Raw genomic sequence first — 56714 nt, 5'->3', positions numbered from 1 at the left:
GTCAGGTGCAGCCGCAGCACCGGACGGCTGTGCTCGGCGAGCACCTGCCCGTCGCCCAGTGCCTGCGCGTGCTGCAGCACGCCCAGCGTGTACGGCCGGTCGGGGACGTCCAGGTCGTCCTCGACCGCGCCGGTGATCTGCAGGAACGCGCCGTTCTGGTGGCCACCTTTGTGGTACTGGCCGGTGGAGTGCAGGAACCGCGGTCCCCAGCCGAACGTGGTCTGCACTCCGGTCCGCCTGGCCAGTTCGGCCCGCAGCAGTGACGCGGACGCGTCGTCCAGCCGGTCCAGATAGGCCTGCACGGCGATGTAGCCGAACTCCGGCACGGCGTCCACAAAGGACCGCAGTACCTCGGTCAGCGAGCCGCCGGCGAAGTCCCCGTACACCTCGACCGGACCGTCCACAAGAGACGGCTTGGTCTCGTCGCCGGACCCCGGCGGCTGGTCCAGCAGGGCGCGGGCGGCCTTCTTGGCGGCCTCCACGTCCGGCTGGTCGAACGGGTCGATGCCCAACAACCGGCCGGCCACCGCGGTCGCGTACTCCCACAACAGGACCAGGCCGCCGAGCGAACCCGAGGTGCTGACCAGCGCCGAACCGGTGGGGGAGCCGATGGCGGTCGCGGTGGCGTCGTCGCCGGCGTCGGCGAATCCGGGGGCGTCCACTCCCTCGGTCGCCACCGGGAGCAACCCGGTGCCGTGCTTGCCGGTGGACTCCGCGATCAGCTGCTCCACCCAGTCCGGGAAGCCCTTGATGCCCGAACCGTTGTCGGCGAAGACGACCTTCTCGGCGCCCTCGGAGTGCCGGACCCCCAGCGCCGCGCCGAGCCGCAGGCCCGGGTTGGCGCCGTCGTCCTGGGACAGCAGGGCCGCCGCTGCGGCCGCCTCGTCCAGCAGCGCCGCCACGTCCGCGCCGGCCAGGCCGGCCGGGACGAGCCCGAACGCGGTCAGCGCCGAATACCGGCCACCGACGTGCGGGTCGGCCAGGAACACCTTGCGGTAGCCGGCGTCCTCGGCCAGCTTCTGCAGCGGCGAGCCCGGGTCGGTCACCACGACGATCCGCGACTTCGCGTCGATGCCCTCGGCCGCGAAGGCCTGCTCGAAGATCCGCCGGTGGCTGTCGGTCTCGACGGTGCCACCGGACTTCGACGACACCACCAGGACCGTACGCGACAGGTCGCCGGCCAGAGCGTCGGCGACCTGTGCGGCGTCGGTGGTGTCCAGGACCACCAGAGGGACCCCCGCGGTCGCGGTGATCACCTCCGGGGCCAGCGACGAACCGCCCATCCCGGCGAGCACCACCCGGTCCACACCGTCCGCGTGCAGATCGGCGCGCAGCGCGTCGATCTCCGCCAGCAACGACCGGGAGGACTCGTGCAACGTCACCCACGACAGCCGGATCGCCGCCTCCGACTCGGCGTCCGGTCCCCACAGCGTCGGATCCTGGGCGGTGATCCGGCTGGCGACCCGGTCCGCCACCAGCGTCTCGACCAGCGAAGCCGCCTCTTCGGCGAGCTTCGAGTCGACGATCTCCACTGAGATCTCACTCATATGTCGGCTCAGCCCCTGTTGGAATCGGACGCTGTCTTGGTCAGTTGGCCGGTCACGGTCGCCAGCAGCTCGGCCCAGGACTTCTCGAACTTGTCCACACCCTCGTCCTCGAGCACCTTGAACACGTCGTCCAGGTCGATGCCCGCGTCCGAGAGCGCGTCGAAGACCTCCTGAGCCTGCTCCGCGGTGCCGGAAACCTTGTCGCCGTCAATCTTGCCGTGGTCGGCGGTCGCCCGCAGGGTCTTCTCCGGCATCGTGTTGACCGTGTTGGGCGCGACCAGTTCGTCCACGTACCGGGTGTCCGAGTAGGTCGGGTCCTTCACCCCGGTGGACGCCCACAAGGGACGTTGCGCCCGAGCGCCGAGCGCCTTCCAGCGGTCGGTGGAGAACGCCTCCTCGTAGGCGGCGTACGCGAGCCGGGCGTTGGCGATGGCGGCCTGGCCACGGAGGGCCTTCAGCTCGACCGTGTCGGCCTTGTCGATCCGCCTGTCGATCTCGGTGTCCACACGGGACACGAAGAACGACGCCACCGAGTGCATCTTCGCGACGTCGTGCCCGTTCGCCCTGGCCTGCTCGATGCCGGCGATGAACGCGTCCATCACCTGCCGGTAGCGCTCGATCGAGAAGATCAGCGTCACGTTCACGTCGATACCCTCGGCGAGGGTCGCGGTGATCGCCGGAATACCGGCCAGCGTCGCCGGGATCTTGATGTACAGGTTCGGCCGGTCGACCGTCTTCCACAGGTCCTGCGCCTCGGCGACGGTCCGCTCGGTGTCGTGCGCCAGCCGCGGGTCGACCTCGATCGACACCCGGCCGTCGACGCCGTCGGTCGCGTTGTAGATGTCCCGGAACAGGTCGCACGCGTTGCGCACGTCCGTCGTGGTGATCTCGCGGATGGTCGCGTCCACCGACGCGTTCCGCGCCGCCAACTCGCGGACCTGCTCGTCGTACGCCTCGCCGTTGCTGAGCGCGTTGGCGAAGATCGTCGGGTTGGTCGTCACGCCGACGACGTTCCAGTCCCGGACCAGCTCGGCCAGGTTGCCGGTGGTCAGCCGCTCCCGGGACAGGTCGTCCAGCCAGATGGAGACACCGGCGGCGGACAGGTCGTTCAGTTTCTGGTTACTCATTTGGACTCCTCCACTCGCGCAAGCGAGCGCCGTGCCGCGTCGACAACGGCCTCGGTCGTGAAACCGAACTCGCGGAACAAGGTCTGGAAGTCGGCGGACGCGCCGAAGTGTTCGATCGAGATGGCCTCGCCGGCGTCACCGAGGAAGCGGTGCCACGGCTGGGCGATGCCGGCCTCCACCGAGACCCGCGCCCGCACCGACGGTGGGATGACCTGGTCGCGGTACGCGGCGTCCTGGGCGTCGAACCACTCCACGGACGGCATTGAGACCACACGTGTTCCAACACCGTCGGCCTCAAGGACCTTCCGCGCCTCGACCGCCAGCTGCAGTTCCGAGCCTGTGGCGATGAGCACTACCTGCACGTCGCCGGTGGACGCGTCCGCGAGCACGTAACCGCCCTTGGCCACGCCGGCCGGGTCGGTGCCTTCGAGGACGGGCAGGTTCTGCCTGGTCAACGTCAGACCGATCGGGCCGTCGGGGCGCTGGATGGCGGTCTTCCACGCGGCGGCCGTCTCGTTCGCGTCACCCGGGCGGACGACGGTCAGGCCCGGGATCGCCCGCAACGCGGCCAGGTGCTCGACCGGCTGGTGCGTCGGGCCGTCCTCGCCGAGGCCGATCGAGTCGTGCGTCCACACGTAGATCGCGGACGTCTTCATCAGCGCGGCCAACCGGACCGCCGGCCGCATGTAGTCGCTGAACACCAGGAACGTACCGCCGTACGGCCGGGTCGGGCCGTGCAGCGAGATGCCGTTGAGGATCGCGCCCATCGCGTGCTCGCGGATGCCGAAGTGCAGCGTCCGGCCGTACGGGTTGGCGTTCCACTCCTTGGTGGACGTGTCGGTCGGGCCGAACGAGTCCGCGCCCTTCATCGTGGTGTTGTTGCTCTCGGCCAGGTCGGCCGACCCGCCCCACAGCTCGGGCAGGGTGTCGGCCAGCGCGTTGAGCACCTCCTGGGAGGCCTTGCGGGTGGCCAGGCCCTTCGGGTCCGGCTCCCAGCTCGGCACCTTCGCGTCCCAGCCCTCGGGCAGCTGCCGGGCGGTCAGCCGGTCCAGCAGCGCCTTGCGCTCCGGGTTGGCCGCGGCCCACGCGTCGAACGTCGGCTGCCACTCGGCGTGCGCGGCGGCGCCCCGCTGGACCACCTCGCGGGCGTGCGCCAGGACCTCAGGCTCGACCGCGAAGTCCTGGTCCGGGTCGAAGCCGAGGATCTCCTTGGTGGCCCGGACCTCGTCGGCGCCCAGCGCGGCGCCGTGCGCCTTGCCGGTGTTCATCTTGGTCGGCGCCGGGTAGCCGATGATCGTGCGCAGCACGATGAACGACGGGCGCTCGGTCTCCGCCTTGGCGTTGGCCAGGGCGGCCAGGATGCCGGTGACGTTCTCGCCGCTCTCGACGACCTGCACGTGCCAGCCGTACGCCTCGTACCGCTTGGCGGTGTCCTCGGACAGGGCGATCGCGGTGTCGTCCTCGATGGAGATCTTGTTGTCGTCGTAGATCACCGTGAGGTTGCCGAGCCGTTGGTGCCCGGCGATCGACGACGCCTCGGAGGTGACGCCCTCCTCGATGTCGCCGTCCGACGCGATCACGTAGATGTGGTGGTCGAAGGGGCTCTGGCCGGGCGCGGTGTCCGGGTCGAACAGACCGCGCTCCCGCCGGGCGGCGATGGCCATGCCGACCGCGGAGGACAGACCCTGGCCGAGCGGCCCGGTGGTCATCTCCACCCCGCGAGTGTGGCCGTGCTCGGGGTGTCCAGGTGTGAGCGAGCCCCAGGTGCGCAACGCTTTGATGTCGGCCAGTTCCAGGCCGTAGCCGGCGAGGAACAGCTGTAGGTAGAGCGTGAGGCTGGAATGGCCGGCGGACAGCACGAACCGGTCCCGGGCGATCCAGCCGGCGTCCGTCGGGTCATGCCGCATGACCCGCTGGAACAGCGCGTACGCCACGGGCGCGAGGCTCATCGCCGTACCGGGGTGGCCGTTGCCGGTGCGCTGGACGGCCTCGGCGGCGAGCACGCGGATCGTGTCCACCGCCCGCTTGTCCAGGTCCGTCCAGTCGACAGGCACGTTCGGGGTGGTCAGGCGGGTGATGTCGTCATTCACGGACACGGGTCGGTGCTCCCACTTTCGCTGTTCGTGCGGGAACGAAACAGTGTTCCCGCGTGTTCTCCCTCGTCCCACGCGCCAGCGTAGTCATCGTGGGCCTACTTGCGACCGCAGACTCGTCGGGGACCACCCGGCACAGGTCCCCGTACGTAGCCGGTCTACTATTCCCATCCGTGAGCATCACCGCCGACCCGACCGCGGACGCTCCGCAGCGTGGCCTCAGCCGTATCAAGGATGTCGTCCGCGCATACGTCGCGCTGACCAAGCCCCGCATCATCGAGCAGCTTCTGGTCACCACCATCCCGGCGATGCTGCTGGCGCAACGTGGCATCCCGTCACCGTGGTTGGTGCTGTGGACGATGGTCGGGGGCACCCTCGCCGCCGGCAGCGCGGGCGCCCTGAACTGTGTGGTCGACGCGGACATCGACGCGGTGATGAAGCGCACCAGCGCGCGCCCCCTGGTCAGGCACCAGGTGCCGGTCCGCAACGCGTTGGTCTTCGGCGTGGTGCTCGGTGTGCTGTCGTGCGGCTTCCTCTGGCTGACCTCGAACTGGGTCGCCGCGGTGCTGTGCGTCGGCGCGATCCTGTTCTACGTCTTCGTGTACACGATGTGGTTGAAGCGCCGGACGTCCCAGAACATCGTGTGGGGCGGAATCGCCGGCTGCATGCCGGTGGTGATCGGCTGGTCGGCGGTGACCGGCGACGTGGGCTGGCCGGCGTTCGTGCTGTTCGGCGTGATCTTCTTCTGGACGCCGCCGCACTCGTGGGCGCTGGCGATGAAGTTCCGCGACGACTACGAGCGGGCCGGTGTCCCGATGCTGCCGGTCGTCCTGCCGGCGCGCCAGGTGTCGTTCCGGATCGTGCTCTACTCGTGGGCGATGGTCCTGTGTGGACTCCTCCTGGTGCCCGCGACGTCGTGGATCTACGCGGTCGCGGCCGTGGTGCTGGGCGCCTGGTTCCTGACCGCCGTCCACCGGCTGCACAACGTGTACCGGGGCGGCGAAGAGGGCAAGCCGATGAAGGTTTTCCACCTGTCGAACTCGTACCTGTGTGCGGTGTTCGTCATGGTCGCCGTCGACTCGGCTGTCGGCCTGCCCATCACCGGCTGGTTCTAGATACTGGCCACATGGCCATACCGCTTCGTACCTGGGCTGAGGCCGGCGGGCTGCGCTCCACCTACCGTGAGGTAACGCCGTCGCGTGCGGTGGCCGCCGTGGTGGAGGCCGGGTGGATCGGCACGGCCGGGTGGCCGCGGTCGATTCGGGTCGTTCCGGACGGATGCGTCGACCTGGTGTGGAACAGCCAGGGGCTGTACGTGGTGGTGACCGCCGGCCGGCCGGCCCGGATGTGGCTGCCGGCCACCGGCGTCAGTCTCGGCTTGCGGTTGCGCTGCGGGGTGGCCGGTTCCGTGCTGGGTATGCCCGTCGCCGAGCTGCCGCACGGGGTCACGCCGCTGGCCGACGTGTGGGGACGGGCGGCCGTCCTCGACCGACCCGAACTGTCCTCATTGGAACGCCTGGTGGCCGGTCGAGCCCATGATCCGCTCACGGTCGCGGCTGTACGCGAGTTGCGCACACGTTCCGTGCCACAGGCGGCCGACCAGGTGGCCATCAGCGAACGCGGCCTGCGTCGGCGGCTGCGTGCCGAGGTCGGCTACGGGCCCAAACGGTTGCAGCGGGTGCTGCGGTTCCGGAGTTCCTCCGCCGGCTGCCGCTCGTCGCGGTTGGCCGGTCGTCGCTCGCGGATGTGGCCGCTGACCTGGGGTACGCCGACCAGTCGCACCTGGGGCGGGAGTGCCTGGCGATGTCCGGGTCCACCCCGGCCAGGTTGGCCGAAATGTTCCAGACGCCGCGGCCGGTGGTGCCGAGAATCCGGTAGTGCGAATCACCATCCCGGTCCGGGTGGACGACCTGGACACCAACGGTCACGTCCGTGGCCCCGCCTACCTGCTGTATGCCGACAACGCCCGGTGGCGGCTGGTCCAGGCGGCCGGCGTCGACCTGGCCCAGCTCAGGGACCAGGCCCTCGGACCGGTGAACCTGCGGACCACGATCGAGTTCCGCCACGAGCTGCGCCCGGACGACACCGTCGAGGTCGAGACGGAGTTCCACTGGACCACCGGCCGGACGTCCCGGGTCACCCAGCGGCTCTGGACCGCCGGGGGAGTGCTGGCCGCCGAGGTGGAGAGCGTGTCCGGGCTGCTCGACCTGACCACCCGCCGGTTGGTCGACGACCCGGGTGGGCGCTGGCGCGCCCTCATGGCTGACCCCGCCTTGCTCGGGCTCTGATCCCCAACCAACGGACGGTGACGGTCCGTGACCCATAGGTCACCATTGGTCTGTACCTCTGTCTCCACCCTGCATGGAGGAAGGACCAATGAAGATCCACAGGGGCGTGGCCACCGCCGTGGCCGCGATCACCGCGTTGACCGTCTCCGCCGCCCCAGCCAACGCCGCGAACACAGTCGTGGCGACCAGGCTGTCCGTTCCCTGGGGCCTCGGGTTCCTGTCGGACGGCAGCGCGGTGTTCACCGAACGCACCACGGCCAAGATCAGGTCGCTACGCAACGGCACAGTCACCGACATCCAGACCGTGCCCGGCGTCACCCCGGACGGTGAAGGCGGGCTGCTCGGCCTCGCTGTGTCACCGACCCAGGACCGGACCGTCTTCGTCTACTACACGACCGCGACCGACAACCGGATCGCGAGAGTCACGCTGGGCTCGCCGCCGCAGCCGATCGTGACCGGGATCCCCCGCGGAACCCAGATCCACAACGGCGGCCGGCTCGCGTTCGGCCCGGACGGCATGCTGTACGCCGGCACGGGTGACGCGGGCAGCTCCGGCAACGCCCAGAACAGGGCGTCGCTCGGCGGCAAGATCCTGCGGATGACCCAGGACGGGCGACCCGCGCCGGGCAACCCGTTCGGCACGCTCGTGTACTCGTTCGGGCACCGCAACGTCCAGGGGCTCACCTGGTCCCCGGACGGCCGGCTGTTCGAGGCCGAACTCGGCCAGAACCGGTTCGACGAGCTGAACCTGATCCGGCCGGGCGGCAACTACGGCTGGCCGACGTGCGAGGGCAGGTGCGGCAACCCGAACTTCGTCGACCCGCTGACCCAGTGGACCACCGCCGAGGCGTCGCCGAGCGGGATCGCCTTCTACAGGAACAACCTTTACATGGCGGCGTTGCGCGGCACCCGGATGTGGGTGATCCCGGTGACCACCACCGGCATCGGCACGCCGCGTGCCCTCTACCAAGGGCAGTTCGGGCGGCTCCGGACCCCGGTGGCCGGGCCGGACGGCATGCTGTGGTTCACCACGAGCAACCGCGACGGACGAGGTTCACCGGTGGCCACGGACGACCGGATCATCCGGGGCGACGGAACCTGACGCAACGTTTCCACCGCCTGTGGCGTCCTCTCGGTAGAGACAGGAATCCGACAGGACAAACGGTGGGGTAATGGACATTCGGAACGTGGTCGGCTTGGCCGCCGCGGTCACTGCCGCGGCGGCCTTGATCGTCGGGTGTTCGTCGGCACCGCCGGCGAGCGCACCGAAACCGTCCACTGTGGCGCCCGCGCAGGGCCGGCCGGAGCCGGACGCGCCGGCGCCGCCGGCCTTCCAGCAGCCCTACCAGTTCGGCACCGCGCAAGGACATGTGCCGCCGATCACCGACGGCAAGGCCCCGGTGGTCAAGAAGATCCAGACGGACAAGCCGTACGTGTTCATCACCATGGACGACGGCGCGATCCAGGATCCCAACGCGCTGCAGATGATCAAGGACTCCGGCGCGCACCCCACGCTGTTCCTGAACGAGAAGTACTTCAAGGGCCACGAGGCGTACTTCAAGGCCATCCAGGACGAGGCCGGCGTGATCATCAACGACCACACGATGACCCACCCGAACCTGAAGGGCATGCCGTACGAGGCGCAGAAGAAGGAGATCTGCGGCGACGCGGACGCCATCACCACCGCGTTCGGCAAGCGCCCGGCGCTGTTCCGGCCGCCGTTCGGCAACTACGACGCCAACACCCAGAAAGCGGTCGTGGACTGCGGGATGAAGGCCATCATCCTGTGGACCGCCGCGGTCAACGACGGCGTCGTGCAGTTCCAGGGGGCCGGCAAGCTCAAAGCGGGCGACATCGTGCTGATGCACTTCCGCAAGACGTTCGTGGAGGACTTCCGGGCGTTCCTGGAACGCGCCAAACAGGACGGGCTGACTCCGGTGCCGTTGGGTGACTTCCTGGCCTGACCTGGGTATCTTCGCGTGCCATGGAAGTGTTGCGCGCGATCGCGCGCTGGCTCGCCGCTCGTCCGTGGCTCAGCCGGATCAGTCCGTACGTCCTGGCCACGGACAAGGTGCTGCTGCGGCTGACCAAAGGGCGGGTGACCCTCGTCGGTATCGCCGGGCTGCCGGCACTGATCCTGACGGTCAAGGGCAGGCGGTCCGGCCAGCCGCGCGACGTGCCGCTGCTGTACGTGCCGGACGGCAAGGACATCCTGCTGGTCGGGTCCAACTGGGGCGGTCCCGGCCATCCGGTGTGGACGGTCAACCTGATGGCCAATCCGGACGCGTCGGTGAACATCAAAGGCCGGACCCACGACGTCCACGCGCACCGGCTCACCGGCGACGAGCGGGCGCGGATCTGGCCGACCCTGACCAGGACCTGGCCCGCGTACGACAACTACCAGTCCAGAACAGACCGCGAACTGCGGGTCTTCCGGCTCACTCCGCGGTGACCTCTTCGAGCAGCTCGCCGACGGACGGGTCGTCGAGTGCCTCCACAACGCACTGCCACAGGTCCAGGTTGGCGGTGGCCCAGTGCGAGTACATGGCCTTGGCCTCGGGGCTGTAGAAGTAGAACCCGGCGTCGTGCGCACCGCGCTGCTCGCCGACGATTTTGTGCGCCAGTTCCCGAAGCGTGACGCCGTTCTCACTGAGATAGCGGTGCGCGAGCATCACCGGCGTCACCGGCAGCGCCTTGAACAGCGTGTCGGCGTCGCTGAGCGCCTGGGCTTCCAGCGAGATATCGGCATCCCTGGAACTCATCTCGGCCTCCAGGACGACGGCGTCGATCCGTTCGGCCACCGCCTCGTCCACACCCGCCCGAGCGAGGACGTGCATCCGCAGGTCACGCCCTGCCGACGCGGCCGAATTGCGCAGCACGATGTAATTCAGGTCATGCACAAGTGCGGCCGTCTCGACGACCGCCGGATCGGACCCATTGGACCGGGCGAACTCGCCGGCCTTCGTCCGTACGAAGTGAACATGGTGCCAACCGTGGAACGGCAACTTCGCGGCATGCCGCGCGCACAACTGCTTGACCCGGTGTTCCACCTGGGCATATGCCTCAGGCGCAACCGTGCCGAGCGGCACCGCGGTGTTCTGACCGAGCATTGGGGCCTCCCGAACGATCCCTTCGCACAGGTGAAGGCATCGTATGGGTAAGACGGCCCCACGAGGCGGTCATGATGACATATAACCGCCCCGTCATCCCCCAGCTGGGGTTCTGTGTTCAGATGTGCCGGGCCAACTGCCCCAGTCGCTGCTCGATGGGCACGTGTCGGCGGCTGGTGCCGGTGATCGGGTCATAGGACAGGCTCCAGGGCTGGATGGCCCGGGATTTCACCAGGAAGGTGAGGGTGCCGTCCTCGGCTTTCGGGATTCGGTGGAACTCCTCCGACAGCATCATCCCGGCTTCGCCGGTGCCGCACACTCCGCTGCGCAGCAGGGTGGCCGACCGGATCTCGGTCCCTTCCGGATCGACGTCGGCGGTGAAGCGTTCGTGGACGTACCGGCCACGCAGGATGGTCGTGCAGAAGTGGTACCGGTGGTTGTGGACGGAGTCGGCGTAGCCGATCCGCCAGTCCTGCTGCGGTTTGTACTCGTGCAGCCAGAAGGAGAACCCGTCTTCCGGGCGGTCCAACAGGCACCAGGCGAAGTGCGTGGTGGTCTCCCGGGACTTGGCGGTCACGGCGGCGGCCGCGTTGCCCGCCAGACCGTCCAGGTAGGCGCGCACGGCGGCGCGCAGGTCCTGCTGAGTGGCCCAGTCGAAGAACCGGGCCGCCACGCGGTCCCAGTCGGCGACGTCGCACGCGCGCATCCGCGCGGCCAACTCGGTCAGTGCCGAAAGCATGTCAACTTCCCAACCCCGCAACGGCGGTGAATTCGTCGCGGAAATCGTGGAACATTCGTTCCAGGTCCGCGAACCCCTCTTCGGACAGGGGCGATCCGGTGATTTTCTCGAAAAGTGCCAGGAATTCCTGGCGGCTGGTGTCCGGGGTGATCGTGTACTTCTGCACTGAGCGGGTGGCGCGCAGGCGTTGGAATTCCGCGCGTTGCATGTCGTAGATGAACGATCCTTCGGAGAAACGCAGTGTTCGCGGATAAAGGGTGGCTGTTCCGGCCACCGCGCTGTACAGGGTGAGCCAGACGCTGTCGTCGAATATCTCGGTCCGGTCAAGCGGCGGGTCGGCGACCACCGCGATTTCCATGGAGTCGCACCGGCTGCGGGCGAGGAACAGCCCGGCCAGGCCGATCGAGATCTCTTCGAGCAACCTCGCGCGGATCTTGTCGTAGTCGCCGGCGACCCCCTCGATCCGGAGCATGTGCCTGGCTCGGCCGCTGATCGCGGACGCCTCCCGCGGGTCGGCGAGGACCGCCCGCAGTTCGCGGCCGGAGCGGGCGACCAGCAGCCGCGCCGCGGCGTACCGGCCGGAGAAGCCGCGGAAGAAGTAGCAGCGGCTGGCGGCCAGGTCGGCCATCAGCTGCCGGTTCAGCTCCGGGTCGGGATTGGTGGTGGCGTCGAAGACGTGCGTGGGAAAGAACTCGGTGTTCAACGCGCGGTATTCGGCCGACAGGTCCTTCAATGCCCGCCTGCTTTCCTCGACCAGCGGGGCGACCAGGGCGCGATGGGACGCCGATGCCGTTATCAGCGTCTGTCCGAAACCGACGATCGCGGAGATCATCGTGCCTGTCCCGAGTGCGGTCACGAGATTCTTCCAAGTCCCGGCGTCCATTGTGCCGGACAGCCACAGACTGCCGATCGAGACCACCAGCAGGACCGCGAGCAGCAGTCCTGTCCTGGTCCAGAAAATCTCCCGGATCGGGTTCGAGCGGATGCCGTTGGCGTCCGCGGACACCGGGGTCACCTCCTTGGCGGGCACTCGGATGGACGAATGCGCATAGTGTCCGCTTGTGCGCGCCGAGTTACTGTACGCTCATTGCCGCACGTGTGAAATCGGAAAAACGGGGGACGTCCATGGTCACCCCGCTGGCACAGGGCGATCAAGCCACGATCGGCCGGGCACCCGATGGGACCAGTGTGTGACCCGGTTGCCTAGGGTGACGCCCATGCGCATCGCAGGCAAGGTCACCATGGTCATCGTGGCGCTGGCGGCGGCAACCGCCTTGAGCGCCTGTGCGAACTCGGAGCAGGACTCGACGAAGCCGCCCGCCGACGGCCCGACAGGCGCCACGTCGGCCCCGCCCAAGACGTCCAGCACGACCTCGAGCCCGCCGGCCACGTCCTCGTCCTCCGCGAGTTCGGTCGCGCCGGCCGGCAACGAGTGCAAGGTGGACGACATCAAGGTCAGCGGCGCCCCCGGGGCCAAGCCGACGATCACCATCCCGACCACCTGCAAGCCGCCGACCACCCTGCTGACCAAGGACCTCGCGCCGGGCAACGGCCCGGCCGCCACCGCCCAGAACACCGCGACCCTCGACTACCTGCTGGAAACCTGGTCCGACCAGAAGATCGTCGACAACTCCTACGACCGTGGCCAGCCCATCCCGCTGCAGGCACCCATCGGCCAGGCGCAGGTCATCGTCGGGTGGCAGCAGGGTCTGGTGGGCATGAAGCAGGGCGGCCGACGGCTCCTGGTCATCCCACCGGCGCTCGGCTACGGCGACACCGGCAAGCCCCCGGTCAAGCCCAACGAGACCCTCGTCTTCGTGGTCGACGCGGTCGTCGTCCAGTAGTGGCCTTCGGGGGTGGCCGTTTCCCGGCCACCCCCTGTGATCAGGGGACGAGCAGCAGTTTTCCGGTGGTTTTGCGGGACTGCAGGTCCTTGTGGGCCTGGGCGGCGTCGGCGAGCGGGTACTTGCCGCCGATCCGGACCTTGAGGTCCCCGGCCACGACGGCCTCGAACAGTTCACCTGTCCGCCAGCGGGTCTCCGCCGGTGTCACCGCGTAGTCGCCGCTCTTCGGCCGGGTCAGGTAGATCGAGCCGGCCGCGTTGAGCCGCTGGGGGTCCACGGGCGGCACCGGGCCGCTGGACGCCCCGTACAGCACCATGTAGCCGCGCCGGCGGACGCTGGCGACACTCTGGTCGAACGTGGTCTTGCCGACGCCGTCGTACACCACGGCCATGCCCTGGCCGTCAGTGAACGCGCGGGCGTGCTTGTCGAACTCCTCGTATCCGACGACCTCATCAGCGCCCGCCTCGCGCGCCAACGCCTCCTTCTCCGGCGTGGACACGGTCGCGAGCACACGCGCGCCGCGTGCCTTGGCGAGTTGCACGAGCAGCAGGCCGACACCGCCGGCCGCCGCGTGCACCAGGACAGGGTCGTCCGACTTCACCGGATAGGTGGACGACACGAGATAGTGCGCGGTCACTCCCTGCAACAGCAGAGCCGCGGCGGTGTCGTCGTCGACCTGGTCCGGCACCCGGACCACGTCTGCTGTGGGTAGCACGATCTGGTCCGCGTAACTCCCACGCGTGCTGAACCAGGCGACGCGGTCACCCACAGTGAGGTCCGTGTCCGGGCCGACCGCGCTGACCCGGCCGGCGCCTTCCAGGCCGAGGCCGAACGGCGTCTCGATCGGATACAGGCCGGAGCGGTGGTAGGTGTCGATGTAGTTCACGCCGGCCGCCGCGACGTCGACGACGACCTCGCCCGGACCGGGCTCGGGGACGTCGACCTCGGTCAGTTCCAACACCTCTGGTCCACCGGTCTGCCGCACCAGCACTGCCCTGGGCACGCCGCCTCCTCGATCAGATTCCCGAATCAGTTGTCTGGAACCAACCCCAGCACAGCTCCGGATGTTCCGCTGGCCCGATCACCACTGGCACGATCACCACCGTGACCGACCTCGAAACGCTGGCCTACGTGAACTACGGCAACTTCACCGCCATGCCGGTGTGCCCGGCCGGAGTGCGGGGACTCGGCCTGCACCTGGAGCGGCTGGACCGGGACGCGCGGATCCTGTTCGGGCACGGCGTCGACGGCGACGAGGTGCGGGCCCGGATCCACGCGGCGGTTCAGGGGCATGAGCTGCCGGCGAACGTCCGTGTCACGGTGTTCGTGCCGAATCTCCCGGTCGACCGGATCGACGACCTGCCCGAGCCGGAGTTCCTGGTCCGGGTCCGGCCGTTGGTGCCCAGCCGGCCGGCGGCGGCCCGGTTGCGCTCCACCCGGTACGCCCGTGACCTGCCGCAGGTGAAACACGTGGGCACGTTCGGGCTGTTCCACCAGTACCGGCTCGCCCGGCAGGCGGGCTACGACGACGCCTTGTTCGTGTCGGCCGACGGCCGGATCTCGGAGAGCACGGTGTCGAACGTCGGCTTCTACGACGGCTCGCGGATCGTGCTGCCGGCCGCGCCCGCGTTGCCCGGCATCGAGATGCGGCTGCTGACCGACGGACTTCGCCGGCACGGCGTCGACCACGAGACCTGGGATCTGCGGCTGCCGGACCTGTCCGGGTTCCGGTCGGCGTTCATGACGAACGTGATCAACGGCGCCACGCCGATCGCGGCCATCGACGACGTCCGGTTCGACCTCGATCCGGCCCTCGTCGAGTTGCTTGAGGCCGCGCACCTGTCGAACCCGTTGGAGCCGTTGGTGAACGGCGACCTGGGGCGCTGACACAGGTGACGAGCGACACCAGGGGAGTGGGCCGAAGCGATCTACGCTGACAGCTATGAAGGCAGCGCGTGGATTCGTCCGGCAACACGGTCCGAGCAAGGCGGTCGTCGAGCCGATCGGGCTGGCCGGTGCCCGGGTCGTGCTGGTGGGCCAGGACGGGGCCATGGGGGACGTGCTCGTCCCGTCGACCGAGGCGGCGGAGGCGCTGATCGCCGAGGTGACCGGCCTGGAGGCGGCCACCTGGGACGCGGACACCGTGAACGGGACGAAGATCGGGGCCGCGCACCGGCGGAAGATGGCCGGCCGGCGGTTGTTCTCCTAGTCCGAAGTGGACAGTGAGCAAATCGGTGGACAGTGCCGGACAATGGGGGAATGGAAGGCAATGGCGGCAACCGGCTGAGCTGGACCGAGGTACCGGCCGCGGTGCGGGCGGCGATCGAGGCCGCGCTGCGGGAGCCCGGTCCGGCTGTTGCCGACGGAGACCAGTCGACCGTTGTGCACGCGGGGATCGAGACCGGGCTGTCGGCGTCAGGTTCGGCGGCGGGGTCGACCGTTGTGCACGCGGCGAGCCAGCCGGGCGGCTTCTCACCGGGCATGGCGGCGCGTCTCCTGCTGGCTGACGGACGCCGCGTGTTCGTGAAAGCCGTTGGGCTGGAACGTAATCCGGACTCGCCGGCGATGCACCGCCGGGAGGCCGTGATCGCCGCCCAGCTGCCCGAGGGGGCGCCCGCGCCGAAGCTGCTGTGGTCCTACGACGACGGCGACTGGGTGGCGCTCGTCTTCGAGGACGTCGAGGGACGCAACCCGACGGTGCCGTGGCGGCCGGACGAGTGGCAGCGTGTGCACGACGCCATGGTCGAGCTTTCCGAGGTACTCACTCCCAGCCCGATCGACACCGTCGACGCCGGCTTTGCGGGCTGGCGCAGCCTGGCCGCCGACGACGAGCTGGCCGCGCGGCTCGACCCGTGGTCACGGGCCAACCTCGGCCGGCTGGTCGAGCTGGAGGAGGCGTGGCCGCAGGCGGCTGCCGGTGAAACCCTGCTGCACCGGGACATTCGTGCGGACAACGTGCTGCTCACCGAGGACCGGGTCGTGTTCGTGGACTGGCCGCACGCCGCCGTCGGCGCGCCCTGGATCGACCTGCTGTTCATGCTGCCCAGCGTCGCCATGCAGGGTGGGCCGGCACCGGCCGAGGTGTGGGGAACGTCGCCGCTGGCAGCCGAAGCGGATCCGGACGCGGTCACCGCGGTGGCCGCCGGGCTGGCCGGGTTCATGGTCCACTCCGCGCTGTTGCCGCCGCCACCGAACCTGCCCACGATCCGGGAGTTCCAACGGATTCAGGGCGAGTACGCGATGGCCTGGCTGCGAAGCCGGCTCGGTTAGCCGGCCACTCGCCTGCGGGCCAGGCGTTCCGGGGTCGGCCAGCGGACGTCCTTGGCCCAGCCGAAGCGTTCGAAGACCCAGATCGTGCGGGCCGCGATGTCGATCTGTCCACGAAGGACACCGTGCCGGGCGCACGTCGGGTCGGCGTGGTGCGAGTTGTGCCACGACTCGCCCATGGACAGGATGGCCAGCGGCCAGAAGTTGGCGGCCTTGTCGCGGCTGGCGAACGGGCGGGACCCGACCATGTGGCAGATCGAGTTCACCGACCAGGTGACGTGGTGCAGGGCCGCGATCCGGACCAGCCCGGCCCAGAAGAACGCGGTCAGCGCGCCCCACCAGGACCAGCTGATCAGCCCGCCGAGCACGGCGGGCAACACCAGGCTGCCGGCCGTCCACACCCCGAAGTACCGGCTGACGACCCGAATGTCCTTGTCCCGCAACAGGTCTGGCGCGAACCGCTGGTAGTTGGTGACGTCCCGGGAGAACATCCACCCCATGTGCGCGTGCCAGAAGCCGCGCAGCAGCGCGGTCGGGGACGTGCCGAACAGCCACGGCGAGTGCGGGTCGCCGTCCCGGTCGGCGTACGCGTGGTGGCGCCGATGGCTGGCGACCCAGAAGATGATCGACCCCTGCACGGCGAAGCTGCCGGCGATGCCCAGGGCCACTCGCAGGGCGCGGTTGGCCTTGAACGCGCCGTGCGTGAAGTAGCGGTGGTAGCCGACGGTCACGCCGAGGGTGGCGACCACGTACAGCACGGCCGTCAGGATGACGTCCAGCCACGTGAGTCCCCAGCCCCACACCAGCGGCACGGCCGCGATCAGCGCCGCGAACGGCACGAGGAGGAATACCTTCAGCGTCAACTGCTGGGCGAGCGACCTGCGGTCACCGAGCAGCGGCTGTGGACCAGTGGCGGTTGTCGTCACGGCACTGACAGTAGGTCATGCAGTAGGTCATGGTGGTGACGCTGAGGTGGTCTCACGGCGACGCGGTCGCGAACTGCGCGTTCTGTGCTGGCTCCACAGTGGGCACGGCACCCCGCGTCCGCGTCGACACCCACAGTCCGGCGGTCGCGACGATGACCAGCATCGCGCCGAACACGTGCACCACGACCAACACACTCGGAACGCCGGTGAAGTACTGGGTGAAGCCGACGGCCGCCTGGACCGCGACGGCGGCGAGGAGAAGGAAGTACCGCCGCCAGATGTCCCGGGTGACGGGTCCACGCCGCAGCATGACGCCGACGGCCAGCAGCAGCGCGACGAACGCGTACAGGACCGAGGCGTGGACGTGCGCGAGGACGTTGATCGGCAGGTCGAGACGGGCTGTCTTGGCGTCGCCGCCGTGCGGACCGGCGCCGGTCACCAGGGTGCCGGCGATCAGCAACAGCACCAGCAGCACGGTCTGGGCGATCAGCAATTTGGGTACGAGTGGGCTGGTCCGTGGCCGAGCGGGCCCGTCGCCTTCGCGCAACGACCGGACCAACAGCACGGCGAACCAGGTCAGCACGGGCGAGACGACGAAGTGGAACGCGACGGTCCACCACAGCAGCCCGGCCTTGACGGTGATCCCGCCGATCACGGCCTGCGCGAACACCCCGCCGATCATCGTGGCGGACAGCCACATCACCCGGCGGCGACGGGGCCGCGACAGCCAGGCCGCGATCAGGCACAACGCGCCGATCACGCCGACGATCGTCGCCAGCATGCGGTTGCCGTACTCGATCCACTGGTTGAGCATGCTCAGCTCGGGGTGTTCGACCGGCACCATGCTGCCCGGCAGGCAGTTCGGCCACTCGGTGCAGCCGAGCCCGGACCCGGTGACCCGCACGACCGCCCCGGTGACCGCGATGCCGACGTTGGCGACGACGGCCGCGATGGCGAACGGGCGGTGCCATTGGACGAGCCGAGACTTCAACGTTTCGAGCACTCACCGATGGTAGGCGCGTGCTCCTGAGAGACCTCGGTCAGGTCAGGCGGGTTGTGCGCCCGGCCACAACTCCCGCCACGACACCCCACACCGCCAGCACCACGAACGGCTGCACGCCCGGGCCTGAGCCGGTCAGTGCCTGGTTCATGCCCTCGGTCAACGCACCGGACGGCAGGAGTTCCACCACCGAGGCGATCCCGGCCGGCATCGAGCTGGCGGGCACGATGATGCCGCCGGCCAGCAACAGCACGAACCAGATGATGTTGGCCAGCGCCAGCACCACCTCGGCCTTCAGCGTCCCGCCGAGCAGCACGCCCAACGCCCCGAAGGCCAACGCCCCCAGTACCGCGAGCAGGACTGTCCACACCAGACCCGCGGCGGTCGGCGACCACCCCAGGGCCAGCGCGACGATCCCGAGCACCACGAGCTGGATGACGACGACGGTGAGCCCTGCGGCGACCCGGCCGGCGGCCAGCAGCCAGCGGGGGAGTGCGGTGGCGGCAAGGCGTTTCAGCACGCCGTACCGCCGGTCGAAGCCGAGTGCGATGGCCTGCCCGGTGAACGCCGACGACATGACGGCCAGCGCGAACACCCGGGGCACCACGGAGTCCACACGCGGCTCGGGCATGGCGATGATCTTGACCAGGGTCAGGCCGACCAGCAGCGCCACCGGGATGAGCAGGGTCAGCAGGATCTGCTCGCCGTTGCGGAGGGTGAGCGTCACCTCGGTGCGGGCATGCGCGGCGAGCATCCGTGCCCGGCTCCCGGCGCCGGGAGCGGGGGTGAACGTGCCGGCGGGGAAGGTCGTTTGGTTGGTCGTCACCGCAGTTCCCGTCCGGTGAGTTCGAGGAAGACGTCTTCGAGGCTGCGCCGGCCGACGTTGAGCTCCTCGGCCAGCACTCCCTGCTGGGCGCACCACGCGGTCACCGTGGAAACGACCTGCGGGTCGACGCGTCCGGTGACGACGTACATGCCGAGCGCGGCCTCGGTGACATGGCATCCCTCCGGCAGCGCCGCGGTGAGCAGGGTGGTGTCGAGTCCGCCGCGGGCCTTGAACCGCAGCTGCTGGCAGTCCGGGTCCTCGGTGGTGAGCTGCGCGGGCGTGCCCTCGGCGACCACCTGGCCGTGGTCCATGATGACCACCTGGTCGGCCAGTGTCTCGGCCTCCTCCATCAGGTGCGTGGTGATCAGCACGCTCACCCCGTCCGCGCGCAGCGCGGCCACCAGGTCCCACACCAGCCGCCGGGCCTGCGGGTCCATCCCGGCCGTCGGCTCGTCCAGGAACACCAGCTCGGGGCGGCCGACCAGGGCGCAGGCCAGGGAGAGCCGTTGCTGCTGCCCGCCGGACAGCCGCTTGTACGGTATACGCTGTACACTTCCCAGGCCCAGCACGTCGATCAGCCACCCGGTGGCCAGCGGGCGGGCCGCGCAAGACGCCACCAGGCGCAGCATCTCACCGGCGCGTACACCGGGATAGGCGCCACCGCCCTGCGGCATGACCCCGACCCGTGGCCGGAGCGCGGCATCACCGGGCGGCAGCCCCAGGACGGTGACGGAACCCGCGTCCGGCTTGACGAATCCCTCGCAGATCTCGACCGTGGTGGTCTTGCCGGCCCCGTTCGGCCCCAGCAACGCGAGCACCTGGCCGCGCGCCAACCGCAGCTCGAGACCGTCCACAGCGGTGGTCGAGCCGTACCGCTTCACCAGCCCGGACACCTCGACGGCCGGACGGTTTTCGGACTCGCTCACGGCCGAAGCCTATGCGCCCCGGTAAAACCGTCACGTCCGGCCCTGGGCCGAAGCGACCCACGTCACGCGGTGATCCGCCGGAACGCCACCGCCGCCGCCAGGGTCGCCACCCCGGCCAGGGCGATCACGCCGCCGATCGGCACCACCCCGGCCAACGCGCCCGCCAACGCCGGGCTGATTCCCTGCGCCGTCATCATCCCGGTCGTCAGCAGGCTGAAGGCGAGGCCACGGCTGTCCTCCGGCACGGCGGCGAGGAAGCGCCGCTGCAGTGCCAGTCCGTAGGCGAACCCCGACCCGGTCACCACCAACAGCGTCCCGCACAGCACGACCGGCAGGTCGATCACGAAACCCAGCAACGGCAGGCCGAGCACCACCAGCAGCGGCACCAGCAGCCGTTCCCGGGCGACCGGCCGGACGAACCGCCCCACCGCCAGGCTGCCGATCATCATGCCGACCGGCAGGCACGCCAACAGCAGCCCACCGGTTTCCACCGGCTGGCCCCGGACGGCGGCGTACGGCACGAGCAGGCTTTCCGCGCCGGTGACGAACGCGGACGGCAGCCACTGCGCCAGGATCAGGTTCCGCGTGGTGCGGTCCGCCATCAGCCGCCGGTTGCCGGTCCAGCTCTGCCGGAACGTGCCCGTCGACTCAGGCTCGGGCGACCGTGCGGCGGGCAACGGCGGCAGGCCGAGCCGGACCCAGATCGCGACCGCCAGGTGCACGAACGCGCTGACGAGCATGGCGTGCCGCCCGCCCAAGGCGGCGATCGCGACGCCACCGCCGGCCAGCCCCAGCAGTTGGGCCGCCGAGCTGGCCAGGTTCATCAGGGAACGGCTGAGCACGTAGCCGTCGCCGGTGAGCACGTCGGCGACGACCCGGCTGGCGGCTCCGTTGAACACCGGGGTCACCGCCGAGACCGCCGCCACCACGGTCAGGCTCAGCCACACCGGCAGGTCCACCAGGGCCAGCAGCAGCCCGGTGCCGAACTCGGCGGCGTACCCGAGAGCGATCAGCCGCCGCGCCGGCAACCGGTCGGCGATGGCGCCGAACAGGCCGGCGCCGAGGAGTTGCGGGATGAACGAGATCCCGTAGGTCATCGCGCCCAGCAGCGTCGACCCGGTCAACGTGAGGACGAGCACCGACAACGCGACTATCCGCAGGGCGTCCGCGGTGATCGCGAGCGATCGGGTCATGAACAGCACCCGGAAGGTCGGATTGGCGAGCACACCGAGGTAGGTGGCCCGGTCGCCCACTCGGTTCATGCGCCACAGGCTCGGCGAACAGGTGGCGCGCGCGCCAAAGTTACGCCAGTGGACGTAAGGTCGGTGGATGATCCGGTTCCAGGTCGGCAGCGACGACCTGTTGCACAGCAGGTTCGCGCTGTCCCCGGTGTTCGAGCTGACGAACCTGCTGCGCAAGCTGTCCGGCCTGGCCGGCGGGCGGCCGCCCACGTCGTGGCTGGACCGGCTGGTGCCCACCTACCAGCGGCTGCGGCGGGACAGCTCGTTCCGCGCGTTGCTCGCCCTGCATTCGGCCCACGGCGGCGCCGACTTCATCAGTCCGCCACCGCGGGGACTCACCCAGACCCTGGCGGACGATCTCGCCGTGATCCGCTCGACCCCGCTCGACCAGGCCCGCGCCGAGATCGCCGAGTACATGGGCCCGGTGCACGACAAAGAAGTTCTGGCCGTGCTGGCGGACGCGAACGTGGTCGAACGGGTCGCGGAGGCCGTCGAACGGGCCTGGCGCGACCTCCTCGCCCCGGACTGGCCCCAACTGCGGGCGATCTGCGAACGCGACGTGGTGTACCGCGCCGGACAACTGGGCCGGGACGGCTGGCGTGCCGCCCTGGACGGCCTGCACCCGACCGTGCGCTGGCGGAACGACGCCATCGAGGTACTGCGCACGACCGGAGCCCGCACTGTCGACCTGCGCGGTGCGGGCCTCCTGCTCGTGCCGTCCGCCCTCGGCTGGCCGGGGGTGTCGGTGCACATGGACGATCCCTGGCCGAAAACCCTGATCTACCCGGCCCGCGGGGTCGCCGCGCTGTGGGAAACCCAGGCACCACGGGAATCCGGCGCGCTGGCCGCCCTGCTCGGCAGATCCCGCGCGCGGCTGCTGGTCGCCGTCGCCGAACCGGCCAGCACCACCCAACTGGCGGCCAGCCTGGGCCTCGCGGTCGGCGCGGTCGGCGACCATCTCACCGTGCTGCGCCGCGCCGGCCTGGTCGACCGGGCCCGGTCCGGCCGATCCGTCCTCTACCGCCGCACATCCCTGGGCGAAGCCCTTACCGCGCAAGCGGAGTACTGAGTTCAGGCGCCCTTGTGCAGTGCCAGGCCGAACGCCGGACCGAGGGCGCGCACGGATTCGTGGGTGTTCCACCGGCGCAAGCTGGTCGCGAGCCGGCGCAGGTCGGCCAGGATCGTCGCCGAGCCCACCGTCATGGTCTGGTCGATCATCGGCCGGGCCAGTGAACACGCGTGGTCCACATCCCCCGACGCCGCGTGCGCCAACGCCTGGCGGACACCGAACCGCAGCCGGGCGCGGACCGCCGTGATCGGAATTCGCGCGACCACCTGGTCCAGAACCGCCGCCGCGTCCTTCGGCCGCCCCAGGTCGTACAGGCACCACCCGGTCACCGCCGACACCGGGTCGGGCACGTGCGAGGTCCCGACCACGGGACCGGTCTCGGCGTTTCCGCGAGCCATGTCCGTGCGGGCTCGGTCCAGCGCGCGCATGCACGAGTCGTAGTCGCCGGCGATGGCGTGGCCCTGAGCTTCCCGTTGCGCGGCCAGGCCGAGGATCCGCGGCGGGGTCTTGGTGGACGACTGGGCCTGTTGCGCGTAGCCGATCGTCGTGGCGGCGTCCCCGTCGTACATGGCCAGCAACGCCCGGCGCACCAGGGCGTAGGCCGCGGTGTGACCGTCCCCGGCCGCGGTGGCGACCTGGACGGCCTGGTCGGTCCACCACACCGCGTTCTTGTCGTCGCCGGCCTCCTGCGCCATCCAACCGGCGAACTCGCTGGTGCGGGCGAACAGGTTGGCGGCGTCGAGATGGCGGTCGGCGGCCATGGCGCGCAAGGCGTGCGCCTGCCCCACCAGCATCGGCAACACCACGCCGGGCGGGGCGACCTGGCCAAGCCCGCGGGCCGCGTCGAGCAGTTGGCGGTGGTGCGGGAGGCCAGGGTCGGCCGGAGTGGCCCACGCCGCGCCGCCGCTCAACTGGGCCAGCAGCACCGCGCCGCCGGTGAGCACCTGGCGTCGTCCGATCGGCACGAAAGAGCTGTTGCCGTCCGCTGCCATCGTCATGATCCACATCCCGTCGTCGTGGCCGTCCGCCGGCTCCGGTGATGGGTCCGGCGTGGCCGGCCGCACGAGCGTGACGAGGTCGCCGCGCGCGTCAAGCGCGGAGTCACATCGGCGGGCGAATTCGACCGAGGCCGCCTGTGCGCCGGTCTCCACCCGGCTGACGTGGCCCTTGCTGTAGTAGATCCGCCTGGCGAATTCACTCAGACTCAGGCCACGGGCGGTTCGGATGGCCCGCAGCCGGGGCCCGAACTCCACGCTGGACACATTTTCTTCCTTTCGATAAGCAATTGTTGCGACTGGTCGGCAGGATGGATACGTGTTGTGCGTCGAGTGGGTGGGAAGGAAACGGTAAACAGCCGGGACCTCCAGGGTACGACGCGACCACCGGTGTGTCTGTGGCGTTGTGCACACAGCGTGCGGTGTCCTCTTTTCGTCCATCCCGAGCGGGAATGGACACGGGTCTGACTGAAAAGGAAACGAGAAACACTTGTCAACCGCCGGTCGGGTGGGAAAAATGCCGGGCATCGGCGGGCGCGTTCCAGCGGTGAGAAATCCCAGTTTGAGGAGTGGCATACGTTGACCCAGATCTTCCTGAACTACCGGACCGAGGACGAGAAGTTCGGCGTCGCGCTGCTCGACGAGATGCTGTCGCAGCGGTTCGGCACCGCCGCGGTGTTCCTGGCGGCCAAGTCCATCGACCTCGGCGTGCCGTGGGAGCAGGCCATGTTCGACGCGGTCACCGGGTCGGACGTGCTGCTGGCCATCATCGGGCGCAACTGGCTGACCGCGACGAACGAGCATGGCGAGCGCCGGCTCGACGACCCGGCCGACTTCGTGCGCCGGGAGATCCAGCTCGCGCTCGAGCACGGCAAACAGGTCATCCCGGTGCGCCTGGACGTGCCCAGGGTGCGGGCCGAGCACCTGCCGGACGACCTGAAGGCCCTCACCACGTTGCAGGACATCGAGGTGCGGTTCCGCAACCGCGAGCTCGACGTGAACCGGCTGGCCGACAAGCTCCGCGAACAGGTGCCCGGCCTGCGTCCGGCGAAACAGCAGCCGACGAGCACGTTCAGCGTGAACGCCACGAGTGTCGGCAAGGTGGTGCAGGCCGAGCACATCGACAGGGTGGTGCAGGCCGACCACGTCGACAAGCTCTGGCAGGCCGAGCACATGACGTTCGGCGACTTCCATGCCTGAGGAGGGACCCGCGGCCGAGCCGCGGGCACCGGCCGACCCGGCGGCGGGCGCCGCGCCGTCCCGTGCGGAGGCGTTGAAGGGCCTGCGTGGCACCGCCGCCGACTTCTCGTCCGTCCGGTCCGGACGGATCGTCGCCGAGGGCATCAGCCGGGCCGGTGGCGCCACCATCAACGTCTTCCAGGGCGACTTCGCCGTGTACGGCGGTTTCACGGCGGGCGGTGGGCGGACCGCCGGCCGTCGCCCCGGCCGCCGGCCGACCCCGGTGCGCCTGGCCGACGTCGAGTACTACGTGGAGCCGGCCGGCTTCGAGTCCGGAGTGGACACACTGGACACCCAGAACCTGGTGATCTTCACCGGAAAGCTTCGGTCCGGCCGGCGCAGTCAGGCACTGGCGACGGTGCGCCGGGTGCTGGAATGCGCCAAGCTCGACCTGGTCGTCCACGAACTGGGCGACGAGGTGCTGGGCGACCCCACGTGGCGGGTCCCGCACGCCCGCTGCGGCCTGCTTGTGGAGGACCGGCAGGGTCGGGCCGAGTCGGTGGACGACACCTGGCTCACCCTTGTCGCGGAACGACTGCGCGACCAAGGCAGCTTCCTGGTCGTGGCGACCGGCCCGGTCCGCGGCACCCTCGCCACGGCGCCGAAACGCGCGGACTACGTGGTCACAGTGGACCTGCCCGACCCAATGGAGATCGTCCGCAGGCGCGTCCTCGGCGAACAGCCGTGGCTGTCCCCAGCGGACCTGGACGACCGGCTCGCCGGGACCGAACTGGCCGAGCTGCTGGACGAACGCGAAGGCCCGGAGTTCGCCACCCGTGCCGCCAACGCCGTGATCGGCGCGCTGCGCAAGGACAGTGACCTGGCCGAGGCGGTCGCGCGACTTCGTGATCCGAGAGACCAAGTCCAGGAATGGCTGGACAGCGAACCGGACGTGGCCGACATCGCCTTCGTCTTCGCCACCGCCGTCCTGGAAGGCGCGAGCTACCTCCACGTCGCCGACGCCGCCGTCGCGCTGTACCGGCGGATCGGCACCAGCAAGGCCACCACCACCCCGAGATACCTGCGGGCACTGACCAGGCAGCGGAGCTGGATCGAGTACGTCGAGCACGTCGACGGCCCACCGCTGGTGCGGTTCCGGCACGCCAACCTCCGGCCGGTGGTGCTGGCGCTCACCTGGTTCGAGTTCGACGGCGCCCGGGAGGCCATCCTCGCCTGGCTCACCGCGCAGGCGCAGCACGACGACGTGGAGGTCCGCACCCGGGCGGCGGTCGCGGCGGGGATGTTGTCCACCAACGACTTCGGCCACGGCATGCACAGCTACCTGAAGACCTGGGCGGCGAGCCCGTCGGCCACCCTGCGGCTGAGCGCCGCGTGGGGCCTGAACGTGGCAGGTCAGGTCAGCGACCACGCCGACACCGTGTGGGCGTATCTGGAGCAGTGGGCCGACCTGGTCCGGTACGACGCCAACGCGCGCGATCTGCCCGCGACCGCCGCACTCGCGTTGGGCGGCCCGTTGGGCGCGGCGAACCCGGCCAGAGCGCTGCGGGTGCTGCGCGTCCTGGTCTGCGACGGCGACTGGGGGTTCCTGGCCGCGGCCGCGTCCACCGCGCACATGCTCCTCGAAGAGGGGCGGGTGTCCGAAGTGCTCGACGCGCTCACGGACTGGACCGACCCGACGGCCGCCGAGGAGCCGCTGGCCAAGGCACTGACCATGTTCACGTACGCCGCCGCGGCGCAGGGCGCGGACCGACCGGTGCTGCTGCTGTCCGCCGCCCGGTTCCGCGACGAGCTGGCCGAACTGTGGGGCCGGGCGCTGAACCACATGGACGTGCACGAGCAGGCGCTGGAGGGGTTGCGCACGTGGGTCCGGGTGGCCGACCGGGATCCGACCGTGCGGGACGACGTCCTGCTCATGCTCGCCGGCGTCGCCGACCGCGACCACCGTGACTACGACCAGTTGCTGCACGCGCTGCGGGACTGGGCCACCGACCCCGACGACCCGTCCGCCGCGGCCGACGACTTCCGCCGCGAACTGAGTGAGGCAGGAGAACTACTGGATGAGCCAGACGTACAACCCGATCTTGGCGACTACCGAGCTGTCCCGGACGCGGGTCGGATCACCCGTACGGCCCCCTGACCTGGGCACCGCGCTCGTGCTCGAACGCCCGCGCGGCGAGCCGGTGGTGGTCCGCCAGGGCCAACGCGTGCCGGACGCCAGGCTGGGCAACTACCGCCGGCTGTACGTCGTGGACATGGCCCCGCGCGGGCTGTCGTTCACCGAGAACGCGCCGAGCGCGGACCCGGCGTTCCCGTTCGCCGTCAAGGTCGGCTTCGCCTGCCAGGTGACCGATCCGGTGGCGATCGTGCGGGACGGGGTGACCGACATGACGGCCTGCCTGAGCCCGTCGATGGCGAGCATCGTCCGCCAGGTGGCGGTCGGCTTCGACGTGCTGGACCCGGCCAGCGCCGAGGCCGCGATCACCCACCGGTTGGTCACCGCGGATTCCGTGCCGTCGTTGCGGCTCAACAACTTCACGGTCCGAGTCGCCCCGATCGACTCCGCGGAGATCATCAGCGCCCGGCGGGAGCTGCGGGTCCAGGAGATGAAACGGGACGCGATGCGCCCGGTCGCAGGCGGCGACCGCACCGAGATCCTCGCCCAGATCATGGCGTTGATGGACGGCGACCCGACCCCGTTGCTCGACCGGGAGCAGGAGGCGAAGGAGCGGCACACCCAGGCGATCCTGGACATGGTCGGCCAGGTCAACGGGTCGACCGGACCGAAGCGGGACTACGTGGCGTCCCGGATCAAGGAAGAGGCGATGAACACGTTCTTCCCGGGATCGCTGACGTCCGGCAAACGCGGCGGTATCCGGGACCGGATCGAACGCAAGTCACGCGCGGTGGTGGCGGGCGACTCGGCCGAGCAGAAGCCGAACGGGGACAACGATCCGCCGAAGTCCACTGAGGACTGACGGGATGCCGCCCGCGGTGGACGTCGTGCTGTGCGTCGACGTCACGCTGAGCATGGGCCCGTTGCTGACGACCGTGAAGCACAGCGCGTTGTCCGTCCCCCTCCGGCTCACCGAGGAGATCGACAGCCCGCGGCTGAAGGTCATCGGCTTCCGCGACTTCGGCGACGAGGCCGACGACGCCATCGTGGTGAGCCCGTTCTTCGACGTCCCGGCCGAACTGGACTGTTTCGAGAAGACGGTGGCGGAACTGGAGGCGGCCGGCGGCGGCGACGAGGCCGAGTCCGGCCTGGAGGCGCTGGCCGTGGCCATGCTTGCCGACCGGCCGGCCGGCCGGGACCGCCGCCGGCAGGTGATCGTCCTGTTCACCGACGCGCCCGCGCACCCGCTCGGCGACCTGCGGCAGCGCAGCGCGCACACCTACCCGCCGGAAATCCCGACATCGCTGGACGCCCTGCGCGTCCGGTGGTGCCGGCGGTCGGCGGACCGACTGTTGATCTTCGCACCGGAGACGTATCCGTGGACCGAGATAGCCCAGTGGAACCACACCGCGTTCTTCCCCTCCAACGCCGGCGAAGGGCTCGACATCGTCGCGACCATCGCCGCCAGCCTGTGACGGTGTCGCGGGAGGTGCGATGACCGCCGTGTGGTGGTGCGGTTCCTGTCGCACCGACAATCCCGCGGACACGACGCGATGTCAGTCCTGCGACACCGCCGCCCCAGGGACGGCACTGCAACTCGTCGCGCCCGCCCAGATCACCCTCACTCCCACGGTCCCGGTCCGCCGGCCGACCCCGCCGCCGGCTACCCCGCCGCCGGCTACCCCGCCGCCGGTTCGACGCCCGGCCACCCCACCGCCGGCTCGTTCGCGGCGGCCCAGGCTCAACGTCGTCCCGCTGGTCAAAGCAGGCGGTTTCGGGCTCGGCGCGCTCGCGGTCGTCCTGCTGGTCGGCCATGCCCTGCGGCAGATGGGCACGACCGACCCGGGACCGTCCGCGCCCGCGTGCCCGACGGCCGCGGCCCGATGGCTGCCCGGCGGGACCGGCACCCTGGTGGCCGGCTACGTCACGGACAAGCACGTGATCACCGTGTGCCAGGACGGCTCTGGCCGGCTTTACTACGACGGCCAGCAGAAGGGCTCCCCGGCCACCGCGGACACGCACATCTCGATCCCCGCCGAGGCCACCTCCACCGGGTTCGTCGCCACGAACAAGCAGTACAAGTACACGATCACCGGCTCGGAGGTGGTCGTCAGCGTCAAGGGAAAACCGGCGCAGCACTGGCTGTTGACCCGGACCGGCCCGTAACCGTCACACCTCGGCGCGGGCCTCGCGGGTCAGGAACGGGATCTTCCGGTTCATCCACGCCAACATGGCCAGCAGAACGACGATCGCCGCGACGTACGCCAGCACGGCGATGTAGATCCGACCGCCGAACGTGCCGCCGGTGGGCGGCAGCAGGACCGCCGCGAAGGTGCAGCCGAACGTGGCCAGCACCCGGAACCGTTTCGTGCCGGCCAGTGACGCGGCCAGCGGGATGGTCGGAAAGAGGAGGTACCACGGCTGCATCGCGGGATGCAGGATCAGCCACGCCGCCAGCGACGCGCCCAGCCCGGTCATCACGCTGCGCCGGCCTCGCAGGCAGTCCCACACCAGCCACACCGTGATCACGGCCGCGGCGGCGTACCCCATCATGACCACGACGTCGTACGCGGCGGTCGTGTGGTTGCCGAGCCCCAGCAGGACGCCGAGCGACCCGGCGAGCTGGCCCGCCTCGGATATCGGCGACATCCAGCTGCGGACCAGGCCGGGTGTGCTCAACGCCGGGATCCAGCCGAAGCCGAGTCCGGTGCCGAAGCAGGCGGCGGCCATTGTCACCCCGGCCGTCGCCAGGAAGATTGCGCCGACGCCCAGCAGGCGCCGGATGCCGCCGCCCCAGCGTCTGGCCACCTGGACCCCGACGAACGCGGCGGCGACCAGGGCCGGCAGTTTGACCGCGGCGCCGAGGGTGATGATCGCGACGCCGAGCAGGACGAACGTCCATTCCTTGCGCAGCGACGCCAGCGGGGGCGCCCCGGGTTTGGGCAGGTAGCGCAGGGAGATCTCGAACCCGGCCAGCATCAGCCCGATCGCCAGGCTCTCGTTGTGCACCCCGGCGACCAGGTGGAACAGCACGAGCGGGTTGGCCGCCCCGAACCACAGCGCGGTCACCGGCTGGACGCCGAACCGCCGGGCGAGCCGGGGGAGCGCCCACACGAACAGCATGATCCCGGCCACCGCCAGCAGCCGTTGCGTGAGCACGCCGGTGACCACGTGGTTGCCGGTCAACGAGTTCAGCAGGTGCCCGAGGTACAGGAACAGCGGTCCGTACGGCGCCGGCGTGTCCCGCCACATGTTGGACACGCCCCGGGTGAGCGGGTCGTCCTGCCCCAGCGCCTGCCCTGGGCCGAGCTGGTACGGGTCCAGCCCGTGCGAGACGATCGAACTCTGCGCCAGGTAGCTGTACACGTCCTTGCTGAACAGGGGCGGCACGAACATCAACGGCACCGCCCACATCAGCAGCGTCCGGTTGAGCTGCGCCCGGCTGATCAGCCGTGGCCGCCCCGGTCGGGCGAACCGCCCGAGCAGCAGCCAGCCGGCGATGAGCATGCCCATGCCGAGCAGCGCGATCGCCAGCGCCACCCCGGGGATCCGGGCGAACAGCCCGATCACCGGCACGCTCGGCAACGGGTTGTAGACCGGCGCCGCGCCGGCCCCCAACGACCCGAACCCGACGAGCAGCGACCCCATGATGCCGAACCGGCGGATCAGCCCGAGCTGCCGGCACTCCTTGGCGTCCAGCGGCGTCACGGCGGGCGGCACCGTGGTGACGTCCACGGCCACCCCTCCCGACACGGGTTCGCTCACCACCACGCCGGAAGACTATCGGGTGGCGTGTCGCCTGTTCCGGGACATCGTGTCGCCCGTTGCCGGACCGTGAGGTACCCCCGTTCGGGGGTGGCCTGGGTCACTGTGGGGGCTCGTTGACGCGGGGCCCGGGTAATTAGGTAACATCAATGTTGTGAAAAACACCGGACCTGCTCAGCAGCCGGCCGACGGGCCCACCAGGCTCGCCGTGGCCCGGTTGCTGCTCGAGCAGGGGCCGGTGAGCGCGGTGTCGGTCGCCGAACAGCTCGAACTGAGTGTGCCCGCGGTCCGTAGGCACCTGGACGCGCTGGTCGCCGACAACCAGGCATGCACCCGGGACGCCCCGCACCGCAAGGCGCGGGGACGCGGCCGGCCGGCCAAGCTCTTCCTGCTCACCGAGGCGGGCCGGGCTCGGTTCGGGCACGCGTACGACGACCTCGCGGTGGCCGCGATCCGGTTCCTCGCCGAGAGCGGCGGGGAGGAGGCCGTCCAGGCCTTCGCGCGACGCCGGGTGGCCACCATGGTCGACCCGCACCGCAGCGCGCTGACCTCGGCGAAGACCCCGCAGGAGCGGGCCGAGGCCCTTGCCGCCGCGCTGACCCGTGAGGGTTACGCTGCGTCGACCCGAAAGGTCGGCGCGGGGGAGCAGCTCTGCCAGCACCACTGTCCAGTGGCGCATGTCGCGGCCGAGTTCCCCCAGCTGTGCGAGGTCGAGACGGCGGCGTTCGCCGAAGTCCTCGGCACCCACGTACAGCGGTTGGCGACCATCGCACGCGGTGACGCCGCGTGCACGACGCACATACCGGTGGAGCCTTATTCCACCTCCTCAGGCCCACCGAACCCGGATGGAGGGAATCCCGCATGACTGCCGCTGCCGAGCAGCGCACACCCACCACAGTGCAGGAACCGCTGACCCAGGAAGAGACCCTGGCGACCCTAGGCCGTTACGAGTACGGCTGGGCGGACAGCGATGTGGCCGGGTCAAGCGCTCGCCGTGGCCTGAACGAGGACGTCGTTCGGGACATCTCCGCCAAGAAGGGCGAGCCCGAGTGGATGCTCGAGAGCCGTCTGAAGGGCCTGTCGCTGTTCCAGCGCAAGCCCATGCCCAACTGGGGCGCGGACCTGTCCGGCATCAACTTCGACACGATCAAGTACTTCGTGCGCTCGACCGAGAAGCAGGCCCAGAGCTGGGAGGACCTGCCCGAGGACATCAAGAACACGTACGACAAGCTCGGCATCCCCGAGGCGGAGAAGCAGCGCCTCGTCGCCGGGGTCGCCGCGCAGTACGAGTCCGAGGTCGTCTACCACCAGATCCGCGAGGACCTGGAGGAGAAGGGCGTCATCTTCCAGGACACCGACACGGCGCTCAAGGAGCACCCGGAGCTGTTCAAGGAGTACTACGGCTCGGTCATCCCGCACGGTGACAACAAGTTCTCGGCGCTGAACGGCGCTGTCTGGTCCGGCGGCTCGTTCATCTACGTGCCGAAGGGTGTCCGCGTCGACATCCCGCTGCAGGCCTACTTCCGGATCAACACCGAGAACATGGGCCAGTTCGAGCGGACGCTGATCATCGTCGACGAGGACGCGTACGTGCACTACGTCGAAGGCTGCACGGCGCCGATCTACTCGTCCGACTCGCTGCACTCCGCGGTGGTCGAGATCATCGTGAAGAAGGGCGGCCGCTGCCGCTACACGACCATCCAGAACTGGTCGAACAACGTCTACAACCTGGTCACCAAGCGCGCCAAGGCGGAAGCGGGCGCGACCATGGAGTGGATCGACGGCAACATCGGCTCCAAGGTCACCATGAAGTACCCGTCGGTGTTCCTGATGGGCGAGCACGCCAAGGGCGAGGTCCTGTCGATCGCGTTCGCGGGCGAGGGCCAGCACCAGGACGCCGGCGCGAAGATGGTGCACATGGCGCCGCACACGTCGTCGACCATCGTGTCCAAGTCGGTCGCCCGCGGCGGCGGCCGGACGTCGTACCGCGGCCTGGTCCAGGTCAACAAGCGCGCGCACCACTCGAAGTCCACGGTGAAGTGCGACGCGCTGCTGGTCGACCAGATCTCCCGGTCGGACACGTACCCGTACGTGGACATCCGCGAGGACGACGTCCAAATGGGACACGAGGCCACGGTCTCGAAGGTCAGCGAGGACCAGCTGTTCTACCTGATGTCCCGCGGTCTCACCGAGGACGAGGCGATGGCCATGGTGGTCCGTGGCTTCGTCGAGCCGATCGCGCGTGAGCTGCCCATGGAGTACGCGCTCGAACTGAACCGCCTGATCGAGTTGCAGATGGAAGGGGCCGTCGGCTGACATGGCGGAGCTAGTCAAGGAGCACTCACACGGTAGCTTCGGCGGAGCCGAAAAAACGCGGAGTGCCGTGGTCCCGGCTGCCTCCAGGGCCGCCCAGTTCGCATCGTTCGATGTGGACGCCTTCGAGGTGCCCGGCGGCCGCGAGGAGATCTGGCGCTTCACCCCGCTGAAGCGGCTGCGCAACCTGCACAGCGGAGCGGTCGCCGACGGCGTCGCCTCGGTGTCGGTCGCCGCCGCCGATGAGGTCGTCGTGGAGACCGTGGCCCGTGGTGACTCACGGCTCGGCACCGCCGGCACACCGGACGACCGGATCGCCGCCCAGGCCTGGTCGTCCTTTGTGGACGCCACAGTGGTGACGATCCCAATGGAAGCCCGTCCGGAGACCATCTTCATCACGGTCACCGGTCCGGGCGAGGGCAAGACCGCGTACGGGCACCTGCAGGTGCGGGTCGAGCAGTTCGCCGAGGCTGTCGTGGTCGTCGACCACCGCGGTTCGGGCACGTACGCGGACAACGTGGAGTTCATCGTCGGCGACGGCGCCCGGCTCAACGTCGTGTCCGTTCAGGACTGGGCGGACGACGCGGTGCACGTGTCGTCGCACCACAACAAGCTCGGCCGGGACGCGACCCTGCGGCACACCACGATCACGCTCGGCGGCGACGTCGTGCGCCTGTCGCCGACCGTGACGTACACCGAGCGCGGCGGCGACGCCGAGCTGCTCGGCCTGTACTTCGCGGACGCCGGCCAGCACTTCGAGAACCGGACGTTCGTGGACCACGCGGTGCCCCACTGCAAGTCCAATGTGGTCTACAAGGGCGCGCTGCAGGGCGAGGGCGCGCACACGGTGTGGATCGGTGACGTGCTCATCCGCGCCGCCGCCGAGGGCACGCAGACCTTCGAGCTGAACCGCAACCTGGTGCTGACCGACGGCGCCCGCGCCGACTCGGTGCCGAACCTGGAGATCGAGACCGGCGAGATCGCCGGCGCCGGCCACGCCAGCGCCACCGGCCGGTTCGACGACGAGCAGCTGTTCTACCTGCAGGCCAGGGGCATCCCCGAGGAGCAGGCCCGCCGGCTGGTGGTCCGTGGCTTCTTCCACGAGATCCTGCTCAAGATCGGCGTCCCCGAGCTGCGCGAGCGGCTCGAAGCGGCGATCGAGGCCGAGTTGGAAGCGGTCGGCACGTGATCCGTCCCGACGTGCTCTTCCCCGCGGAGGGACAGTGATCAGAGCTTGTGCACTGTCCGAACTGGACGACAAGAAGCCTCTTGCCGTCGAGGTCGGCGACGTCGCCATCGTGCTGGTGCGCGATGGCGACGAGGTGCACGCCCTGCGTGACGAGTGCTCGCACGCTTCGCTGTCGTTGTCCGAGGGCGAGGTGACCCGCAAGGGCATCGAGTGCTGGCTGCACGGGTCGTGCTTCGACCTGCGCACCGGGCAGCCGTCCTCCCCGCCCGCCACCGAACCCGTGGACGTCTACCCGGTCCGCGTCGACGGCGACGAAGTGTTCGTCGACCCCACCACCACCCTGAACTAAAGGAAAGCACGAAGCATGGCCACCCTGGAGATCAAGGACCTGCACGTCTCGGTCGTCGCCGACGAGGTCGAGAAGGAGATCCTGTCCGGCGTCAACCTGACCATCAAGGCCGGCGAGACGCACGCGATCATGGGCCCCAACGGATCCGGCAAGTCGACCCTGTCGTACGCCGTCGCCGGGCACCCCAAGTACACCGTCACCTCCGGCGAGGTCCTGCTGGACGGCGAGAACGTGCTGGACATGACCGTCGATGAACGCGCCCGAGCGGGCCTTTTCCTGGCGATGCAGTACCCGGTGGAGGTGCCGGGCGTGTCCATGTCGAACTTCCTGCGCACCGCGGCCACCGCCGTGCGCGGTGAGGCCCCGAAGCTGCGCACGTGGGTCAAGGAGGTCAAGGGGGCCATGTCCGACCTGGACATCGACCCGGCCTTCGCCGAGCGCAGCGTGAACGAGGGCTTCTCCGGCGGCGAGAAGAAACGGCACGAGATCCTGCAGCTGGCGCTGCTCAACCCGAAGATCGCGATCCTGGACGAGACCGACTCGGGGCTCGACGTGGACGCGCTGCGGGTGGTGTCCGAAGGGGTGAACCGCTTCCGCGCCTCCGGCGAGGTCGGCGTCATGCTGATCACCCACTACACCCGGATCCTCAAGCACATCAAGCCGGACTACGTGCACGTGTTCGCCGGCGGCCGGATCGTCGAGTCGGGTGGCCCGGAGCTGGCCGACGTCCTCGAAGCCGACGGTTACGTGCGCTACACCGGCAACCGCGAGGAAGCTGCCGCGAAGTGACATCCAACAGCGCGACCGATACCCTGGACGTCTCCGCGATCCGCAAGGATTTCCCGATCCTGGAGCGGACCGTGCGCGACGGGAAGACGCTGCACTACATCGACTCGGGCGCGACATCGCAGCGGCCGCGTCAGGTGTTGGACGCCGAGCGCGAGTTCATCGAGACGTCCAACGCCGCTGTGCACCGTGGCGCCCACCAGCTGGCCGAGGAGGCCACGGACGCCTACGAGGGCGCCCGCGAGAAGATCGCCCGGTTCGTGGGCGCGGACGCCGGCGAGCTCGTGTTCACCAAGAACGCCACAGAGGGCATCAACCTGGTGGCGTACGCGATGAGCAACGCGTCGGTCTCCGGCCCGGAGGCGCAGCGGTTCCTGCTCGGCCCGGGTGACGAGATCGTCATCACCGAGATGGAGCACCACGCCAACCTCGTGCCGTGGCAGCAGCTCGCGCTGCGCACCGGCGCGACGCTGAAGTGGTTCGGCATCACCGACGACGGCCGCCTCGACCTGTCCGATGTGGACACTGTGGTGACCGAGCGCACCAAGATCGTGGCGTTCACCCACCAGTCGAACGTGACCGGCACGATCAACCCGGTCGCCCCGCTCGTCGCTCGGGCACAGCAGGTCGGCGCGTTGACCGTGCTGGACGCGTGCCAGTCCGTGCCGCACTTCGACGTCGACTTCCACCGCCTCGGTGTGGACTTCGCGGCGTTCAGCGGCCACAAGATGCTGGGCCCGTCGGGGATCGGCGTGCTGTACGGGCGGCGGTCGCTGCTTGAGGCGATGCCGCCGTTCCTGACCGGCGGCTCCATGATCGAGATGGTCCACATGGCCAGGTCCACGTTCGCGCCGCCGCCGGCCCGGTTCGAGGCCGGGGTGCCGATGACCTCCCAGGCGGTGGGCCTGGGCGCGGCCGTCGACTACCTGTCCGCGGTCGGCATGGACCGGATCGTCGCGCACGAACACGCGTTGACCGAAGTCGCACTGCGCGGCCTTCAGGAGATCGACGGGGTCCGGATCATCGGCCCCACGGACATGACGGACCGCGGCGGGATCGTGGCGTTCGTGATCGACGGCGTGCATCCCCACGATGCCGGCCAGGTCCTGGACAGCCAAGGCGTCGAGGTCCGCGTTGGCCACCACTGCGCGTGGCCGCTGCACCGGCGGCTGGGAATTCCCGGGACCGTCCGCGCGTCGTTCTACGTGTACAACGACCTGGACGACGTCGAAGCACTGCTGGACGGCGTGCGGGAGACCAAACGGTTCTTCGGAGTGTGAGCTGACTGTGCAAATGGACCAGCTGTACCAGGAGATCATCCTGGACCACTACAAGAACCCGCACGGCCGCGGCCTGCGCGACCCGTACGACGCCGAGTCGTTCCAGGTCAACCCCACCTGCGGCGACGAGGTGACCCTCCGGGTCAAGCTGGACGGCGAGCAGGTCGTCGACGTCTCCTACGAAGGCCAGGGCTGCTCGATCAGCCAGGCTTCCACCTCCGTGCTGACCGACCTGGTGGTCGGCCACAGCGTCGGCGAGGCGTTCAAGACCCTGGCCGCGTTCACCGAGCTGATGCAGGGCCGCGGCCAGGTGGAGCCGAACGAGGACGTGCTGGAGGACGCGGTGGCTTTCGCCGGGGTCGCCAAGTATCCGGCGCGCGTGAAGTGTGCTCTCCTGGGCTGGATGGCGTTCAAGGACGCGGTATCGCGGGCGGAGGCGGCGTGACCCGAATGGGTTGGCCGTACGACCTGATGACGTTGGCCGAGTTCGAGGAACTGCCGGAGGACACCACCCGGCAGTACGAACTCCAGGATGGCGTTCTGGTCACCAGCCCACTCCCGGGACCTTTGCACCAGAAGGCGCGATTCCGCGTCACCAACGCGCTGTCCTCGCAGCTCCCATCGGTGTGGCGGGTCGTTCACGGCGTCGAGACCGTCACGCGGCCGGACTTTCCGGCGTGCGTTCGAGTGCCGGATGTCGTTGTCGTCCCCGATCATGTTTTCGATGAGCGTCTGGCCAGGTTCAGCGCCACGCAGGTGCTGATGGTCGTCGAGATCGTGTCGGCCGGCTCGCGGACGACGGACACGGTGGTGAAGCCGGTCGAGTATGCCGAGGCGGGGGTTCCGTACTACTGGACTGTCCATCTTGCGGAGCCGATGTCGGTGACCGCCTACCGGTTGGGTGACAATGGGCAGTACGAGAAGGATCCGCCCGCGACCGGCGTCTTCGCTGTCCCGGACCCCTTCCCGCTGAGCCTTGACCTGACCGAGCTGATGAGCCCCCGGAAGAGGAGGGTGGACCAGTGACCGATACCAACGAGACCGAAGTCGTGCGAGGTGCTGCCGGGATGCCAGAGGTTCCTGTTTCCGCCGACGTCGCCGCGATCGACGACGTCGAGGAGGCCATGCGGGACGTGGTCGACCCCGAACTGGGCATCAACGTGGTCGACCTCGGCCTGGTGTACGACATCAAGGTCGAGACCGACAACACCGCCACCATCGACATGACGTTGACGTCGGCGGCGTGCCCCCTGACGGACGTGATCGAGGACCAGACCCGGGCCGCGCTGACCGGTGGACCGGGCGGCGGCCTGGTGACCGACTTCCGGATCAACTGGGTCTGGATGCCGCCCTGGGGGCCGGAGAAGATCACCGAGGACGGCCGCGAGCAGTTGCGCGCGCTGGGCTTCACGGTTTGACCGTTCCCGACATCGTGGCCCCGGGCCTGTCCGTGCTGTTCTGCGGAATCAACCCGGGGCTGATGTCCGCCCGCCTCGGCCAACACTTCGCCCGCCCCGGCAACCGGTTCTGGCCGACCCTGCACCTCTCCGGCTTCACCCCGAGGCTGATGCGACCGGCCGAACAACTCTCCCTGGTGGACTACGGACTGGGGATCACCAACATGGTGGCCCGCCCCTCCGCCCGCGCCGACGAACTGACCCGCCAGGAATTCGTCCAGGGGGCCGAAATCCTGACCACCCTGGTGGACAAGTACACCCCGCAAACGGTTGCCATCCTGGGTGTCACCGCCTACCGCACCGGCTTCGCCCGTCCAAAAGCGACAGTGGGCCCACAACCGGAAACGCTTGGCACAGCGAAGTTATGGGTGCTCCCCAACCCCAGCGGCTTGAACGCGCACTACCAACTGCCAGACCTGGCCGCGGAGTTCCGCCGCCTGTGTGAGTCACTGTGTCGTTAGTGGCCACGTCCCCAGCGGTCCGAAACACGCTACCCGGTCAAACGCCCTAAAGTGCGCGATCTGGGCAGAAGGGCGGCGTGATGATCGTGGAATGAAAACCACAACTCGGCGCGTGCGCAATGCGACCGTCGTTCTGGCCGGCATTCTGGGGCTGTCCGGTTTCGCGAGCGTCGCCTCCGCGTCCATCCCCGATGCGGCCGGTAAGATCAATGGCTGTTACTCCAATGGCCGGCATACTCTGCGCGTTGTCGACACCGCCGCCAGTGACCCGGACGACCGACACTGTTTTGACACCGAAACCGCCCTCTCGTGGAACCAAACGGGTCCGCAGGGACAGCAGGGTGTGCCAGGCCCGCAAGGTATCAAGGGCGACAAAGGAAACGTCGGGGCGGATGGACCCGTTGGGCCCCAAGGCCCACCTGGACCCTCGGGGCTGTCCTCGGCGAAGTCCTACGACTACGGGACTTCCGTCGTGATCGATGACGTGCAGGACAAGGTCGTCCAGACCTTCGGTCTCGGCACTCCCGCGCACTCGTACGCGTTGACTGTGCGGTTCATCGTCAGTGGCCAGAACACCAAGGACAACCTGGCCGGTGCCTGTTTCCTGAGATCTCCACAAGGCGACGTCGATGGCGCCAACTTCAACATCAGGGATGGGCAGTTCAACGCCGAGATCATGACCCTGATCGGTACCGTGTCCAATGTGACGACGGTCAGTCTTACGTGTTCCAGGTTCCCCAATACCACCGACTTTCTCGTGACTGACCTCAAAGTCCTGGCGATACCGGTGGATTATGCCTCGTGACATGGTCTGAAGAGCCGACGACCGCGTGGGCGGCCTTCTCGATGGTGTCCTCGTCGAGCAGGACGTGATTCGCCGCCGCGCCCAGCGGGATGAAGCTGTCCTCGCTGGTCACGCGGCGAACCACGCCGGAGTAGTCGCTGTCGACCAACGCCGTGACGACCGCCTCGGACACGCCACCGGTGCGTCGGGTCTCGTCGACCACCAGGACGCGGTCGGTCGCGTGCTTCAGCAGGTCGTCCACGGGTAGGGGCGCGAGCCAGCGCAGATCTAGCACTCGAGCGGAAATCCCATGGGCCTCCAGTCGGCGCGCGACCCGGAGGCTCATGGGTACGCCGTTCGCGAACGACACCAATGTCAGGTCCGTGCCTGTGCCGTAGACGCGCGCACGGCCGATCGGTGCCGACACGGGTTCGGTGGCGAGCCATTCGTTGTCGCCGGGGGAGTGGAGGTCGCGGGTGTGGTACAGCGCTATCGGTTCGAGGAAGACGCAGACCTGGCCGTTCTGGCGGGCTGCGGCGGCGCAGGTGTGCAGCATGGCGGCTGCGTCGTCGCCGCGGGCGGGGGAGGCGATGACGAGGCCGGGGATGTCGCGGAGGGCCGCGATCGAGTTGTCGTTGTGGAAGTGGCCGCCGAAGCCTTTCTGGTAGGCGTAGCCGGCGATTCGCACGATCATCGGGTTGCGGTACTGGTCGTTGGAGAAGAAGCGCATTGTCGACGCTTCGCCGCGGAGTTGGTCGGCCGCGTTGTGCACGTAGGCCAGGTACTGGATCTCCGCGACCGGCAGGAAACCGCACATCGACGTGCCCAGTGCCATGCCGAGGATCGACTGCTCGTCCAATATCGTGTCGAACACCCTGGTCGGGCCGAACTTTTTCCGCAGGCCGCGGGTCACGCCGTAGACCCCGCCCTTGCCGGCGACGTCCTCGCCGAACACCAGGACACCAGAGTCGTCGGTGAGCAACGACGACAGCGCCTGGTTCACACTCTGGGCCAGCGTTCCGCTCACTGAGACAACCGGTGCTTCCACAGTGGACGTCCTCAGTGGACGCATGACGTCGGTCGCGCTGGAAAGTTTCGGACGGGACACGGCTTCCGCGGCGGCGGCGTCGACTTCGGCGCGCTTGGCCTCGTAGCGTTCCAGAATTTGGGACGGCGTGAGCACACTTTGGGAGACGAGCAGGGCTGCGGTCGCCAGCACCGGGTCGAGCGCGTAGTCGGCGGTGATCTCGGCCGGCGTCCGGTAGCCGCTCTCCACGTCCGAACCCGCGTGGCCCATCAACCGGACCGTCCGCAAGTGCAGAAACGCCGGGGCGCGATTGGCGCGCACCCAGGCCGCGGCCTCGGCCGACACGTCCATGACCGACACCGGGTCGGCGCCGTCCGCGAAGAAGTACGGCAACTGCGTCGAATAGACGGAAGATATCCAGTCCGGTGGGGTTCGGACACTGATCCCTATGCCGTTGTCCTCGCAGACGAACAGCAACGGCAGGGGCAGCCGTTGGTGCGCACAATGACGTGCGGCATTGATCGCGCCGACCGCGGTGGAATGATTCGCCGAGGCGTCGCCGAATCCGCATATCACGATCGCGTCGGACGGCCATGGGGAATCGATGGCGAGCCGGGCCGCGCGGGCGATCCCGAATGCCAGGCCGAGCGCCCGCGGCAGGTGCGAGGCGATTGTGGACGTCAACGGGATGATCGACAGGGCCTTGTGGCCGAACACCTTGTGCCGGCCGCCGGCGATCGGCTCGTCCTGGGCCGCGGTGACCCCGAGCAGCACGTCCAGCAACGGCGTGTGGCCGGGCACCTGGCGGGCCCGCTGGAGGTAGAACGCGCCCGAGCGGTAGTGCAGCAACGCCGGATCAGACGGGCGCAACACAGCCGCAAGACCGGCGTTGCTCTCGTGCCCCGACGATCCGATGCTGTAGAACCCCTGGCCGGCCGCGCCCAGCCGGCGGGCGGCCAGGTCGAGGTGCCGGCTGCCCAGTTGCGAGTCGAAGACGTCCAGCAGGACCGGGGGCAGGTCGCGATCACCACGACCGGGCGACATGGCGCGGACGGCGGCGGTGAAGTGCGCGTCGATCGGATCGGTCACCGGCCCGAGCATGCTCGCCCGTCCGTCATGAGCGCAAACCCCCGGTTTGTCAAGAGGGAATTGTGTCAAGACCTAGGGGGGTACTCGTAGGTGGTCGTGAAATCTGTGTCACAACGTGGAATAGGGGTTGAGAAGAGTTTCCCACTTCGCTTCCATGAATTAGTCAGGTAGGCGATGGGAGTGGTCATGACGACGATCGAGAGGCTGTCGACCGAAGGCGAGCCGGAGGAGCGCTACGACTTCGAGCTGGCGGCGCGGCTGGACGACGACGACTTCTTCGAGCCCACGATCGTGCGCGGCCGGGAGTAAGGCGTGTCCCGTGGACCACGATCGCGATAGCCGGGCCGAGGCGGCCCCTGGCGCCACCGCGGAAACACCCGAATACGCCCGGTATGAGGCCGTTCCCGCGGCGCCGCCAGGAACCACCTCGATCCCGACTCTCATCGACCGTGGTCCACGGGACACGCCTTACCGCAAGCTCGGCGCAACGCGGCGGTGATATCACCGTCCGCGGGCAGCACGGCGGCGATGTGCGCGTCCGGACGAACGATCCAGGTCTCGCCTGGTTTCGCGGCCAGCGCGGTCGCGAGCGCACTGGGGAACGTCAGGGGGAGCGTCCGGACGGGCCCGGCGAACTCGGGCGCCACCCGCGGGTGGCCGCTTGTGAGCAGCAGGAACCCGTCCCGGGCGAGGGTCCGCAGCCGCCCGGCGGGGGTCGGCGCGTCCGGCACCAGCGTCCCAGGTGCTGGGACGGGCAGCCCACCACGTGGCGGGCGGGTCGGTAGGGGCCGACCGGGGTCCGGGGTGGTCAGCGGCGACGTGCCGTACCAGAACGGTTCGGCGAACCGCCCGGAGTCCACATCGGACGTTCGGCGGCCGTCGAGCACCGAACTTCGCAGCTCCCGCTGCTCGTCGTCCTGGGGAACGAGGAAGCGCATGGTCGCGCTGGTGACCTCCAGGTTCTCGACCGCGGCGGCGTGCCGCTCGTCGTTGTAGGTCTCCAACAAGTCCTCGCTTGCCCAGCCGTTGAGCACGAACGCGATCTTCCACGCCGCGTTCTCCGCGTCGGCCACCCCGGAGTTCAGGCCGCGAGCGCCAAAGGGCGCGTACTGGTGGGCGGTGTCCCCGGCGAGCAGCACCCGGCCGACGCGCAGCCGGCTGGCCACGCGGGACGAGAACCGGTACACCGACTTCCACACGATCCGGTACGGCCGGTCGCCCACGACCGCCCGGATCCGGCCGGCCAGCCGGCCGTCGGCCTCCTCGGCGGCCAGGTCGTAGTCGCCGGGCACCTGCCAGTCGATCCGGAACGTCGAGTCCGGGCAGGGGTGGATCAGCACCTGCCGGCCCGGGTTCCAGGCCGGGTCGAAGTAGAACCGGCGCTCCCGCGTCCAGTCGGGTATTTCGGACACGATGTCGCAGATCAGGAACCGGTCGTCGAAGGTCTCGCCGTCGAACGTCACCCCGAGCGCCTCGCGGAACCCGTCGGACCGGCCACCGGAGCACGCCACCACATAGTCACCCTGGAAGGTGCCCTGCTCGCAGGTGACGACGCCGTCCTCGGTGATGCCGGTGACGTGGTGCCCCCACCGGACATCGATCAGCGGCTCCGCCGCGACGCACTCGTCCAGGATCTCCTCGGTCCTGGCCTGCGAGATGTTCACGAACGGCGGGAAGGTCGCCGTGCTGGAGTCGGGCAACGTCACCGAGAACAGTTCGTCGTCCCGGTAGAAGGTACGGCTGGTCCGCCAGGTCACGCCCTCATCCGAGATCCGCCGCCCGGCGCCGACCGCGGCCCAGATGTCGAGCACGTCCCGTTGCTGGCAGATCGCCTTGGACCCGACCGTTTCCCGATACGGGCGGCGGTCGAGTACGAGCACCGGGACACCCCACCGGGCCAGTAACAGCGCGCAGGTCTGGCCGACCGGCCCGTTGCCGACCACGATCACCCGACTCATTGTTGCAGCTGCTCCCACACTTCCCGGTCGCGTTCGGCGGTCCAGATCACCGGACGCTCCACACCGGACAGTTCGTCCCACAGCCGGGACACGTCGAACGGCAGGCAGTGCTCGAAGATCGGCCACTTCCCGTACCGGTCGACCAGGGCGGCGTGGGTGGCGTCGAACGCCTCCTTCAGCGTGCCGCCGCGCTCCCGCACGGCTCCGACCTCGCGCAGCATCACCTGGAGGAAGTGCTTGGTCTGGCCGATCGCGGCGGCCACCTCGTCCGCGCCGCGCGCGATCACCCCCCGGCCGCCGACCAGGGTCTCCGCGCCCAACCCGGCCAGGTTGTCCAATGTGGACGTCGACCAGTCGCGGTGGAAGGCGTCCCCGGTGTACAGCGCGGCCTGCGACTCCACCAGGTCGCCCGCGAACAGGATCTTCTGTTTCGGCAGCCACGCCACGATGTCGCCCTCGGTGTGCCCCCGGCCGAGGTACCGCAGGTTCACCTCGCCGCGGTCACCACCGAGCGGGATGGTCACCTGGTCGCTGAACGTCAACGTCGGCCACGTCAACCCCGGAATCGACTCGGGTTGCTTGAACAGCCGCGGCATCCGGCCGTACTCCGACTCCCAGTCCTGTTTGCCCCGCTCGGCGATGAGCGCCCGCGTGTTGTCGTGCGCGACGATGACGTCCGCGTCGAACGCGCTGGCGCCCAGCACCCGTACCGCGTGGTAGTGCGACAACACCAGGTACCGCACGGGTTTCCCGGTGTGGGTGCGGAGGATGCCGAGCCACTCCTCGGCCGCGACCGGGGTGGCCAGGGCTTCGAAGCAGATCAGGAAGTCTTCGGCCTCGATGGCCCCGATGTTGGGGTCCCCTTCGGCGGTCAGCGCGTACACGCCGTCCGCGAGGATCTCCAGTGCCCGCTGCTTGTCGGTCAGGTCCGCGGAGGACGCGAACGGCTTCGTCGCCATACCGCCACCCTAGGCTTTGATCAGTGACTCGGCCAACGCCTTGCGTTCCCTGGTGAGCTCGCGGGGCATGTTCCAGCCCAACGCGCCGATCACCTTGCCGCCGCGCCGGTACTGGGCGATGAACTTGCCCGTCGCCGGGTCGCCTTGCGTGACGGTCATCGCCGCGTCGGCGGCGAGCAGGCCGAACGCGGCGATCTTGGTGTCGTACTGGTCGGTCCAGAAGTACGGCACCGGGACGAACGGCTGGTTCGCGCCGAGCAGGTTGCGGGCCGCGGCCATGCCCTGCTCGGCGGCGTTCGTGCGGTGCTCGACGCGCATCCGCTCGCCGAATCCCCGGTGGTCCCAGCTGGCGACGTCACCGGCCGCGTAGACCCCGGGCGCCGCCTGGCATTCCGCGTCGCAGACCACCCCGTTCGCCACCGTGACACCGCTGTCGGCCAGCCATTCGGTGGCCGGTGTCGCGCCGATCGCCACCAGCACCACCTCGGCGTCGAGCACTGAACCGTCGTCCAGTTCGACGCCGGTGACGTGGTCCGTGCCGACGAGCCGGGCGACCCCGACACCGGTACGCACGTCGACTCCCTTGCTGCGGTGCAGATCCGCGACCAGCGCCCCGATCTCGGGCCCGAACTGGCGGACCATGGGCTGGGGCAACGGATCCACGATCGTCACGGCCAACCCGAGCTGCCGGGCGGACGCCGCCGCCTCACAGCCGAGGAAGCCGGCGCCGATCACCACGATCCCCTTGGCCGAAGCCAAAGCCGTCCGCAGGGCCACGACGTGGTCGAGCGTCCGCAGCACGTGCACACCGGCGAGCTCATGCCCGGCGGGCAACCGTCGGGGCCGCACACCGGTCGCGATGATCAGGCCGTCGTAGCCGAGCCGGTACCCGTCGGCCAGGTCGATCACCCGGCCGGACGTGTCCAACGCGGTCGCCGTGGCACCGAGCCGCAGCCCGATGCCGGCGTTCGTGTAGTCGTCGTCCTTGCGCAACGCGACCCGCTCGGGCTCCCACGCGCCGGCCAGCACCTGCTTGGACAGCGGCGGCCGGTCGTACGGCAGGTGCAGCTCGTCGCCCACCAACGTGATCTCGGCCGTGCACCCCTCGCGCCGGAGGGTTTCGGCCGCCGTCAGCCCGGCCGCGGCGGCCCCCACGATGACAATCTTGTCCACTACTCGCTCTCCCAGGTCACGGGCAGTTTCTTCACACCGTAGACCAGAGTCCGGTGGTTGAACACGAGATCATCTTCGTCGACCGCGAGCCGCAGGGTCGGGATCCGGGTGAACAGCCGGACGAACACCTCCTGCAGTTCGACCCGGGCCAGCTGCTGACCGAGACACTGGTGGATGCCGAACCCGAACGCCAGGTGCCGGTTGGTCGGGCGCTCCAGGTCGATCTCGTCCGGGTCGCTGAAGAACCGGTCGTCCCGGTTGCCTGAGGCGATGGACGCCACCACCCAGTCGCCGGCCTTGATCTTCGTATCGCCCAGTTCGATGTCCTCGGTGGCGTGCCGCAACAGGCCGTACTGCGCGATCGACAGGTACCGCAGCATCTCTTCCACCGCGCTCGGCGCGATGTCCGGATTGGCGCGCAGCTTGGCCAGCTGCTCCGGGTTGCTCAACAGGGCGACGGTGCTGAGCGCGATCTGGTTGGCTGTGGTCTCGTGCCCGGCGACCAGCAGGCTGCTCGCGAGTTCCACCAGGATCTCGGCGGACAACGGATCGCCGTTCTCCCGGCCGCGCACGATCATGCGGCTGATCAGGTCATTGCCGGGGCTCGCCTCTTTGGCACGAAACAGCGGGAACAGGTATTCGGCGAGCTGCATGAACGCGTCGTCCTGGGTTTGCTGGTCGCTGTCGAGGGCCGTCAGGATCGCGGTCAACCTGTGGAACGTGTCCCTGTCCTCGTACGGCACGCCGAGCAGTTCGCAGATGACCAGCGACGGGATCGCCAGCGCGAAGTGCTCGTACAGGTCGACCGGGGCCGGGCCGGCGAGCAGCCTGTCGATGTGCTCGTCGATGGCGTTTTGGATGTACGGGCGCATTTGCTCGACTCGACGGACGGTGAACTCCGCGATCAGCGCGCGGCGTAGCCGACCGTGTTCCTCGCCGTCGAGCTGGACGATGTTACCCGGGGTGACGGGCATATCCCAGTCCGCGCCGGGCATGATGTGTGCGGCGGGCATGGCGCGTGAGCTGAATCGTGGGTCGCGGAGCATGGCGCGGACGTCCTCGTAGCGCGTGACCACCCACGCGTCGAAGCCCACGGGACAGGCAGCCGGTGCGATCGGGTCGTTGTCGCGGCGTTGGGCGTACTCGGCGGGCGGGTCGAACGGGCAGTTTGGCGTCCGTTCGACGGGGAACGCGGGGAGATCGGCAGTCATGTCAGTCATCTGGGCAACCCCTCGGGAAAGTGGCAGTGAGTGCCATAATGCCAAGACTGCCATCAGGCAGGGACTGCCGCAAGGTTCGCGGTGGTGCCGGCCATCGGTACCGCTGTTACTCTTTGCGCGCGTCGGGCCTGGTAGGAGGGGTGACTTTGGGGCTTCGCGAAATCAAGATGGAGCGCACCAGGCAGCTGATCGCCGACAAGGCATTCGAGTTGTTCACCGAACAGGGCTTCGACAACACCACGATCGAACAGATCGCCGCCGCCGCCGAAGTCGGGCCACGCACCCTCTACCGGTACTTTCCGACCAAAGAGGCACTGATCGTGACGTTCGTCGAGGCGTACCTGTTCACGGCCCTGGACCAACTGCGCGCACAACCCGATGACACGCCACTGCCCGAGGCGCTGTACGCGTTGGTGGACAACATCGTCGCGGCCACTGCCGCGAACAGCGACCGGATGCTTGCCGTCCACGAACTCGCCGAGCGAACCGCTTCGGTCCGGGCGCAGTTGACCGACCTGTGGTGGACATGGCGTGCCGAGGTGGCCGCCGAGGTCGCGCGCCGGCATCGGGGCCGGTCGGCGGACATGGCCGGCGGCATGGCAGCCGCGGTCGTCATGCTGGTGATCGACCTCGGTGTGGAGGTATGGGCCCAGAGCGGCGGACGTACCAACCTGCGGCGGGTGGTGAACCGGTGTCTGGAGATGCTGCGCTCCGGCGAGGTCCCCATCGCTTCGCCCACAAGCTCGTCAGCATGACAGCCCGAGGCCCCGGACTCGGGTGAGTCCGGGGCTGGGTCGGTTGCTTTGTCAGGCCGTGACTGGGGTGGCCGGCATGCCGATGGCCAGTTTGGCCAGCAGGCTGCGGGCTCCTTCGGCTTCGGCCGGCAGGCAGAGCACGTCGTACCGGCGGGCCACTATCTGGCTGTGCGACACGAAGTCACGCTGGCCTCGGGTGGCTCCGTAGTTGATGGCCGCGAAGCCCATGCCGAAGATCACGCCGATCGCCAGGCCGAGCAGGATCGGGCCGAAGGCTGGTCCGATCGTGAACATGCTCAGCAGCAGGCCGACGAACAGGCCGAGCCATGCGCCGCTCGCGGCACCTGTGCCGAGCACGCGGCCCCAGCTGAGGCGGCCGGCGACCCGCTCGACCAGCAGCGGTTCCACGCCGACGATGGTCACGTCGTGTACCGGGAACTTGCTGTCGGCCAGGTAGTCGACCGCTCGCTGGGCTTCCGCGTAGGTGTCGTAAGAGGCGACCGGCCACCCGTTCGGCATCGTCGGCAGTGTGGGGATCGCTTTGTTGGGTCGGAATGCCGTGGTCATCGTTCTCACCTCTGGGGTGTCAGGTCCTTACACCCCTTCCAACCTCGGTCGCGGGCGAAATGTGCCCGTTGCCGGATAGTCACAGCGAGCTATCAGGTGCTTCTCAGCCTCCGTTGGACGGCTGGTAGGCCTGGGCCGACAGGGTGCGGGCGTCCTGAGCACCGGCGATCCGGTCCACCGCGCGCAGGAAAGCCGGGCCCATCTCGGAACGGGCCTGCACAGCCGGGTGCGTGGCGCCGAAGTCGTCGGGAGCACCCTGGCCGTTGGCGAACAGCGAGTACGTGAGCACGGGCTTGCCGGCCTTGTCGAACATGACACCGGCCTCGTTGCGGCCGTCGTGCAGCCAGCCGGCCTTGGTGGCCACCCGGGCCCGGTCGTTGGACGACATCACGCGCCGGATGCCGTCCGTGAACGCCACCTGGGACCGCAGGATGTTCAGCAGGAAGTCCGACGAGGCCGCGCTCAGCAGCGTGCCCTTCACCAGGGCCTGCAGCAGGTCGTGGGTCTCGCGGGGCGTCGTCTTGCCGAGGAAGAACCGGTTCGGGTTGGCCACCGGCACCACCTGGGTCTTCGGGAAGCCCTTCGCCACCAGGATCTCGTTCAGTTCCTTCGCCGGGCAGACCAGGCCGGACAGCCGCACCGCCGTGTCGTCGGACACGGTCAGCAGCAGCGCGAGCGCGTGCCCGACGGTGAACTCGCTCGGGTAGGCGCGGTCCAGCTTGATGATCCCGTCGCCGTCCGGGATCACGATCGACGCGGGCACGTCCACCTGCTGGGTCAGGGTGATCAGGCCGCGGTCGACCTTGTCCAGGACCGCGGTGGCCACCGCGATCTTGTTCACGCTGTACGCCTCGACCAGGTCGTCCGACCCGAGGTCGACGGCCGCGACCGGGGTGCCGTCCGGGTCCGCGACGCTGATGTAGCTGTTCCATGTGCCGCCCGCGCAGTCCGCCGCGCGCTGGTAGACGCGCTGGACCCGCCGCCGCGCCCGGTCCGCTGTGGCCGGGCTGATCTCCTCCGCGTCGTCGTCCGCCAGCGCGGGAGTGGCGAGCACGGCACTGGCGGCGACGGCGGTCCCTAACCCGAACGCCGCACGCCTGGTGAGTTTCTGGATCATGGCGCAGATCCAATCACGCTCACGCTCGGTAGCCGATGGAAGATTCGGCCACGATCGGATGAACCGCCGCCGCTGGGTGCTCGTATACCGCACAGATGGGAGGGGTGATGTCGACATGAGAAACCAGACCGCCAGCCGCCGGACGTCGGGGGCGCCCGGACCGGTCTTTACCGTCTCCGACACGGCTTTCCAGGTGCTGTGGGAGTACCTCGGCCTGCCGGACATGCCCGACACGCTGACGGTGTCCCGGTACGGGCCCGGCGACCGGGGTGTGAAGTCCAAGGCGTGGGCGGAACTGCAGCGGGCCGGCCTGGCCGACGCCGGCAACCCTCATCCGCGGCTGGTGTCCCTGCTCAACATCCTCGCCCGGCCGCGCCGCGCGGTCGGTGCCCGGCTGTGGCTGGGCGGTCCGGTCCGCGCGTTCGCCGGGTCCGTCGCCGACCAGGCGGCGTTCGGCGTACACGTCGGCAACAACGTCAACATCCACGCGATCCGGCCGGAGGACCTCGCGCGCGCCCCCGTCTCCCTGCTCCTGGACGTCGTGCACGGGCCCGGATGCACGGTGTCACTGCCGAACGAGGTGATCTCGGACGCCCGGCACCGGGCGATCACCGGCCCGATGGACCACCCGCCCGCCCGTGCGCCCCGGCTCGGCTCCGAGGAGGCGAACTGGTTGGCGGAGACCATCTACGGCGCGACCGACCGCGGCGAGTTCACCGCGGCCGTCATCGACCACATGGGGTACTCCGTGCGGGACGACGAACTGGTCGGGTTCTTCGACTCGCCCAACGGCCGGTACCTGATCGAGGAGTACCGGGCGTCGGACGGCCGGGAATGGACCACGATCGAGCCGGCCACCTCGCGGATGCTGGTGGAGTGCATCGAACGGACCCTGCTGAGCCTCGCGGGTCACCTGATGAGCGAGCTGTCTCGAGCTAACCAGCCTTCGTGAGAGTGAGCTGGAGCTGGGTGACCAGGCGCTGTTTCGGGTCGTCCAGGTCGATCCCGGCGATCTCGGTCGCGCGGCGGATTCGGTAACGCAACGTGTTCGGGTGCACGTTCAGGCCGCGCGCCGCCGCCCGGACATCCCCCAGCGCCTCCAGGTACGCCAGCACGGACGGCACGAGGTTGCTCGCGTGCCGCGCGTCGTAGTCGGCGAGGAGATCCAGGCGCGGGTCGCGGATCTCCGGATGCTCGCCCAGCAACGTGAGCAGTTCGGACAGCACGACCTGGGCTCGGACGTCGGCGATACTGGCCACTGGGATGTCCAGGCCGGCGTCGAGCACCCGGTCGGCCTCCCGGCGGGCGGTCGCGGTCCGGCTCAGGTCCGCGGCGACGCCGACCGCCGCGCGCACGGTGATGCCGACGTGTTTCCGTGCCGCCGCGACGATGTCCTTGGTCAACGCCAGAACGCCTTCGCTGGTCCGAAGTTCCGGCAGCAGAGCGTAAACGCGGGCGCCGAGCGTGGTCACCAGCGCGGCCCGGCGATACGCGGCCGTGTGCACGGCGATCAGGTTCGTCATCTCCGCGCGGCGCAGTTCGAGTACGGACCGGTCGGCGGCCGCGTCGGCGAGGGTGAACACGACCACGCCGGCCGGGGCCAGCGGATCCGCGCCGATGTTGGCGGCTACCGCCGCGGCCGTGGTGTTCCCGTCCAGCAGGCCCTCAAGGAGGCTCTCCCGGAGGCGCATCTCGGCCGCCGGGTTGTTCCGGCTGCGGACCAGATGCAGCGCGGTGACCCGGGCGGCGCCGACGAGCGCCTTCGCGGCGCCCGGCAGGAGCGCGGTGGCGCCTTCCTGGACCCAGATCGCGCCGAGCGGCTGGTTCCCGGCGTGCACCCCGACCGCGATCCGACGGCGTATCCCCAGTTCAGGGCGTTCCTCGACGGGCACGACCTCTTCACTCTCGCGCAGCCGCTGGTACACGCCCCAGTCGCGCAGCATCTGCATGTACGGCTCCGGGCCTTGGCGGCCCAGGATCGACAGCCGCCGCAGTTCGTCGACCTCGTCGGAGGACCGTGAATAGGCGAGCACCCGGTTGGACGTGTCCTCGATGCTGATCAGGCCGCCGGTGAGCGCCGCGATCGTCTGGGCCAACGAGAACAAGTCGCCCACGGCCTCGCCCTCGGCGTCCGCTCCGGACAGGATTCCGCTGCGCGCCAACGACTCCAGCTGTTCCCAGCGGGCGTCCGGCCGGACCGCGAGCAACGCCACACCCTCGTCGGTCGCGGCCTGCGTGAGCACGTCGTCCCGGCTTTTCACGGCGATCGCGAGCGCGCCACGACGCGCCGCCGCGCGCACGACCGGCACGGCTGCCCGGCCACGCAGTCCGATCAACAGCACGACGTCGCCGGGACGAACGTCCGGCGCGTCGTCCGGGTCGAGGATCACCACGTCGTGCGCGATGTCGTCCAGGCCGCGCGGCGCGGTCAGGACCTCCACCAACTGGTCGCCGATCGCGAGCAGGAGCTGGCGGAGGGAAGCACCTTTGGCCGGTTGCACAATCATCGATTCCCCAGCTTAGCCGATCACACAAAATACGCAGGTCAGCACGGCTCTACCGTGTGGTTATGGACGCCGTGACCCGAGTTCCCGCCCCCGTCAACGAGCCGGTCTTCGACTACGCGCCTGGCACCGCACCCCGGGCAGCCCTGGAAGCCGAGCTCGCGACTCAGGCCAAGGACACCGTCGAGTTCACCCTCACCATCGACGGCGAGCAGCGGATGGCCGGCGGCGAGCGGATCGACGTCGTCCAACCCCACAATCACCGTGCCGTACTGGGCACCCTCGCCAACGCGACCCACGAGGACGCCGCAGCCGCCGTCGCCGCCGCGAAACGTGCCGCGCCCGCTTGGCGTTCCCTGTCGTTCGACGACCGCGCCGCGATCCTGCTGCGCGCCGCGGACCTGCTGACCGGCCCGTGGCGGGCGCGGTTGAACGCGGCGACCATGCTCGGCCAGTCGAAGACCGCGATCCAGGCCGAGATCGACGCCGCCTGCGAGCTGGCCGACTTCTGGCGGTTCAACGTCCAGTTCGCCCGCGAGATCCTGGCCGAGCAGCCGATCAGCGCGCCCGGTGTGTGGAACCGGACCGACCACCGGCCGCTGGAAGGCTTCGTCTACGCGATCACGCCGTTCAACTTCACCGCCATCGCGGCGAACCTGCCGACCGCCCCGGCCCTGATGGGCAACACCGTGGTGTGGAAGCCGTCGCCCACGCAGTCGCTGTCCGCGCACCTGACCATGCGGTTGCTGGAAGAGGCCGGGCTGCCCGCCGGCGTGATCAACCTGGTCACCGGCGACGGACTCGCCGTCTCCGACGTCGCGCTGGCCGACCCGGAACTGGCCGGCATCCACTTCACCGGGTCCACCAGGACGTTCCAGCACCTGTGGGGGCAGGTCGGCGCGAACATCGCCGGCTATCGCAGCTATCCGCGGATCGTGGGGGAGACCGGCGGCAAGGACTTCGTGCTCGCGCACCCGTCCGCCGACGTTGACGTGCTGCGGACCGCGTTGGTGCGCGGCGCGTTCGAGTACCAGGGCCAGAAGTGCTCCGCCGCGTCCCGCGCCTACGTCCCGGCTTCGGTCTGGAAGCGGCTGGAGTCGGACTTCGTCGCCGAGGTCGAGTCCCTGGAAATGGGCGACGTCACGGACTTCCGCAACTTCATGGGCGCGGTGATCGACCGCCGCTCGTTCACCAAGCTGTCCGGTGTGCTGGACCGCGCCAAGTCAGACCCGGCGCTGACCGTCGCGGCCGGCGGGACCGCCGACGACAGCGAGGGATTCTTCGTCCGGCCGACCGTGCTGCTCGGCAGCGACCCCACCCACGAGGTGTTCACGACCGAGTACTTCGGACCCGTCCTGGCCGTACATGTCTTCGAGGACAACGCTTTCGACACCGTCCTGGGGCAGATGGAGAACGTCGCGCCGTACGGACTGACCGGTGCCGTGATCGCCAACGACCGGGCCGCGATCGCTGCCGCGTCCGAGCAGTTGCGCTTCGCCGCCGGCAACTTCTACGTCAACGACAAGCCCACCGGAGCCGTCGTCGGCCAACAGCCGTTCGGCGGCGGCCGGGCGTCCGGCACGAACGACAAGGCGGGATCCGCGCTCAACCTGCTGCGCTGGGTCAGCCCGCGGTCGATCAAGGAGACCTTCGTGCCGCCGACCTCGTCCCGTCACCCGCACCAGGGTTAGGAGTAGCGCCATGTTGCGTACCAGTCTGCTCGCCGCCGCGCGTTCGCCGTTGGCCCGCAAGGCCGTCGAACGCAATCCGCTGACGCGATCCGTGGTCAACCGGTTCGTCGCTGGTGCGCACACCCCTGACGCCGTCACCGCGACCCGGGCCCTGGTCGACTCGGGTCGCGCCGTGACCATCGACTATCTCGGCGAGGACACCACCGACGTCGCCGACGCCACCCACACCGTGGACGCGTACGTCACGCTGCTGTCGGCGTTGGCCGACCAAGGGCTCGCGGCCGGCGCGGACGTGTCCGTGAAGCTGTCCGCCGTCGGGCAGGCGTTGCCAGGTGAGGGGCACAAGATCGCGCTGGAGAACGCCCGGCTGATCGCCGAGGCCGCCAAGGGCGCGGGCGCGACCCTCACGCTGGACATGGAGGACCACACCACCACTGACTCCACTTTGGACATCCTGGGGGAGCTCCGCCAGGATTTCCCGTGGGTCGGCGCGGTCATCCAGGCGTACCTGCACCGGACTCTCGGCGACGCGCACGATCTGGCCGTCGCCGGTTCCCGGGTGCGGCTGTGCAAAGGTGCGTACAACGAACCCGCGTCCGTCGCGTACCAGGACAAGTCCGAAGTGGATCGCAACTACATTCGGTGCCTGCGCGTGCTGATGGCGGGCGACGGCTATCCGATGGTCGCGTCGCACGACCCGCGGATCATCGCGATCGCCGGCGAACTGGGCAAGGGCCGGGACTTCGAGTACCAGATGCTGTACGGGATCCGACCGCAGGAGCAGGAGATCATCGCGCGCCGCGGCGACACCATGCGGGTATACGTCCCTTACGGTGTGCAATGGTACGGGTATTTCATGCGCCGTTTGGCTGAACGTCCGGCTAACCTGGCATTCTTCCTGCGGGCGATGACCACGCGCGGCTGACTGGAGCGGACTTGGGGCACTCACACGGGACCGACCTGCCCAGGGCGGTGGACATCGCGATCCCCGACGAGGACCTCAACCCCGAAGAGCTGACCCGAAGGACGCTGCTGCGCCGGGCCGGCCTGCTCGGCGCCGGTCTGGGCGCCAGCGTGCTCACCACCGCTAGCGCCGCGCCCCTCGGCGGCTACCACTGGCTGGCCGGCGACCACCATGTGCACACCCTCTACAGCCCGGACGGCAAGTACCGGGTGATCGACCACGTCCGGCGCGGCAACGCGTACGGGCTGGGCTGGCTGGTGATCACCGACCACGGCGGCCCGGCCCACGCGCACATCGGCGTGGACAAGGTGAATCCGGACATCCGCGCCGCCCGCTCGGCCGTCGACACCACCCTGGTGTTCCAAGGAGTGGAATGGAACATCCCAGGTGCCGAGCACGGCACGGTGTTCGTCCATCCCGGGCGGTCCGAAGTCGCGTTGCTGAAAGAGTTCGAGTCCACCTACGACGGCGGGCTGACCGAGGCCGTGCCGGACAAGGCCGCGCTGGCGATCGCCGGCATCAACTTCCTCGCGGACGCGGTCCGCCGCGGCCGAGTGGACGACGCCCTGATGCTCGCGAACCACCCAGCCCGCCGTGGCCTGGACGCGCCTTCGGACATCCGCTCCTGGCGGGACGCCGCGCCGGACATCTTCGTCGGCATGGAAGGCGCCCCTGGCCATCAGGCAGCGGGAATTCCCGTGCCACACGGCAGCGGACACGCCCGCGGCTTCTACGACGGAACACCCGCGGACAACGCGTTCCCGTATCCCGTTGAGGCCCACCGAACCTGGGGCGGCTTCGACTGGATGACGTCCACTGTGGGCGGTCTGTGGGACAGTCTGCTGGCCGAGGGAAAGCCGTGGTGGATCACCGCGAACTCGGACTCCCACAACGTGTACGCGGACAGCGCGGTACACGGCCCCGACGGCAACTTCCACCTCGACGGCCGCCACCCCGACCCCGTACACGGCACCGCATTGGCGTTGACAGACGCCGACTTCTGGCCCGGGTGCTACAGCCGAACCCACGTCGGCGCGACAGACTTCACCTACGCGGCAGTCATGGACGGCATCCGCGCCGGACGGGTGTGGGTCGACCACGGCCGCCTGGTCAGCGGGTTGGATGTCCGGCTGAACGGCGTGCCACTGGGTGGATCCCTGCACGTCCGGCGCGGGACCCCGGTGGAGTTGACCATCACGGTCGACTTGGCGAATGGGCCCAACTGGGCACACTTCGTGCCCGTGCTGGCCCGGGTGGACGTGATCCAGGGCGATGTGACCGGCCCGGTCGCTGATCGCGACACTTTCCGCGCTCCTGGCGCGCGGGTTGTGAAGTCTTTTGAGGTCAACAAGTCTGTGGGGACCGTTTCGTTGCGGTACTCGCTGGGGCGGCTGGAGCGTCCTGTCTACTTGCGGTTACGTGGCACTGATGGCAACCGGACTTCGCCTGGGTTTCACGGGGCTGGTGTTGATCCCTTTGGGCCGGCTGTGGATGTGCCTGGGGATTCGGATCCTTGGCAGGATCTTTGGTTTTATACCAATCCTGTCTGGGCTTTGCCTTACTAGGGTGATCGTTTGGGCCTCGTTCCATTTTTGATGCCCTTTTTTGGACCTTTCGAAAAGAATGATTGTGCTGGGCGCGAAACGTTGTTTGGTCACCTTGGAGTGTGGCTTCCAGCCTCGGGTTTCGGTTCCGGCGCTGGTTACCCTTCTGTGGTTCCATTCCAGCCAAAGACTCTCCCTCGTTCAATTTTGATTGGCCGCTGGCTTCATTCTTCGGTATCATGGAGGCATGGGTGGGGAACTATCTCTCTTTCGTACACCGCTTCCGCCAGCGAACATTCCTGTGGAGGAGATGTCCGCGTCGGAATGCTTGGATGTTCTGACCGCTGCCGAACGGGTTATCGCCGAGGCAGAGGCCGCGAAGGTGCGTGTGTTGGCTCGGTTTGCCGTGTTGCGGCCACCGACTCGGCGGCATGCTGAGTTGGCTGATGGGGCTCGGGAAGAGGTCGCTATCGAGATTGGGGTCAGTCCGCAGGCCGCTGCTACGCAGATTCTGCGGGCGCAGCGCCTGGCGACTCGGCTGCCGGCGACTGTGGATGCGTTGGCTGCCGGGGATATTGACTTCAAGCGGGCGTTGGCGATGGATGATCTGACCGAGGTGTTGTCGGTGGAGGATGCGGGGCGGGTGGAGCGGCGGGTGTTGGCCTACGGAGGCCGCACCAACCCCAGCCGGTTCCGGGACTCCATCCGCTACCACGTGATCAAGGTCGACCCGAGCTCGGCCGAACGTCGTCGGGTGGCTGCCCGGGAGGAGCGTGATGTCACCTATATGGCAGGCGAGGACGGGGTGGGGCACCTCAGTGCTGCCTTGACTGCGGAGCAGGCGTTGGCCGCCCATCAGCAGATCGACAAGCTGGCTCGGAAGGCCAAGACTCCCGATCGGACGCTGGGGCAGTGCCGGGCGGATGTGTTGCTGGGATTGATCTTCGGTGAGCAGCGGGACCGGGTGAAGGTCCAGGTGAACGTGACGGTCCCGGCCACTACCTTGATGGGCCTGAATGAGCAGCCTGGGGTGCTGTCCGGCTATGGGCCGATCACGGCTGAGCATGCCCGGGAGTTGGCGCGTGATGCCACCTGGCGGCGGATCCTCACCGACCCGGCTGGGCATCTGTTGGAGGCCAGTCCACGCCGGTTCCCCTCACCGGCGATGGCGGAGCATGTCCGGTTGCGGGATCAGACTTGTCGGATGCCGGGGTGTACGACGACCGCTCATCGGTCGGAGATCGATCACACTGTTCGTCATTGTGATCAGGGGCTCAGCAGCACGGATAATCTCGCCGCGTTGTGTAAGTATCACAATCTGCTCCGCGAGCGGAGCGAGTGGGATATTTGTCAGCCGAGGGAGGGTGTGTTGGTGTTTACCAGTCCTGAGGGTCGCCGGTACCAGACCACACCTCCAGCGCTCGTTGGGTGAGGATCAGTTGTCTTTGGCT

The 56714-nt window shown here is 69.2% G+C and carries 56 protein-coding genes and 1 pseudogene (1 of these 57 running past the window's edge); 35 read left to right on the top strand and 22 right to left on the bottom strand.

All coding sequences use genetic code 11. The features are described 5' to 3' along the window. The 3 genes in view from EV192_RS47095 to tkt are tightly spaced (at most 8 nt apart) and all read right to left on the bottom strand, a layout consistent with a single transcriptional unit that may run on beyond the window. Positions 1 to 1547: the 5' portion of a glucose-6-phosphate isomerase gene (locus EV192_RS47095; RefSeq protein WP_132125288.1), read on the bottom strand. It extends 61 nt beyond the left edge of the window; 1547 of the gene's 1608 nt are visible here — the first part of the coding sequence; it begins with the start codon at positions 1545 to 1547; its stop codon lies off the left edge, out of view. A gap of 8 nt (positions 1548 to 1555) precedes the next feature. Then, positions 1556 to 2674: a transaldolase gene (gene tal, locus EV192_RS47090; RefSeq protein ID WP_132125287.1), complete on the bottom strand. Its 1119-nt coding sequence runs from the start codon at positions 2672 to 2674 to the stop codon at positions 1556 to 1558. Beyond that, the gene (gene tkt / locus EV192_RS47085) at positions 2671 to 4770 is read right to left on the bottom strand and encodes a transketolase (RefSeq protein ID WP_132125286.1); all 2100 of its coding nucleotides are present in this window, start codon (positions 4768 to 4770) and stop codon (positions 2671 to 2673) included. Before tkt ends, tal begins: the two co-directional genes overlap by 4 nt. A gap of 176 nt (positions 4771 to 4946) precedes the next feature. Between tkt and EV192_RS47080 the strand changes: the two genes are divergently transcribed. The 7 genes and pseudogenes from EV192_RS47080 (at position 4947) to EV192_RS47055 (ending at position 9507) form a co-directional block, all read left to right on the top strand. Further along, a complete protein-coding gene (locus EV192_RS47080; RefSeq protein WP_132125365.1) occupies positions 4947 to 5882 on the top strand; it encodes a heme o synthase in 936 nt (311 codons plus the stop codon). Positions 5883 to 5893: 11 nt separating this feature from the next. Further along, positions 5894 to 6145 (top strand): annotated as a pseudogene (locus tag EV192_RS57235) (DUF6597 domain-containing transcriptional factor); the annotation flags it as partial. A gap of 368 nt (positions 6146 to 6513) precedes the next feature. Beyond that, the gene (locus tag EV192_RS57035) at positions 6514 to 6645 is read left to right on the top strand and encodes a hypothetical protein (RefSeq protein WP_279495748.1); all 132 of its coding nucleotides are present in this window, start codon (positions 6514 to 6516) and stop codon (positions 6643 to 6645) included. Further along, positions 6645 to 7055 carry an acyl-CoA thioesterase gene (locus EV192_RS47070; RefSeq protein WP_132125285.1) on the top strand — a complete coding sequence of 137 codons (411 nt, stop codon included), beginning with the start codon at positions 6645 to 6647 and terminating at the stop codon, positions 7053 to 7055. Before EV192_RS57035 ends, EV192_RS47070 begins: the two co-directional genes overlap by 1 nt. Positions 7056 to 7143: 88 nt before the next feature. Next, complete coding sequence (locus EV192_RS47065; protein ID WP_132125284.1) at positions 7144 to 8157, top strand: PQQ-dependent sugar dehydrogenase; 1014 nt, start codon at positions 7144 to 7146, stop codon at positions 8155 to 8157. A gap of 70 nt (positions 8158 to 8227) precedes the next feature. Continuing rightward, the gene (locus EV192_RS47060; protein WP_132125283.1) at positions 8228 to 9019 is read left to right on the top strand and encodes a polysaccharide deacetylase family protein; all 792 of its coding nucleotides are present in this window, start codon (positions 8228 to 8230) and stop codon (positions 9017 to 9019) included. Positions 9020 to 9039: 20 nt separating this feature from the next. Continuing rightward, on the top strand, positions 9040 to 9507 hold the full coding sequence (locus tag EV192_RS47055; protein WP_132125282.1) for a nitroreductase family deazaflavin-dependent oxidoreductase: 468 nt from the start codon (positions 9040 to 9042) through the stop codon (positions 9505 to 9507). Here the strand turns inward: EV192_RS47055 and EV192_RS47050 are convergent. The 3 genes from EV192_RS47050 to EV192_RS47040 all read right to left on the bottom strand — a co-directional run bounded on the left by EV192_RS47050 (position 9494) and on the right by EV192_RS47040 (position 11919). After that, a complete protein-coding gene (locus EV192_RS47050) occupies positions 9494 to 10165 on the bottom strand; it encodes an HD domain-containing protein (RefSeq protein ID WP_132125281.1) in 672 nt (223 codons plus the stop codon). The two genes, EV192_RS47055 and EV192_RS47050, sit on opposite strands and share 14 nt — an antisense overlap. Before the next feature lie 118 nt (positions 10166 to 10283). Further along, the gene (locus EV192_RS47045; RefSeq protein WP_132125280.1) at positions 10284 to 10904 is read right to left on the bottom strand and encodes a hypothetical protein; all 621 of its coding nucleotides are present in this window, start codon (positions 10902 to 10904) and stop codon (positions 10284 to 10286) included. Between the two features lies 1 nt (position 10905). Next, positions 10906 to 11919 carry a hypothetical protein gene (locus EV192_RS47040; RefSeq protein WP_165960965.1) on the bottom strand — a complete coding sequence of 338 codons (1014 nt, stop codon included), beginning with the start codon at positions 11917 to 11919 and terminating at the stop codon, positions 10906 to 10908. Between the two features lie 202 nt (positions 11920 to 12121). On the opposite strand from EV192_RS47040, the gene EV192_RS47035 reads away from it, so the two are divergent. Then, positions 12122 to 12748 (top strand): FKBP-type peptidyl-prolyl cis-trans isomerase, encoded by a 627-nt coding sequence (locus tag EV192_RS47035; protein WP_132125278.1) that lies wholly within the window; start codon positions 12122 to 12124, stop codon positions 12746 to 12748. A 40-nt stretch (positions 12749 to 12788) separates the two neighbouring features. Here EV192_RS47035 and EV192_RS47030 read toward each other — a convergent pair whose 3' ends face one another. Beyond that, positions 12789 to 13751 (bottom strand): quinone oxidoreductase family protein, encoded by a 963-nt coding sequence (locus EV192_RS47030; RefSeq protein ID WP_207926815.1) that lies wholly within the window; start codon positions 13749 to 13751, stop codon positions 12789 to 12791. Here EV192_RS47030 and EV192_RS47025 point away from each other — a divergent pair. The 3 genes from EV192_RS47025 to EV192_RS47015 are packed head-to-tail and all read left to right on the top strand — an operon-like array spanning position 13712 to position 16018. Next, positions 13712 to 14635 (top strand): aminotransferase class IV, encoded by a 924-nt coding sequence (locus EV192_RS47025; protein ID WP_341770995.1) that lies wholly within the window; start codon positions 13712 to 13714, stop codon positions 14633 to 14635. The two genes, EV192_RS47030 and EV192_RS47025, sit on opposite strands and share 40 nt — an antisense overlap. A gap of 55 nt (positions 14636 to 14690) precedes the next feature. Beyond that, positions 14691 to 14957 (top strand): hypothetical protein, encoded by a 267-nt coding sequence (locus tag EV192_RS47020; protein ID WP_132125276.1) that lies wholly within the window; start codon positions 14691 to 14693, stop codon positions 14955 to 14957. A gap of 50 nt (positions 14958 to 15007) precedes the next feature. Next, positions 15008 to 16018, top strand: coding sequence for an aminoglycoside phosphotransferase family protein (locus EV192_RS47015; RefSeq protein WP_132125275.1), 1011 nt, complete (start codon positions 15008 to 15010; stop codon positions 16016 to 16018). On the opposite strand, the gene EV192_RS47010 is transcribed toward EV192_RS47015, so the two are convergent. From EV192_RS47010 to EV192_RS46990, 5 genes are all read right to left on the bottom strand, one after another. Further along, positions 16015 to 16941 (bottom strand): acyl-CoA desaturase, encoded by a 927-nt coding sequence (locus tag EV192_RS47010; RefSeq protein WP_132125274.1) that lies wholly within the window; start codon positions 16939 to 16941, stop codon positions 16015 to 16017. The two genes, EV192_RS47015 and EV192_RS47010, sit on opposite strands and share 4 nt — an antisense overlap. 52 nt (positions 16942 to 16993) lie before the next feature. After that, positions 16994 to 17944 (bottom strand): COX15/CtaA family protein, encoded by a 951-nt coding sequence (locus EV192_RS47005; RefSeq protein WP_132125273.1) that lies wholly within the window; start codon positions 17942 to 17944, stop codon positions 16994 to 16996. A 37-nt stretch (positions 17945 to 17981) separates the two neighbouring features. Continuing rightward, positions 17982 to 18695, bottom strand: coding sequence for an ABC transporter permease (locus EV192_RS47000; protein ID WP_132125363.1), 714 nt, complete (start codon positions 18693 to 18695; stop codon positions 17982 to 17984). 68 nt (positions 18696 to 18763) lie between these two features. Further along, entirely contained in the window at positions 18764 to 19693 is a 930-nt protein-coding gene (locus EV192_RS46995; protein WP_132125272.1) for an ABC transporter ATP-binding protein, read from the bottom strand. A 62-nt stretch (positions 19694 to 19755) separates the two neighbouring features. Continuing rightward, positions 19756 to 20955 (bottom strand): MFS transporter, encoded by a 1200-nt coding sequence (locus EV192_RS46990; protein WP_132125271.1) that lies wholly within the window; start codon positions 20953 to 20955, stop codon positions 19756 to 19758. A gap of 67 nt (positions 20956 to 21022) precedes the next feature. Here EV192_RS46990 and EV192_RS46985 point away from each other — a divergent pair, with 67 nt between their 5' ends. Beyond that, positions 21023 to 22003 (top strand): ArsR/SmtB family transcription factor, encoded by a 981-nt coding sequence (locus tag EV192_RS46985; RefSeq protein ID WP_132125270.1) that lies wholly within the window; start codon positions 21023 to 21025, stop codon positions 22001 to 22003. Positions 22004 to 22005: 2 nt separating this feature from the next. Here the strand turns inward: EV192_RS46985 and EV192_RS46980 are convergent, their stop codons facing one another. Continuing rightward, a complete protein-coding gene (locus EV192_RS46980) occupies positions 22006 to 23439 on the bottom strand; it encodes a helix-turn-helix domain-containing protein (protein ID WP_132125269.1) in 1434 nt (477 codons plus the stop codon). Between the two features lie 138 nt (positions 23440 to 23577). Here EV192_RS46980 and EV192_RS46975 point away from each other — a divergent pair, with 138 nt between their 5' ends. The 5 genes from EV192_RS46975 to EV192_RS46955 are packed head-to-tail and all read left to right on the top strand — an operon-like array spanning position 23578 to position 28477. Continuing rightward, positions 23578 to 24198, top strand: a complete 621-nt coding sequence (locus tag EV192_RS46975; RefSeq protein ID WP_165960963.1) for a toll/interleukin-1 receptor domain-containing protein — start codon at positions 23578 to 23580, stop codon at positions 24196 to 24198. After that, positions 24191 to 26335, top strand: a complete 2145-nt coding sequence (locus tag EV192_RS46970; RefSeq protein WP_132125267.1) for a hypothetical protein — start codon at positions 24191 to 24193, stop codon at positions 26333 to 26335. The genes EV192_RS46975 and EV192_RS46970 overlap by 8 nt, the downstream gene beginning before the upstream one ends. Beyond that, positions 26256 to 27173, top strand: coding sequence for a hypothetical protein (locus tag EV192_RS46965; protein WP_132125266.1), 918 nt, complete (start codon positions 26256 to 26258; stop codon positions 27171 to 27173). The genes EV192_RS46970 and EV192_RS46965 overlap by 80 nt, the downstream gene beginning before the upstream one ends. Before the next feature lie 4 nt (positions 27174 to 27177). Further along, positions 27178 to 27786: a vWA domain-containing protein gene (locus EV192_RS46960; protein WP_132125265.1), complete on the top strand. Its 609-nt coding sequence runs from the start codon at positions 27178 to 27180 to the stop codon at positions 27784 to 27786. A 19-nt stretch (positions 27787 to 27805) separates the two neighbouring features. Next, positions 27806 to 28477 (top strand): hypothetical protein, encoded by a 672-nt coding sequence (locus EV192_RS46955; RefSeq protein WP_132125264.1) that lies wholly within the window; start codon positions 27806 to 27808, stop codon positions 28475 to 28477. 3 nt (positions 28478 to 28480) lie between these two features. On the opposite strand, the gene mptB is transcribed toward EV192_RS46955, so the two are convergent. Further along, a complete protein-coding gene (mptB, locus tag EV192_RS46950; protein WP_424923443.1) occupies positions 28481 to 30076 on the bottom strand; it encodes a polyprenol phosphomannose-dependent alpha 1,6 mannosyltransferase MptB in 1596 nt (531 codons plus the stop codon). A 154-nt stretch (positions 30077 to 30230) separates the two neighbouring features. Between mptB and EV192_RS46945 the strand changes: the two genes are divergently transcribed. From EV192_RS46945 to EV192_RS46895, 11 genes are all read left to right on the top strand, one after another. Further along, on the top strand, positions 30231 to 30941 hold the full coding sequence (locus tag EV192_RS46945) for a helix-turn-helix transcriptional regulator (RefSeq protein WP_243727521.1): 711 nt from the start codon (positions 30231 to 30233) through the stop codon (positions 30939 to 30941). Next, positions 30938 to 32392, top strand: coding sequence for a Fe-S cluster assembly protein SufB (gene sufB / locus EV192_RS46940; protein ID WP_132125262.1), 1455 nt, complete (start codon positions 30938 to 30940; stop codon positions 32390 to 32392). Before EV192_RS46945 ends, sufB begins: the two co-directional genes overlap by 4 nt. A 1-nt stretch (position 32393) precedes the next feature. After that, a complete protein-coding gene (gene sufD / locus EV192_RS46935) occupies positions 32394 to 33578 on the top strand; it encodes a Fe-S cluster assembly protein SufD (protein ID WP_132125261.1) in 1185 nt (394 codons plus the stop codon). Between the two features lie 34 nt (positions 33579 to 33612). Continuing rightward, complete coding sequence (locus EV192_RS46930) at positions 33613 to 33927, top strand: non-heme iron oxygenase ferredoxin subunit (RefSeq protein WP_132125260.1); 315 nt, start codon at positions 33613 to 33615, stop codon at positions 33925 to 33927. A gap of 15 nt (positions 33928 to 33942) precedes the next feature. Beyond that, the gene (gene sufC, locus EV192_RS46925; RefSeq protein ID WP_132125259.1) at positions 33943 to 34716 is read left to right on the top strand and encodes a Fe-S cluster assembly ATPase SufC; all 774 of its coding nucleotides are present in this window, start codon (positions 33943 to 33945) and stop codon (positions 34714 to 34716) included. Then, entirely contained in the window at positions 34713 to 35993 is a 1281-nt protein-coding gene (locus tag EV192_RS46920; RefSeq protein ID WP_132125258.1) for a cysteine desulfurase, read from the top strand. Before sufC ends, EV192_RS46920 begins: the two co-directional genes overlap by 4 nt. A gap of 7 nt (positions 35994 to 36000) precedes the next feature. Continuing rightward, positions 36001 to 36438, top strand: coding sequence for a Fe-S cluster assembly sulfur transfer protein SufU (gene sufU, locus EV192_RS46915; RefSeq protein WP_132125257.1), 438 nt, complete (start codon positions 36001 to 36003; stop codon positions 36436 to 36438). 5 nt (positions 36439 to 36443) lie between these two features. Further along, positions 36444 to 37019 (top strand): Uma2 family endonuclease, encoded by a 576-nt coding sequence (locus EV192_RS46910; protein ID WP_243727534.1) that lies wholly within the window; start codon positions 36444 to 36446, stop codon positions 37017 to 37019. Between the two features lie 41 nt (positions 37020 to 37060). Next, positions 37061 to 37411, top strand: a complete 351-nt coding sequence (locus tag EV192_RS46905; RefSeq protein WP_132125361.1) for a metal-sulfur cluster assembly factor — start codon at positions 37061 to 37063, stop codon at positions 37409 to 37411. Continuing rightward, positions 37408 to 37911, top strand: coding sequence for a G/U mismatch-specific DNA glycosylase (mug, locus tag EV192_RS46900; RefSeq protein WP_243727520.1), 504 nt, complete (start codon positions 37408 to 37410; stop codon positions 37909 to 37911). The genes EV192_RS46905 and mug overlap by 4 nt, the downstream gene beginning before the upstream one ends. A 91-nt stretch (positions 37912 to 38002) precedes the next feature. Further along, entirely contained in the window at positions 38003 to 38716 is a 714-nt protein-coding gene (locus tag EV192_RS46895; protein ID WP_132125255.1) for a collagen-like protein, read from the top strand. Here the strand turns inward: EV192_RS46895 and EV192_RS46890 are convergent. Continuing rightward, a complete protein-coding gene (locus EV192_RS46890) occupies positions 38679 to 40811 on the bottom strand; it encodes a thiamine pyrophosphate-dependent enzyme (RefSeq protein ID WP_243727519.1) in 2133 nt (710 codons plus the stop codon). The two genes, EV192_RS46895 and EV192_RS46890, sit on opposite strands and share 38 nt — an antisense overlap. A gap of 186 nt (positions 40812 to 40997) precedes the next feature. Between EV192_RS46890 and EV192_RS57030 the strand changes: the two genes are divergently transcribed. Further along, the gene (locus EV192_RS57030; protein WP_279495728.1) at positions 40998 to 41120 is read left to right on the top strand and encodes a hypothetical protein; all 123 of its coding nucleotides are present in this window, start codon (positions 40998 to 41000) and stop codon (positions 41118 to 41120) included. 131 nt (positions 41121 to 41251) lie between these two features. Here EV192_RS57030 and EV192_RS46885 read toward each other — a convergent pair whose 3' ends face one another. From EV192_RS46885 to EV192_RS46870, 4 genes are read right to left on the bottom strand one after another with little or no spacing between them, the layout of a single operon-like run. Further along, positions 41252 to 42769 (bottom strand): FAD-dependent monooxygenase, encoded by a 1518-nt coding sequence (locus tag EV192_RS46885; protein WP_132125253.1) that lies wholly within the window; start codon positions 42767 to 42769, stop codon positions 41252 to 41254. Further along, positions 42766 to 43728, bottom strand: coding sequence for an MBL fold metallo-hydrolase (locus EV192_RS46880; RefSeq protein WP_132125252.1), 963 nt, complete (start codon positions 43726 to 43728; stop codon positions 42766 to 42768). Before EV192_RS46880 ends, EV192_RS46885 begins: the two co-directional genes overlap by 4 nt. 9 nt (positions 43729 to 43737) lie before the next feature. After that, complete coding sequence (locus EV192_RS46875) at positions 43738 to 44901, bottom strand: NAD(P)/FAD-dependent oxidoreductase (RefSeq protein ID WP_132125251.1); 1164 nt, start codon at positions 44899 to 44901, stop codon at positions 43738 to 43740. Then, a complete protein-coding gene (locus EV192_RS46870; RefSeq protein ID WP_243727518.1) occupies positions 44901 to 46121 on the bottom strand; it encodes a cytochrome P450 in 1221 nt (406 codons plus the stop codon). The genes EV192_RS46875 and EV192_RS46870 overlap by 1 nt, the downstream gene beginning before the upstream one ends. A gap of 146 nt (positions 46122 to 46267) precedes the next feature. Between EV192_RS46870 and EV192_RS57025 the strand changes: the two genes are divergently transcribed. After that, positions 46268 to 46876, top strand: coding sequence for a TetR/AcrR family transcriptional regulator (locus EV192_RS57025; protein WP_165960962.1), 609 nt, complete (start codon positions 46268 to 46270; stop codon positions 46874 to 46876). Between the two features lie 51 nt (positions 46877 to 46927). Here the strand turns inward: EV192_RS57025 and EV192_RS46860 are convergent, their stop codons facing one another. After that, the gene (locus EV192_RS46860; protein WP_132125249.1) at positions 46928 to 47443 is read right to left on the bottom strand and encodes a YflT domain-containing protein; all 516 of its coding nucleotides are present in this window, start codon (positions 47441 to 47443) and stop codon (positions 46928 to 46930) included. A gap of 103 nt (positions 47444 to 47546) precedes the next feature. Continuing rightward, positions 47547 to 48560 (bottom strand): serine hydrolase, encoded by a 1014-nt coding sequence (locus tag EV192_RS46855; RefSeq protein ID WP_132125248.1) that lies wholly within the window; start codon positions 48558 to 48560, stop codon positions 47547 to 47549. Positions 48561 to 48675: 115 nt separating this feature from the next. Between EV192_RS46855 and EV192_RS46850 the strand changes: the two genes are divergently transcribed. Beyond that, a complete protein-coding gene (locus EV192_RS46850; protein ID WP_165960961.1) occupies positions 48676 to 49512 on the top strand; it encodes an ESX secretion-associated protein EspG in 837 nt (278 codons plus the stop codon). Here the strand turns inward: EV192_RS46850 and EV192_RS46845 are convergent. Continuing rightward, positions 49496 to 51067 carry a PucR family transcriptional regulator gene (locus EV192_RS46845; RefSeq protein ID WP_132125246.1) on the bottom strand — a complete coding sequence of 524 codons (1572 nt, stop codon included), beginning with the start codon at positions 51065 to 51067 and terminating at the stop codon, positions 49496 to 49498. The two genes, EV192_RS46850 and EV192_RS46845, sit on opposite strands and share 17 nt — an antisense overlap. A 62-nt stretch (positions 51068 to 51129) precedes the next feature. On the opposite strand from EV192_RS46845, the gene pruA reads away from it, so the two are divergent. The 4 genes from pruA to EV192_RS46825 all read left to right on the top strand — a co-directional run bounded on the left by pruA (position 51130) and on the right by EV192_RS46825 (position 56695). Continuing rightward, a complete protein-coding gene (gene pruA, locus EV192_RS46840; protein WP_132125245.1) occupies positions 51130 to 52755 on the top strand; it encodes an L-glutamate gamma-semialdehyde dehydrogenase in 1626 nt (541 codons plus the stop codon). 10 nt (positions 52756 to 52765) lie between these two features. Continuing rightward, on the top strand, positions 52766 to 53680 hold the full coding sequence (locus EV192_RS46835) for a proline dehydrogenase family protein (protein ID WP_132125244.1): 915 nt from the start codon (positions 52766 to 52768) through the stop codon (positions 53678 to 53680). Positions 53681 to 53691: 11 nt separating this feature from the next. After that, the gene (locus EV192_RS46830; protein ID WP_165960960.1) at positions 53692 to 55284 is read left to right on the top strand and encodes a CehA/McbA family metallohydrolase domain-containing protein; all 1593 of its coding nucleotides are present in this window, start codon (positions 53692 to 53694) and stop codon (positions 55282 to 55284) included. Between the two features lie 226 nt (positions 55285 to 55510). Beyond that, on the top strand, positions 55511 to 56695 hold the full coding sequence (locus tag EV192_RS46825; RefSeq protein WP_132125242.1) for an HNH endonuclease signature motif containing protein: 1185 nt from the start codon (positions 55511 to 55513) through the stop codon (positions 56693 to 56695). Positions 56696 to 56714 lie beyond the last annotated feature (19 nt).

Source organism: Actinocrispum wychmicini (genome assembly GCF_004345645.1).
Classification (GTDB): domain Bacteria; phylum Actinomycetota; class Actinomycetes; order Mycobacteriales; family Pseudonocardiaceae; genus Kibdelosporangium; species Kibdelosporangium wychmicini.
Note: the sequence above shows the minus strand (reverse complement) of the source record. Positions and strands in the feature narration are given on the sequence as shown.

What these genes read in the sequence shown, in the direction of transcription:
- tal (WP_132125287.1), bottom strand. Translation starts at nt 2,674, where the DNA reads ATGAGTAACCAGAAACTGAACGACCTGTCCGCCGCCGGTGTCTCCATC.
- EV192_RS47065 (WP_132125284.1), top strand. Translation starts at nt 7,144, where the DNA reads ATGAAGATCCACAGGGGCGTGGCCACCGCCGTGGCCGCGATCACCGCG.
- EV192_RS47060 (WP_132125283.1), top strand. Translation starts at nt 8,228, where the DNA reads ATGGACATTCGGAACGTGGTCGGCTTGGCCGCCGCGGTCACTGCCGCG.
- EV192_RS47055 (WP_132125282.1), top strand. Translation starts at nt 9,040, where the DNA reads ATGGAAGTGTTGCGCGCGATCGCGCGCTGGCTCGCCGCTCGTCCGTGG.
- EV192_RS47050 (WP_132125281.1), bottom strand. Translation starts at nt 10,165, where the DNA reads ATGCTCGGTCAGAACACCGCGGTGCCGCTCGGCACGGTTGCGCCTGAG.
- EV192_RS47045 (WP_132125280.1), bottom strand. Translation starts at nt 10,904, where the DNA reads ATGCTTTCGGCACTGACCGAGTTGGCCGCGCGGATGCGCGCGTGCGAC.
- EV192_RS47035 (WP_132125278.1), top strand. Translation starts at nt 12,122, where the DNA reads ATGCGCATCGCAGGCAAGGTCACCATGGTCATCGTGGCGCTGGCGGCG.
- EV192_RS47020 (WP_132125276.1), top strand. Translation starts at nt 14,691, where the DNA reads ATGAAGGCAGCGCGTGGATTCGTCCGGCAACACGGTCCGAGCAAGGCG.
- EV192_RS47015 (WP_132125275.1), top strand. Translation starts at nt 15,008, where the DNA reads ATGGAAGGCAATGGCGGCAACCGGCTGAGCTGGACCGAGGTACCGGCC.
- EV192_RS47000 (WP_132125363.1), bottom strand. Translation starts at nt 18,695, where the DNA reads ATGCTCGCCGCGCATGCCCGCACCGAGGTGACGCTCACCCTCCGCAAC.
- EV192_RS46990 (WP_132125271.1), bottom strand. Translation starts at nt 20,955, where the DNA reads ATGAACCGAGTGGGCGACCGGGCCACCTACCTCGGTGTGCTCGCCAAT.
- EV192_RS46985 (WP_132125270.1), top strand. Translation starts at nt 21,023, where the DNA reads ATGATCCGGTTCCAGGTCGGCAGCGACGACCTGTTGCACAGCAGGTTC.
- EV192_RS46980 (WP_132125269.1), bottom strand. Translation starts at nt 23,439, where the DNA reads ATGGACGAAAAGAGGACACCGCACGCTGTGTGCACAACGCCACAGACA.
- EV192_RS46970 (WP_132125267.1), top strand. Translation starts at nt 24,191, where the DNA reads ATGCCTGAGGAGGGACCCGCGGCCGAGCCGCGGGCACCGGCCGACCCG.
- EV192_RS46965 (WP_132125266.1), top strand. Translation starts at nt 26,256, where the DNA reads ATGAGCCAGACGTACAACCCGATCTTGGCGACTACCGAGCTGTCCCGG.
- EV192_RS46960 (WP_132125265.1), top strand. Translation starts at nt 27,178, where the DNA reads ATGCCGCCCGCGGTGGACGTCGTGCTGTGCGTCGACGTCACGCTGAGC.
- EV192_RS46955 (WP_132125264.1), top strand. Translation starts at nt 27,806, where the DNA reads ATGACCGCCGTGTGGTGGTGCGGTTCCTGTCGCACCGACAATCCCGCG.
- sufB (WP_132125262.1), top strand. Translation starts at nt 30,938, where the DNA reads ATGACTGCCGCTGCCGAGCAGCGCACACCCACCACAGTGCAGGAACCG.
- sufD (WP_132125261.1), top strand. Translation starts at nt 32,394, where the DNA reads ATGGCGGAGCTAGTCAAGGAGCACTCACACGGTAGCTTCGGCGGAGCC.
- sufC (WP_132125259.1), top strand. Translation starts at nt 33,943, where the DNA reads ATGGCCACCCTGGAGATCAAGGACCTGCACGTCTCGGTCGTCGCCGAC.
- EV192_RS46910 (WP_243727534.1), top strand. Translation starts at nt 36,444, where the DNA reads ATGGGTTGGCCGTACGACCTGATGACGTTGGCCGAGTTCGAGGAACTG.
- EV192_RS46905 (WP_132125361.1), top strand. Translation starts at nt 37,061, where the DNA reads ATGCCAGAGGTTCCTGTTTCCGCCGACGTCGCCGCGATCGACGACGTC.
- EV192_RS46895 (WP_132125255.1), top strand. Translation starts at nt 38,003, where the DNA reads ATGAAAACCACAACTCGGCGCGTGCGCAATGCGACCGTCGTTCTGGCC.
- EV192_RS57030 (WP_279495728.1), top strand. Translation starts at nt 40,998, where the DNA reads ATGACGACGATCGAGAGGCTGTCGACCGAAGGCGAGCCGGAGGAGCGC.
- EV192_RS46885 (WP_132125253.1), bottom strand. Translation starts at nt 42,769, where the DNA reads ATGAGTCGGGTGATCGTGGTCGGCAACGGGCCGGTCGGCCAGACCTGC.
- EV192_RS46880 (WP_132125252.1), bottom strand. Translation starts at nt 43,728, where the DNA reads ATGGCGACGAAGCCGTTCGCGTCCTCCGCGGACCTGACCGACAAGCAG.
- EV192_RS46870 (WP_243727518.1), bottom strand. Translation starts at nt 46,121, where the DNA reads ATGACTGACATGACTGCCGATCTCCCCGCGTTCCCCGTCGAACGGACG.
- EV192_RS46860 (WP_132125249.1), bottom strand. Translation starts at nt 47,443, where the DNA reads ATGACCACGGCATTCCGACCCAACAAAGCGATCCCCACACTGCCGACG.
- EV192_RS46855 (WP_132125248.1), bottom strand. Translation starts at nt 48,560, where the DNA reads ATGATCCAGAAACTCACCAGGCGTGCGGCGTTCGGGTTAGGGACCGCC.
- EV192_RS46850 (WP_165960961.1), top strand. Translation starts at nt 48,676, where the DNA reads ATGAGAAACCAGACCGCCAGCCGCCGGACGTCGGGGGCGCCCGGACCG.
- EV192_RS46845 (WP_132125246.1), bottom strand. Translation starts at nt 51,067, where the DNA reads ATGATTGTGCAACCGGCCAAAGGTGCTTCCCTCCGCCAGCTCCTGCTC.
- pruA (WP_132125245.1), top strand. Translation starts at nt 51,130, where the DNA reads ATGGACGCCGTGACCCGAGTTCCCGCCCCCGTCAACGAGCCGGTCTTC.
- EV192_RS46835 (WP_132125244.1), top strand. Translation starts at nt 52,766, where the DNA reads ATGTTGCGTACCAGTCTGCTCGCCGCCGCGCGTTCGCCGTTGGCCCGC.
- EV192_RS46825 (WP_132125242.1), top strand. Translation starts at nt 55,511, where the DNA reads ATGGGTGGGGAACTATCTCTCTTTCGTACACCGCTTCCGCCAGCGAAC.